Genomic DNA, 57,383 nt, shown 5'->3' on the forward strand with positions numbered 1-57,383 from the left:
CCGCGCCGAGCTGTCCGCCCAGATCCGCGACAACCACAACTGGGCCGTCCGCAAGGGCATCTCCGTCGACCGCTCCGAACTCGTCACCGGCGAGCACTCCGGCCTCAGGACCCTGCCCCAGCAGCCCGTCGACAACCCGAACCTGGCCGGCGCCCTCGCCGACAACGGCGTCAAGTGGACCGGCAGCGACAACTCCCGCGAGCCGCAGCAGCGCGCGGTCGGCACCGCGTCCGGCGCCGCCAAGACCGTGCCCCGCCACCCCATGAACGTGTACTACAACGTGGGCACCGCCGCCGAGATGGCCGACGAGTACAACTGGATCTACACCTCCCGCGCCGACGGCGGCAGCGGCATCTGCGAGTCCAACCCGGCCTCCACCTGCCTGCCCGCCCCGCTCCCCACGGCCACCGGCTACGCCGACCACATCGTGCCGCAGGAAGCCCGCACCGCCCTCTCCCACGTCCTCGGCAACGACCCCCGGCCGCACTACGTGCACCAGTCGAACCTCGCCGAGGAGCGGCTGCTGTACCCCGTCCTCGACCGGGTACTCGCCGACTACCGGGCCCTGTTCGCACCCAGCGCGCCGCTGGTCAACCCGGCCCAGCGGGACGTCGGCACCGAACTGACCCGCCGCGCCGCCTGGGACCAGGCGCTCGCCGCCGGAAAGGTCACCGCCTACCGCATCGGCACCGCGGTCACCGTCAAGGCCCCCGCCGGCGTCACCGCGCCCGTCACCGCCCCCGAGGGCACCCGCAAGCGCCTCGCCCTCGGCACCGCCGCCTTCGGCACGCCGTACGCCGGGACCCGCTCCGCCTGGACCGCGCCCGAACCGCTCCAGACCAGCGTCACACTCACACTGCCGACCGCCTGACCGGCACGTTCTGGGGGGAACCGCACATGCCGAGCAGTGGCCGTCACGTCACCATGCTCACCGAAGGCACCTACCCGCATGTCCACGGCGGCGTCAGCACCTGGTGCGACCAGCTCGTCCGCGGCATGCCCGAGGTCGACTTCGAGATCCTCGCCCTCACCGGCAGCGGCCGCGAACCCGTCACCTGGGAGCTGCCGTCCAACGTCACCCGGCACACCGCCTACCCCCTCTGGGGACTCCCGCAGGGGCCGACCGCGCCCGGCCTGTTCGCCGCGGCACGCCGGCCCCTGCGGGGGCGCGAGCGCCGCCGCTTCCTCGACACCTACGAGCGGCTGCTCCTCGCCCTCCTCGACCCGGAGGCGGGCTACGACTTCGGCACCAGCCTGTACGGGCTCGCCGAACTCGCCCGGCAGGGCCGCCTGACCCACGCGCTGCGCTCCGAGGCCGCCCTGCGCTCCCTGATGTGGATCTGGACCATGCCGCACCTGCCGACGCTCGCGGCCCGGCCCACCGTCCACGACGCGCTCACCGCCACCGACCTGCTCGAACACGCCCTGCGGCCGCTGGCCGCCCGGATAGCCGCCGACGGCGTCGCCCACGCCGTCTCCAGCGGCCTCGCCACCCTTCCCGCGCTCGCCGCACAGCACTTCGAAGGGGTGCCCTTCCTGCTCACCGAACACGGCATCTACCTCCGCGAGCGCTATCTCGGCTACCGCACCGAGGCGCAACGCTGGCCCGTCAAGGCCCTCATGCTCGGCTTCTACCGCGAGCTCAACACCCTCGGGTACCGCAAGGCCGACCTCATCACCCCCTGCAACCAGTACAACCGGCGCTGGGAGGAGCGCGGCGGCGCCCCCGCCGACCGCATCCGCACCGTCTACAACGGCGTCGACCCGGCCCTCTTCCCCGAGGCCGGGCCCGAACCCGAGACGCCCACGCTCAGCTGGTGCGGGCGGGTCGACCCCATCAAGGACCTCGAAACCCTGATCAGGGCGTACGCCATCTGCCGTGCCGAACTGCCCGCGCTGAGGCTCCGGTTGTTCGGCCCGGTCCCGGCCGGGAACGAGGACTACCTCACCCGTCTGGAGAAGCTCGCGGCCGAACTCGGCGTCGCCGACGGGATCACCTTCGAGGGCCGGGTCTCCGACGTCCCCAGCGCCTACGCGGCCGGCAGCGTGGTGATGCTCTCCTCCATCAGCGAGGGCTTCCCGTTCTCCCTCATCGAGGCCATGTCCTGCGGCCGCGCCACCGTCTCCACGGACGTCGGCGGGGTACGGGAGGCCGTCGGCGACACCGGGATCGTCGTCCCGCCCCGCGAACCGGCCGTGATGGCCGCCGCCGTCACCGAACTCCTCCGCGACGGGGCCCGCCGCGCGGAACTCGGCCGGCTCGCACGGCAGCGGGTCGTCGACCGGTTCACCCTGCACCGTTCGGTGGACGGATTCCGCCGGATCTACCGCGAACTCGCGGGCGACCGGGTCCGCCCCGCGGCGCGCCCGGTCCCGGCCTTCACCCCCACCCCCCTCCGCCTGAGCATCCCCGCCCCGCGCCGTGCCTCCACGGCCCTCGTACCAGGAGGCACCCCGGCATGAGCGGCTCGCTCTGGCTCAAGCCCCCGGCCACGCAGACCCCCCTCCCCGCGATCCCGCGGCCCCGACGCGAAGGAAGCGCGGGGCGCGCCACGACCCCGCCGGCCGACCGGCCCGCCGGGGCGCCGCCCCCCGGCGGACACCCGACGGGGGGCGGCACCCCCACCGGAGGAGCCTCCATCGGAGAGGCCCCCACCGGAGGCGCTCGCACCGGAGGAGCCCTCACCGCTACCGAAGAAGCCCTCACCGGAGGCCCCCTCGCCGACGATCCGCTCGACGAGCTCACCGCACGGCTCGGGGGGCTCGTCGCCGTCGCCGTGCACCCCGACGAGATCGCCGCCGTCCTCGAGTCCGACGGCATGACCGACGACCACATCCGGCTCACCTACGGCCGCGCCGACTCGTTCGCGCTCGCCGAGGACCTCTACGCGCGCGTGGAGCGCCGCCACCCCGCCCCGGAGGCGCCACCCGGAGGCGCCTGGCACAGCGGGCTCGCGGACTGCCTCCTGCGCGGGCTCGTCTTCGCCCTGCCCGGACTCGCGTACGTGCTCGCCGCGCCCCTGCTCGCCGGGGAGCAGGGCCGGTTCGGACTCCCGGGCGGAACGGTTCCGCTGCTCGCCGGGGCCGTCACCGGCTGGGTCTGGAACCAGAGCCTCGCCCACCGCGCGTACACCTGGCTGGGTCTCGGCGACCGGCCCGCCGCCGCCCGCGCCCTGCTCCTGGGGGCCCCGGCGGGCGCCCTCGCCGGTACGGTCGTCGCCCTCGCGGCGGCCGCTCCCGGCGAGACCCCCGCGGCCCTGTTCGCCGCCGGGCAGTCGGTCTATCTCGCCGCCGCCACCGTGCTCCTGGTCCTCGGCCGGGAACGGGCCCTGCTCTGCGCCCTGGCGCCGCTCGCCGGAGCCGTCCCCGCCTTCCGCTGGGACCTGCCCGACCTCCTGCGCGCCGGCCTCCTCCTCACCGCGCTCGGCGCGAGCGTCGTCTTCGCCGCGCTCGTCCTCCGGCCGGGCGCCCGGCGCGGCGCGGCCGGACGCGGCGGCCCCCCGCGCGCGACCTCCCTCCCGTACGGCCTCTTCGGCCTCGGCAGCGGTCTGCTCGTGCTCCACGCGGGCATCGGCGACAGCCTGGTCAGCGGTGCGGGCGCCGTCATCGCGCTCACCCTCTCCATGGGGCCCGCCGAGTGGCTGCTGCACCGCTTCCGGGGCGGCAGCCTGACCCGGCTGCGGACCCTGGCCACCGCGCGGCAGTTCCGCCGCGCGGTCACCGGCACCCTCGTGCTCTGCCTCGGCGGCTACCTCGGCGTGCTCGTCACGCTCACCGCCGCCGTGACCCTGGCCTGGCCCGGGGCGCCCTGGCCGACGCCGCCGCGGCTCGTCACCCTGCTCCTGATCGGGACCGTGCTCTGGCTGGGGCTGCTGCTCCAGGCCTTCGGGGCGGTGCTCAGCGCGGCCGCCGTCTGCCTGTCCGCGGCAGCGGCGCAGACGCTGGAACCCGCGGCGGGCCCGGTGGCGGCCGGGGGAGCGGCGGCCGTGCTCGCCGTCCTCACCGGTGTCCTGCTGGTACGACCGACCGCCCACCGCGTCTAGGGGAACCGTCCCGTGAATCGTTTCCTCCTGGTGCCGTTCTACGAGCACCCGGCCGACCGGCCCGAGGCCTGGTCGGCTCTCGTCGACGCGGCACCGTCCCTGTACGGCGTCGTCGTCAACCCGGCGAGCGGCGCGGGCGAGGCCCCCGACGCGGCGTTCGCGGAGGCCGCCGGCCGGCTGCGGGCGGCCGGGGTGCGGCTCCTCGGCTACGTCGACACCGCCTACGGGCGCCGCCCGCACGCCGAAGTGGTCACCGAACTGCTCCGCCACCGCGACTGGTACGGCACCGACGGCGCCTTCCTCGACCAGGTGTCCACCTCGCCCGACGCCCTCGCCCACTACCGCCGGGTCGCGGTCGCGGCCCGGTCCGCGGGTGCGGCGACCCTGGTGCTCAACCACGGCGCCCATCCCGATCCGGGCTACGAGGAGTTCGCCGACCTCGTCGTCACCTTCGAGGGACCCTGGGACACCTACCGGACGCTCGACCTGCCGGTCGCCGCCCACTACTGCCACTTGGTCTACGCGGCTCCGCCCGACGTCCGCCCGGTCACCCCGGTGCACTGCGCCGTCCCCGGCACCGGCGCGCACCCCTGGGGCACCCTCCCGCACCTCCCGGAGCCCGTCCGCTGAGGCCGGGCGGGGAGCGCGGGCCGCGGCACGGCGGTCAGCCCAGGGCGAGCGCCACCAGCGCCGTCGTCGCCGCCGTCTCCTCCACCGCGCCGAACACGTCCCCCGTCACCCCGCCGAACCGCCGTACGCACCGGCGCAGCAGCGCCGCCGCCGCGCCCAGGGCCGCACCCGCCGCCAGGACGTTGTGGAGCGCGTCGTACGGGGAGAGCAGCAGACCGGAAGCGGCGCAGAGGGCCAGGACGACCGCCGTCGAGAGGGTCGCGGACCGGACCGGTACGGTCGCGGCGACGATCGCGCCGAGGCCCTCGGGCCGGGCCGCGGGGACGCCGTGGCGGGAGGCGTGGGTGAGGGCGAGCCGGGCGACGGTGGCGGCGAGGGCGGCCCCGACCGCGCCGTGCGCCCAGCTCTGCCCGTACAGCTCGAAGAGTGCGGCGACCTGGGCGAGCAGCACGAGGAGCAGCACGATGACGCCGAACGGGCCGACGTCCGACTGCTTCATGATGCGCAGCGCGTCCTCGGCGGGCTTGGCGCTGCCGAGACCGTCCGCGGTGTCGGCGAGGCCGTCGAGGTGGAGGCCGCGGGTGAGGACGGCGGGCACGGCGGTGGAGACGACGGCGGCGAGCAGCGGGCCCGAGCCGAGTGCGAGGAACGCGCCGCCGAGCCCGGCGGCGAAGAGTCCGACGGTCAGACCGGCCAGCGGGGCGCAGAGCATGCCGGCGCGCGCCGCGTCCCGGTCCCAGCGGGTGATGCGGGCGGGGAACACCGTGAGGGTGCCGAAGGCGAAACGCAGGCCGTCCATCCGGGCAGGGTAATCGCCGCCTCCGGACGGTAGATTGCGCATACCGGGCATTCCGCGTATTCCGGAACGGGGTGGCATGGGTCACTGGTTCTCCCGCAACATCGTCGAGCCGGGCAAGCTCCCGATGCTTCTCGCGCTGACCTCGTTCATCGTGACGTTCCTGGTCACGAGGACCATCGTCCGCCTCATCCGGGCGGGGAAGGGGCCCTTCGGGAACGTCTCCTCGGGCGGGCTCCACATCCATCACGTCGTACCGGGCGTGGTCCTCACCGTCATCGGCGGTTTCGGCGCGGTGGGCAGCGACCGGCACGGCTTCGGCGCCGCCCTCTTCGCCGTGGTCTTCGGCATCGGCGCGGGACTCGTCCTGGACGAGTTCGCGCTGATCCTCCATCTCGACGACGTGTACTGGTCCGACGACGGCCGCAAGAGCGTCGAGGTGGTCGTCCTCACCGCCGCCCTGGTCGGGCTCACCCTGAGCGGCTTCTCACCCCTGGGCGTCGACGACATGACCGCCGACGAACGCCAGGACCGGCTCACCTTCATCCTGACCCTCGCCCTGAACTTCCTCCTCATCCTGATCACCCTGGTGAAGGGGAAGTTCCGGATGGCGGTGATCGGCACCCTGATCCCGTTCGTGGCGATCGTCGGCGCCGTCCGGCTGGCCCGCCCCGGCTCCTGGTGGGCCCGCCGGTTCTACGGGCGCCGCCACCGGGCCCGGGCCCGCTCCAGGATCCGCACCTACCGCCACGACAAGCGCTGGACCAGGATCCGGCGCCGTGCTCAGGACTTGATCGGCGGCTTCCAGGAGCGGGTCCCCGGACGGGGCGGCTCCACGCCCTCCTGACCGCGCCCGCGCCAGGCCTGGATCCCCATCAGGACGAGGACCCCGGCGATGGCCGCCAGATGCTCCTTGCCCGCCAGGTTCGGCTTGACGACCACCTCGACGACCATCGCCACGACCACGAGCGCGCCGGTCCACCGGGCCCCGTACCGCCAGCAGACGTAGACGGCGAGGCCCACCACGGCCGCCGACGGCCCGGTGTCGTGGACCAGCGCGTCGGAGGCGGGCAGCCCGAACGGGTTGTCCGGGCCGAGCGCGATGCCCACCCGCGCGTACAGCGTCCCGCAGAGGGTCGCCAGATAGGCGACGGCGAGGGTGCGCCACCGGCCCAGGCAGATCTCGGCGATGCCGAAGACCAGCAGCACCTGTGCGAGGGCGCCCCACACGGGCAGGTCGAGCGCGGGCACGAACAGCGAGAGCGGGGTCCGCAGCAGCGCCAGCCAGAACGGGTCCTCGGCCCGTACCGAGCCGATGTTCTGGACCGGCCGATAGCCCCATTCCTGGTTCTGCACCACCTGGAAGAGGGCGGTGAGGCAGACGGCGGCGAGCGTCATCGGGACCGCCCGCCACCTCTTCGTGACGAGCGCCGCGCGCACGGTGAAGAACAGCGGGCCCCACTCGCGGTGGGCGAACTCCCGGAGGGCGCGGGTCAACGGCCGCTCTCCAGATGCCGGCGGTGCATCCACTTCGGCAGCCCCGGGGCCTCCAGGAACCCCTCGGCGCGACCGGCCGCCAGGCCGATGCGCAGCAGGTCCGCACTCTTCTCGAAGAGCATGAATCGGGGCTCCCAGATCGGTCGGTACTTGGCGTTGGCGCGGTACAGCGACTCGATCTGCCACCAGCGGGAGAAGAAGCTGAGCAGGGAACGCCACATGCGCAGCACGGGTCCCGCCCCGAGCTTCGAGCCACGTTCGAAGACGGACCGGAACATCGCGAAGTTCAGCGAGACCTGAGTGATCCCGATCTCCTTGGCCCGCTGCAGGAGTTCGATGACCATGAACTCCATCAGGCCGTTCTCCGACTCGCGGTCCCGGCGCATCAGGTCCAGCGAGAGCCCCTTCGGGCCCCAGGGGACGAAGGACAGCACCGCCCGCAGCTCACCTTCCCCATCAGTGCACTCCAGCATCACGCACCGCCCGTCCCGCGGATCGCCGAGCCGGCCCAGCGCCATCGAGAAGCCGCGCTCGGTCGCCCCGTCCCGCCAGTCGTCGGCCTTCCGCAGCAACTCGGCCATCTCCTCGGCCGGGATGTCCTCGTGACGCCGGATCCGGACCTCGTACCCGGCCCGCTTGACCCGGTTGAAGGCCTGCCGGACCGTACGCATGGCCCGCCCGTCCAGGGTGAACTCGTCGGTCTCCACGATCGCCTCGTCGCCCAGCTCCAGGGCGTCCAGACCGTGCCGGGCGTAGATGACCCCGGCCTCCTCGCTCGCGCCCATCACCGCCGGGATCCAGCCGTGCTCGCGCGCCTCGGCCAGCCACGGTTCGATGGCCCCGGGCCAGGCCTCGGGGTCGCCGATCGGATCGCCCGAGGCGAGCGAGACCCCGCCGACCACCCGGTAGGTGACGGCCGCCTTCTCGCTCGGCGACCACACGACGCTCTTCTCGCGGCGCAGCGCGAAGTAGCCGAGCGAGTCGCGGTCCCCCTGCTTGTCGAGCAGGGCCCGCAGCCGCTCCTCGTCCTCCTCGGTCAGCGGGTCGGTGGCCCGGCGGGAGCGGAAGGCGGCGAAGAGCACCGCGAACAGCAGCAGCGTGGAAAGCACGTTGATGGTGACGTCCACCCAGCCGGGGGTGGTGATCCCGGCGAACCGCGAGTCGTCCGAGGCCAGCGTGATCAGCCGCATCACGCCGTACCGCCAGCGCTCCAGGAAGTCGGAGTGGGCGGTGGAGGTGTTGGTGACGGTCACCAGCACGGCCGCGAGCAGCGAGGTGACGAGCAGTCCGCCGACCGCGACGATCGCGGCGAGCCACGGGTTGGAGCGGTCGCCCTTCGCGTAGAACTCCTTGCGGCCCAGCACCAGCGCGAGCACGAACGCGGCGGTCAGGGCCAGCGAGATCCAGTTCTGGGCGTGCTGCCGGATCTCGGGGAAGAACATCACCAGCGCGAAGAGCAGCAGGAAGAGCCCGCCGAGCACCATGTTGAGGATCCACGCCGCCCGCTTGCGCCGCCGCATGGTGATCGCCAGGAAGAGCGTGAAGACCCCCGAGGCGAAGCCCGCCGTGAGCATGTACGGGGTGAAGTAGTTGTCCTCGTTGTGGCGGCGCAGGTCCTGCCCGAAGGAGACCCAGACGGCACTCAGGAAATTGATGAACGTGACGACGCGCAGGTACCAGACGGCGAACGCGGCGCTGCGCCGTGAACGGGCGGTCGTGCCCCGGGGTGCGGCTTCGACAGGCAAGCGGACTTCTCCCATGAAAAGCGATCATATGGGGCAGTGCTTGCCGTACGGAGACGCCGGAGACGGCCACGCGCGCGTCGCGCGTGACCGCCTCGGAGTCGGTCGTTCCTGTCCCCCCGCTGTCAGGCCTCCGCAGCGCCCTCGTCGTCCGGAGTGGTCGGATCCGGACGCTCGGGCAGCTCCGCGGCGAACGCCGCCGCGGCCTTGACGAGGGGGAGTGCGAGCAGTGCCCCGGTTCCCTCACCCACATGGACGCCGTGGTCGAGCAGAGGGTTGAGCGCCATCCGGTCCAGCGCCTTCGCCTGCGCCGGCTCCCCGCTCACCTGGCCCGCCAGCCACCAATCCGGCGCCCGGAACGCCGCACGCTGCGCCACCAGCGCGCACGCCGCGCCCACCACGCCGTCCAGGATCACCGGCATCCGCCGCACCGCGGCCTGCAGCAGGAAGCCCGTCATCGCCGCCAGATCCGCCCCGCCGACCGCCGCCAGCAGCTCCAGCTGATCACCCAGGACCGGCCGGGCCCGCCGCAGCGAGTCCCGGATCGCCGCGCACTTCCGCATCCACGCCAGATCGTCGATCCCGGCGCCGCCCCGGCCCGTCACCACGGAGGCGTCCGTCCCGCAGAGCGCCGCGATCAGCGTGGCGGCCGGCGTCGTCCCGCCCACGCTCAGATCCCCGAGCACCACCAGATCGGTGCCCGAGTCCGCCTCCTCGTCGGCGATCGCGATCCCGAGCCGGACCGCCGCCTCGGTCTCCTCGACCGTCAGCGCGTTCTCCACGTCGATCCGGCCGCTGCCGCGCCGCACCCGGTGGCGTACCACCTCGGCGGGCAGCAGCTCCGGGTCGCAGTCCAGACCCGCGTCCACGACCCGGACCGGCACCTCCGTCGACCGGGCGAGGACCGCGATCGGGCTCGCCCCGTCCAGGACCGCCCGCACCAGCTCGTACGCGGTGCCTGCCGGGCGCCCCGACACATCGAGCGAGGCCACCCCGTGGTCGCCCGCGAAGAGCACCACCTTCGGCTGCTCGATCGCCCGCACCTTGACCGAGGCCTGCGCGGCCGACAGCCACTCACCGAGCTCGTCGAGCCGGCCGAGCGCCCCCGGCGGCACGGCCAGCCGCTCACGGCGCTCTTCGGCGTCACGCCGGATCCCGCCGTCGGGGCGCTCGATCAGATCGGAGAAGTCGTCCAGATTCACGGGTTTCCGCCTTGTGGATCAGCGAGGGCCATCGGTGCTGGCACCCTACCCGCGCAGCACGAGCGCCTGACCGGCGACCACGAGGACGACCTCCTCGCACTCGTCCGCGAACGCCGCGTTCAGCCGGCCCAGCTCGTCACGGAAGCGGCGCCCCGCCGCCGTCGCCGGCACCACGCCCGAGCCGACCTCGTTCGTCACGGCCACGACCCTACGACGGGTCGCCCGCACCGCCGCCACCAGCTCGGCCGTCCGCTCGCGCAGCGCGCTCTGCCCACCGGCCGCCCACGTCTCGTCGTCCCAGGCCCCCACCCGGTCCATGGCGTCCGTCAACCACAGCGACAGGCAGTCGACGAGCAGCGCCTGCCCGTCCCCTTCGAGCAGCGGTACGAGGTCACAGGTCTCGGCCGTACGCCAGGACGCCGGCCGCCGCTCCCGGTGCAGGCCCACCCGCTCCGCCCACTCCGCATCGCCCTCCCGGCTCCCGCCCGTCGCCACGTACAGCACCTCGGGGAAGGTCTCCAGACGCCGCTCGGCCTCCACCGACTTCCCCGACCGGGCCCCGCCCGTCACCAGCGTCCGCCGCGGCACGTCCGGCACCTCGTGGTACTCGCCCACGTACAGCGTCGTCCCGTCCGGCACCGCCCGCGCACCCGCCGCCGCGAGCCGCCGGTCCAGCTCCGCGCCGGTCGGGGCGTCGTGGTCCAGGTGCACGGCGACGACATCGGTCGCGGGCCCGACGGCCCCGGTCGCCCGCAGCCGGGCCAGCGCGTCCGGCCGGCCCGTCACATCGGCGACCACCATGTCGTACGGCACCCGGTGATCGTCCGGAAGCCCCGCGGGGGACCCGCCCGGCGGCAGGTAGAGCAGCGTCTCGCCCTCGGCCGAGGTCACCTCGTACCCGGTGCCGGGGGAGTCCATCGGCACCGCCCGCACCCGGTGCCCGGAGATCAGCGTCAACTCCCGTCCGTCCGGCACCCGCCCGGCGGTGGGCAGCCCCGCGGGCACCTCCACCGCGGGCCCGTCGTGCGGATGGGTCAGCAGCACCTGCCGCACCCCCACCAGCGAATGCCCCGACCGCGCGGCGGCGAGAGCGGCCCCCGGGGTCAGATCGAGCAGCAGGGCCCCGTCCACGAGCAGCGCCGTCGCGGCGCGCACCCGCGGCCCGCGGGAGAGCGCGCACACGGCGCAGGAGCAGTCGGGACGGGGCAGTCCGAGCGGGGCACCGGTGCCGAGCAGAGTCAGTTCCACCCTCAGATCCTCCCGCGCCACCGCGAGCGGTGCGCGCCCGGCTACTCTGCGGGCAGGAAACCGATCATCCGGTGAGCGCCAGGAGGCGGACATGGCATGGACGTGGCGGTTCGAGAAGTCCGACGGCACGGAGGTCGAGCCGGTGGTGACGCCTGAGGAGTTCACCACCCAGGGAGACGCGGAGAGCTGGATCGGCGAGAACTGGCGGGACCTGCTGGGCGGCGGCGCGGACCAGGTGACGCTGTCGGAGGACGGGACGAAGATCTACGGCCCGATGCCCCTGAACGCAGAGTCCTGACCCACCCGTCCCAAGGGGTGCGGGCCCCACCCCGCACCCCGGCCGACCGCCCGGCACCCACTCCGCCCACCCCGCCCACCCCGTTGTGGGCAGTCGTTCCGCTGGGGCGGAACGGGTGGGCACAACGGAACGGCGCCCGTTGCCGGGCCTAGGCTTCCGCGCCTTGACCCGCACCCTGTTCGCGCCGAGCTAGGGGTGCGGGTTCAGGCACAAAGGGCGGGGGCGCCGCCGAGCGCGCCGTCCCGTGTGCCCACCCGTCCCGCCCTGCGGGACGATTGCCCACACGGCGGGGTGGCGGGGGAGGCGGGCGGCGGCGGGTCTCGGGGCCGTGGCCCGGGCTACATCTCGCCCAGCGTCACCTTGGCCTCCCGCGTCGCCGTCCCCCGGACGTACGTCACCGTCACCACCTCCCCCGGCTTCCGCGAGGCCAGCGCCTCCGACAGCGACGTGATCGTCGTGACCTCCGCATCCCCCAGCCGCGTGATCACATCCCCGGGCTTCAGCCCCGCCCGGCCCGCCGCCCCGTTCGCCGGTGCCTCGACCACCGCCACGCCCGCCGGCTCGTAGTCGTCGTTCAGGACCGTACGGCCGGTGATGTTCAGGGCCGCCCGGCCCGAGTCCGTGACCTTGCCGTTCTTGACGATCTGGTCGGCGATCGTCCGTACCATCGACGCGGGGATCGCGAACCCGATGCCGGCGGCCGAGCCGCCGCCCATCTCCGGGTCGACCGCCGCGAGCGTCGGGATGCCGATCACCTCGCCGTCCAGGTTCACCAGCGCGCCCCCGCTGTTGCCGGGGTTGATCGCGGCCGACGTCTGGACCATGTTCGCGATGGTCGCGCCCGTGCCGCCGCCCGTCTGCCCCTCGCTGACCGTGCGGCCCGTGGCCGAGACGATGCCCTGGGTCACGCTGCCGGACAGGCCGAGCGGCGAGCCCATGGCGAGCACGATCTGCCCCATGTCGACGGAGGCGGAGTCGCCGAACCTGGCCGGCTTCAGCCCCTGCGGCAGCGCGTCCAGCTTGATCACCGCGAGGTCCTGCTCGGGATACGAGGAGACGAGCCGCGCGGTGACCGGCTGCCCGCCCGTCGCGGCGGTCACCCTGAACGACGTCTCCCGGCCCACGACGTGCGCGTTGGTGACGATGTGGCCCTTGTCCCCGTAGACGACCCCGGACCCGAGGCTCTGGGTCGCGTCGATCTGCACGACCGAGGGCAGCACGTTCTTGATGACGGCCTTGTAGTCGTCCTCGAGGTCGTGGGCGGCGAGCGGCGCCGCGGCCTGCGTGGACCGCTCCGGCGCGGGCGTGCCTCCGCCGCCGGAGCAGCCGCCGACGAGCGCGGCGGCGCACACGGCGGCGGCCAGGGGCAGAAGGGGACGGGAAGCACGGGCACGGGGAGTTCGGGCACGGGTGGCGTCCATGTCCGGAGTATCCGTTTCGGCCCCGCCCCGGGCCCGGCGAGCGCACCCGATCAGGGTGTACGACCGCCGGAGGCGAAAGCAGCGCGAGCAGCGGCGGGCCCGTGTGCACGTGCACGCGCACGCCTGGCGCCACGCGAAGAGCGCCGCCCCCTCAGCCCCGTACCCCGCACAGATGCAGCAGCGCCGCCACCCGTCGGTACGGTTCCGTCCGTCCCGCCCGGTCCTCGGCGGCGAGCAGCCGGTCCAGTTCCTCGGCGGCCGGCAGGCCCGCCTCGGCCGGGACGCTGTCGGTGAAGACCCGCACCCCGTACCAGGCGTGCAGCGGCGCCGCGATCCCGGCCAGGGTCGCGGTCAGCGCGTCGAGGCGGTCCGCCCGTACCTTCACGCCGTTGTCGTCGGTGTAGACGTCCGAGTCGAAGCCGGTCAGCGCGCCGGACCAGTCGCCGGCGAGCCCCGGCCGCATGGAGAGGGCCTCCGCGTTCCGCACGACCAGCGAGAGGAGCCCTCCGGGGGCGAGCATCCGGGCCAGCCCCGCGAGCAGCGCGTCGGGCTCGTCCGCGTACATGAGGACGCCGTGGCAGAGGACCACGTCGAAGCTGCCGGGGAGGAAGTGCACCCCGGTCTCGCGGCCGTCGCCCTCGATCAGCCGGACCCGCTCACGGATCCCGGCGGGTTCGGTCGCCAGCGACTCGCGGGCGGCCTTCAGAAGGTCGGGATCGGCTTCGAGGCCGGTCACCGTGTGGCCCGCGCGGGCCAGGCGCAGGGCCTGCGTGCCCTGGCCCATGCCGGCGTCGAGGATGCGGAGCCGCTGTCCCACGGGATAGCGGCTCGATATCTGCTCGTCGAGCTGGCGCGCGACGAGCTCCTGGCGGATCGTGTCGCGCAGCCCGCCGGAACCGGCGGGCCAGTGCACGACCACGGGCAGCACGGGACCGCCCGATTCCGACGTCGCGGCACCGAAGGTGCGCTCGACGGACTCCGAACTGTCGGCGCTCAGGGCCGCTCTCCGCGCTTGACCTGCGGCTTCGGCAGTCGCAGTCGGCGCATCTGGAGCGTACGCATCAGACCGTAGGCGATGGCGCCGCGCTTCGGCTCGTTCGGGAAGCGCTCGTTGAGCTGCTTCCGGAGCCGGATCCAGATGCCGACCGAGTCGATGACGATCAGGATGATCACACCGAGCCAGAGGAGCAGCGAGATGTTCTGCAGCGACCGGTTGGCGTTGCCGAACAGCGACAGCACCAGGATCACCACGGCCATCGGCAGGAAGAACTCGGCGATCGCGAACCGCGAGTCGACGAAGTCGCGCACGAAGCGGCGGACCGGCCCCTTGTCGCGGGCCGGCAGGTAACGCTCGTCGCCACTGGCCAGCGCCTCGCGCTGACGGGCGAGGTCCGAGCGGCGGGCCTCGCGCTGGCGCTTGGCGGCCTCCTTGCGGTCGGTCGGCACCGTCGCGGCGCGACGGCGCTGGGTCTGCGCCTCACTCCGCTTCGGGGTCGGGCGGCCCTTGGGGGCCTCGGGGTCGCGGGGCTGCTTGGAAAGGTCCGCCGTCACCTTGTCGGTGGGGGCCTTCTCGTCCTTCGAACGGCTACGGAACACAAAACCCAAGGGTACGGGGTGGCGGGCATGAACCCCATGCCGGGCGGGAACGATCCGCTAACAGAGTGCGTCTACGGCGGTACGTACGCAGGACAGGCGTGGTTTCCCCTAGATCCATCTACTCCCTGCGCGGGAGGGGAAGCCGGGCGTAGTCGTCCTTGGGGAGGAGCGCATCAGGCTCCGAACAGTGCGGTAATGGAGACAGGGCCCGTACTGTGGATCCTGTCGAAGAGCTGGAGCCGAAGTCCGTCAGAAGGGGGCGCGCGAAGCCCATGAGCGGTGTCATGAAGCGTATGGGGATGATCTTCCGCGCGAAGGCGAACAAGGCCCTTGACCGGGCCGAGGATCCGCGCGAGACGCTCGACTACTCCTACCAGAAGCAGCTGGAGCTGCTGCAGAAGGTGCGACGGGGCGTCGCCGACGTCGCCACCTCCCGCAAGCGGCTCGAACTCCAGCTGAACCAGCTGCAGGGCCAGTCGGCCAAGCTGGAGGACCAGGGCCGCAAGGCGCTGGCACTCGGCCGCGAGGACCTGGCGCGCGAGGCGCTGTCCCGCCGCGCCGCGCTGCAGCAGCAGGTCAGCGACCTGGAGGTGCAGCACCAGACGCTGCAGGGCGAGGAGGAGAAGCTCACTCTCGCCGCCCAGCGTCTTCAGGCCAAGGTGGACGCCTTCCGCACCAAGAAGGAGACCATCAAGGCGACGTACACGGCGGCCCAGGCGCAGACCCGGATCGCCGAGTCCTTCTCCGGCATCTCGGAGGAGATGAGCGACGTCGGTCTCGCGATCCAGCGGGCCGAGGACAAGACCGCCCAGCTCCAGGCGCGCGCCGGCGCGATCGACGAGCTGCTCGCGTCGGGCGCCCTGGACGACCAGTCCGGGCTCGCGAAGGACGACATCCAGGCGGAGCTCGACCGGCTCTCGGGCGGTACGGACGTCGAGCTGGAGCTCCAGCGGATGAAGGCGGAGCTGGCCGGCGGCCCGTCCGCCCAGCAGCAGGCGATCGAGGGCGGTGGCGCGGCCGCGCCGCAGGACGCCGCCCCGCACCAGCAGCCGCAGTCCCACCCGCGCTTCGAGAAGTAGGCGGCGAAGGACGGCACGCGCCGCCGGCGCCATGCCGGCGGCGTCACGTCACGTAGGCGACAGCCCGCGCACAGACAGGACGCGTCATGATCGTACGGATCATGGGGGAGGGCCAGCTGACGCTGGCCGACAGCCACCTCGTCGAGCTGAACAGACTCGACGACGAGCTGCTCGTGGAGATGGAGTCGGGGGACCAGGACGGCTTCCGGCGCACGCTGAACGCCCTCCTGGACGAGGTCCGGCGGCTCGGCACACCTCTGCCGGACGACGCGCTCGAACCCTCGGAGCTGATCCTGCCCGCTCCGGACGCGGGCCTGGACGAGGTCAGGGAGATGCTCTCCGACGACGGCCTCATCCCCGGCTGACGGCTCGCGGCTGACGGCTGTCGACTGTCGGCCGCCGGCCGGCGACCCCGAGCGACGGTCCCGCCGACCCCTAGGGGTCGGCGGGACCGTGTGTTTCGCGCCGGGTGCGCGCCGGAGCGGGCACGGCCGCCCTGTTCCGCCCCGTACCGTTGTTGCCCGTGACCCCCACCGGACCCGCCACCGGCTCGCCCTTCGCCCGTCTCCGCGACGGGTTCCGCGCGCATCCGCTCGCCTTCGACGCGACGCTCGCGTTCGGCGTCCTCGTCTCGATGATCGCCGGGTCCTTCACCGCCCCGCACGGCAGCCCGGGCGGCCTGACCTTCGGCGACCGGGTGCCCAGCGCGGCGAACGTGCTGTTCATGGTGCTGGCCGCCGCCGCCCTGGTGCTGCGCCGCCGCTACCCCTTCCACGTGCTCTGCTTCACGGTGGCGGTCAGCCTCCTGGAGCTGGTCAACGACACCCGGCCCGCGACCATCGCCATGAGCGCCGTCATCGCGCTCTACACGGTCGCCTCCCGCACCGACCGGCCCACCACCTGGCGGGTCGGCCTCGTCACCATGGCGGCGCTGACGGCCGCGGCCATGGCCTTCGGCCCCACCCACTGGTACGCCCAGGAGAACGTCGGCCTCTTCGCCTGGACCGGCATGGCGGCGGCCGCGGGGGACGCCGTCCGCAGCCGCCGGGCGTTCGTCGACGCCATCAGGGAGCGGGCCGAGCGGGCCGAGCGCACCCGCGAGGAGGAGGCCGGCCGCCGGGTCGCGGAGGAGCGCCTGCGGATCGCCCGCGACCTCCACGACGTCGTCGCCCACCACATCGCCCTGGTGAACGTCCAGGCCGGCGTCGCGGCGCACGTCATGGACAAGCGCCCCGACCAGGCCAAGGAGGCCCTCGCGCATGTCAGGGACGCGAGCCGGTCCGCGCTCGACGAGCTGCGTGCCACCGTGGGGCTGCTGCGCCAGTCCGGCGACCCGGAGGCCCCCACCGAGCCGGCCCCGGGCCTCGCCGTCCTCGACGGGCTGCTCGACAGCTTCCGCAACGCCGGGCTCCCGGTCGCCCTGGCCCGCACCGACGGGGAGCGGCCGCTGCCCGCGACCGTCGACCTGGCCGCGTACCGGATCGTGCAGGAGGCGCTGACCAACGTGCGCAAGCACGCGGGTCCGGAGGCCGAGGCGGAGGTGAGCGTGGTCCGGGTGGGCCGCACCGTCGAGATCACCGTCCTCGACAACGGCACGTCCACGCCCGACCCCGACCCCGTGCCCAACGGCGGCCACGGCCTGCTCGGCATGCGCGAGCGGGTCGGCGCGCTCGGCGGCACCCTGACCGCGGCCCCCCGCTACGGCGGCGGGTTCCGCGTCCAGGCGATACTGCCGGTGACGTCCCGCACGGGGGAGGACACATGACGATCCGGGTACTGCTCGCCGACGACCAGGCCCTGCTCCGCAGCGCCTTCAAGGTCCTGGTGAACTCCGAACCGGACATGGAGGTCGTCGGCGAGGCCGCCGACGGCGCCCAGGCCGTGGCCCTGGCCCGCTCCGAGCGGGCCGACGTGGTCCTGATGGACATCCGGATGCCGGGCACCGACGGCCTCGCGGCCACCCGCATGATCACCGCGGATCCGGAGCTCTCCGCCGTACGGATCGTCATGCTGACCACCTTCGAGGTCGACGAGTACGTCGTGCAGTCGCTGCGCGCCGGGGCCTCCGGCTTCCTCGGCAAGGGCGCCGAACCCGAGGAGCTGCTCGGCGCGATCCGGATCGCCCACGCCGGCGAGGCGCTGCTCTCCCCGGCCGCCACCAAGGGCCTGATCGCCACGTTCCTGGCCCAGGGCCCCGGCGCGGACGTCGTGGGCGACGGCGGCCGGGGCCGCACCGAGCGGCTGGCCGCGCTCACCGCCCGGGAGCGCGAGGTCCTCGTCCTCGTCGCCGGCGGACTCTCCAACGACGAGATCGCCGAGCGGCTCGACGTCAGCCCGCTCACCGTGAAGACCCACGTCAACCGGGCCATGGCCAAGCTGGGCGCCCGCGACCGGGCCCAGCTGGTCGTCACCGCCTACGAATCGGGACTGGTACGTCCGAGGGTGGAGTGACCGGGGGCTCCGGCGTACTCCAGACGCGGTATGCGCGGGATAAGGATCTGGACCCGGGGGGCGAGGACTTCCGGCGCTCGATGGCAGATCGTATAGACGGGGGGCACCTCCGGCGGATCCCGCGGATCCGGGCCGGGGTCTTGGCTGCTCCCGCCTGTCGACGAGTACGCCACAGAAGAGAGACCCCATGTCCTGGCTGTCGAGATTCAGCCTCGCGCAAAGGGCCCTGATCGGGCTGATCTCCATCGTCGCCCTGGTGTTCGGGGCGATTGCGATACCGCAGCTGAAGCAGCAGCTGTTCCCTTCGATCGAGCTGCCCATGGTCTCGGTCCTCGCCCCCTACCAGGGTGCCTCTCCCGATGTGGTCGAGAAGCAGGTCGTCGAGCCCCTGGAGAACAACCTCAAGGCCGTCGACGGCCTGAAGTCGGTCACCTCCACGGCCTCCGAGGGCATGGCGCTCGTCATGGCCTCCTTCGACTACGGCGACGAGTCGACGAAGCAGCTCGTCGCCGACGTCCAGCAGGCCGTCAACCGGGCCCGCGCCGAACTGCCCGACACCGTCGACCCGCAGGTCGTGGCCGGCTCCACGGACGACATCCCGACCGTCGTCCTCGCCGCCGCCTCCGACCAGGACCCGCAGGCGCTCGCCGACCTGCTGGACCGCACCGTCGTGCCCGCCCTCGAGGACATCGACGGCGTCGGCCAGGTCTCCGTCACCGGCGTCCAGGACCTCCAGGTCTCCGTCACCCCGGACGACCGCAAGCTCGCCGCGGCCGGTCTCACCACCATGAAGCTCGGCGAGGCCCTCCGCTCCGGCGGCGGCACCCTCCCGGCCGGCTCCTTCTCCGAGACGGGCAAGAGCCGCACCATCCAGGTCGGCGGCGGCTTCACCTCGCTGCGGCAGATCGAGGACCTCCGCATCCCGGCGGCCACTCCCGGCAAGGGCAAGGCGGTCCGCCTCGGTGACGTGGCCACCGTCCGCCAGGAGGAGGCTCCGCGCGTCTCCCTGACCCGGACCAACGGCAAGCCCAGCCTCGCCGTCATGGCCACCATGGACAAGGACGGCAGCGCCGTCGCGATCTCCGACGCCGTCAAGGAGAAGCTGCCCGAGCTGCGCGCCGACCTCGGCGCGGGCGCCGAGCTGACCGTGGTCTCCGACCAGGGCCCGGCCGTCGCCAAGGCCGTCTCAGGACTGACCACCGAGGGCGCCCTCGGCCTCGTCATGGCCGTCCTGGTGATCCTGGTCTTCCTCGCGTCGATCCGCTCCACCCTGGTCACCGCGGTCTCCATCCCGCTCTCGGTCGTCCTCGCGCTCATCGTGCTGTGGACCCGCGACCTCTCGCTCAACATGCTGACGCTCGGCGCGCTCACCATCGCCATCGGCCGGGTCGTCGACGACTCGATCGTGGTCCTGGAGAACATCAAGCGGCACCTCGGCTACGGCGAGGAGCGGCAGTCCGCGATCCTCACCGCGGTCCGCGAGGTGGCGGGCGCCGTCACCTCCTCGACGCTCACGACCGTCGCCGTCTTCCTGCCGATCGGTCTGACCGGCGGCATGATCGGCGAGCTGTTCGGCTCGTTCTCGCTGACGGTCACGGCGGCCCTGCTGGCCTCGCTGCTCGTCTCCCTGACGGTCGTCCCGGTCCTCTCGTACTGGTTCCTGCGCGCCCCCAAGGGCACCCCGGAGGACCTGGCCGAGGCCCGCAGGCTGGCCGAGGAGAAGGAGGAGAAGAGCCGTCTCCAGCGTCTGTACGTGCCGGTCCTGAAGTTCGCGACCCGGCGCCGGCTGACCAGCCTCGCCATCGCGTTCGTCGTCCTGATCGTCACCTTCGGCATGGCCCCGCTCCTGAAGACGAACTTCTTCGACCAGGGCGAGCAGGAGGTGCTCAGCATCCAGCAGGAGCTGGCGCCCGGCACCGCCCTCGACGCCTCCGACGCGGCCGCGAAGAAGGTCGAGAAGCTCCTCGCGGACATCGACGGCGTCAAGGACTACCAGGTCAACGTCGGCTCGTCCGGCTTCATGGCGGCCTTCGGCGGCGGCACCGGCACCAACCAGGCCACCTACCAGGTCAGCCTCGAGGAGTCCGCCGACTTCGAGAAGACCCGCGACGCCATCGAGAAGGGCCTCGGCTCCCTCGACGGCATCGGCGACACCAAGCTCGCCGCCGGTGACGGCTTCGGCAGCCAGGACCTGAGCGTGGTCGTCAAGGCCGCCGACGCCGAGGTCCTCGAGAAGGCCTCCGAGCAGGTCCGGGCCGCGATCGCCGGCATCAAGGACGTCACCGACGTCCAGAGCGACCTCTCCCAGTCCGTCCCGCGCATCTCGGTCAAGGCGAAGCCCGCCGCGGCCGACGCCGGGTTCGACTCCGCCTCGCTCGGCATGATCGTCGGCCAGGCCGTCCGGGGCACCCCGACCGCCAAGGCCATCCTCGACGACAGCGAGCGGGACGTCCTCATCACCTCGGCGAAGCCGGTCACCACCCTGGCCGGCCTCAAGGCGCTGCCCCTCGGCCCGGTGAAGCTGGGCGACATCGCCACCGTCGAGCTCGTCCCCGGCCCGGTCTCCATGACCCGGATCGACGGCGCCCGCGCGGCGACGATCACGGCCAAGCCGGTCGGCGACAACACCGGCGCCGTGAGCGCCACCCTGCAGCAGAAGATCGACGCGCTCGACCTGCCCGAGGGCGCCACCGCCAGCATCGGCGGTGTCTCCGAGGACCAGTCCGAGGCCTTCCTGAACCTGTTCCTGGCGATGCTCGCGGCCGTCGCGATCGTCTTCATGCTGCTCGTCGCGACCTTCCGGTCGCTGATCCAGCCGCTGATCCTGCTGGTCTCGATCCCGTTCGCGGCGACCGGTGCGATCGGTCTCCTCGTGGTCACCGACACCGCGATGGGAGTCCCGGCGATGATCGGCATGCTGATGCTCATCGGCATCGTCGTCACCAACGCGATCGTGCTGATCGACCTGATCAACCAGTACCGGGCGCAGGGCCTGGGCGTCGTCGAAGCGGTGATCGAGGGTGGCCGGCACCGGCTCCGCCCGATCCTGATGACCGCCCTGGCGACGATCTTCGCCCTGCTGCCGATGGCGCTCGGCATCACCGGCGAGGGCGGTTTCATCGCCCAGCCGCTGGCCGTGGTGGTGATCGGCGGTCTGATCACGTCGACGCTGCTGACGCTGCTCCTCGTCCCCACGCTCTACGCGATGGTGGAGCTCCGCAAGGAGCGCCGTGCGAAGAAGAAGGCGGCGAAGAAGGGCAAGGACATCCCGGAGCAGCCGACGGAGGCGAACACCGACACGGACACGGCTCTGCTGGACGCGCTGGACATCTAGGCGGCGCGTCCACGCGGCGGGCATGCCGCGCGTACGCCGAAGGGCGCCCCGCACACTGCGGGGCGCCCTTCGGGCCTGTCCGGGGGAGAACCGTTACGGCAGAGCGAGCATCCGCTCCAGCGCGAGCTTCGCGAAGCTCTCCGTCTCCTTGTCGACCTGGATCTGGTTGATGAGGTTGCCCTCGGCCAGCGACTCCAGGGTCCACACCAGGTGCGGGAGGTCGATGCGGTTCATCGTCGAGCAGAAGCAGACCGTCTTGTCGAGGAAGACGATCTCCTTGTCCTGGTCGGCGAACCGGTTCGCCAGGCGGCGGACCAGGTTCAGCTCCGTGCCGATCGCCCACTTGGAACCGGCCGGGGCCGCCTCCAGGGTGTTGATGATGTACTCGGTCGAGCCCACGTAGTCCGCGGCGGCGACGACCTCGTGCCGGCACTCGGGGTGGACCAGCACGTTCACGCCCGGGATGCGCTCGCGGACGTCGTTCACCGAGTCCAGCGAGAAGCGGCCGTGCACCGAGCAGTGGCCCCGCCACAGGATCATCTTGGCGGCGCGCAGCTCCTCGACGGTCAGCCCGCCGTTCGGCTTGTGCGGGTTGTACAGGACGCAGTCGTCGAGCGACATGCCCATGTCGCGGACGGCCGTGTTGCGGCCCAGGTGCTGGTCCGGCAGGAACAGCACCTTCTCTCCCTGCTCGAACGCCCAGTCCAGGGCGCGCTCGGCGTTGGACGAGGTGCAGATCGTGCCCCCGTGCTTGCCGGTGAAGGCCTTGATGTCGGCCGAGGAGTTCATGTACGAGACGGGCACGACCTGCTCGGCGATGCCGGCCTCGGTCAGTACGTCCCAGCACTCGGCGACCTGCTCGGCGGTGGCCATGTCGGCCATCGAGCAGCCGGCCGCGAGGTCGGGCAGGACGACCTTCTGCTCGTCGCCGGTCAGGATGTCGGCCGACTCCGCCATGAAGTGCACACCGCAGAAGACGATGTACTCGGCCTCGGGCTTGGCCGCCGCGTCCCGCGCGAGCTTGAAGGAGTCGCCGGTGACGTCGGCGAACTGGATGACCTCGTCGCGCTGGTAGTGGTGGCCGAGCACGAAGACCTTGTCCCCGAGCTTCTCCTTGGCCGCGCGGGCGCGCTCCACCAGGTCAGGGTCGGAGGGCGACGGCAGATCGCCGGGACACTCCACGCCGCGCTCGCTCTTCGGGTCGGCCTCGCGACCGAGCAGAAGCAGGGCGAGCGGCGACGGCTGGACGTCGAGATCATGACGGGCTTGGGCCGTGGTCACGTCACGCACCCTTTCTTCGGGGAACCTTTTCGTCGAAATGACGCTATCTATCATAACCGCTTCACGTCACGTTGACGATGTCCATAGTGTCCATGTGACGAATTCGCCGCCGCCGTCGCCGGACTCCACCCCGGGCCCCGCCGGACTCCACCCCGGGCCCCCGCCGCACTTCGTCGTCCCCGTCGCTGGACAGGGTGTGCGAGCATGAAGAGAGAAAGACCCCACACGGCCCGGAATGAATCCGGGGCACCGTCGGTTGCAACCGTCGGCAAGCAGTCTCCGTACACACCGGGAGAGAAGCAGATGTCCGTATCGGACGAGAAGACCACTGTCAGCGACGGCATCCTCCTGTCCGACGCCGCCGCGGCCAAGGTCAAGGGCCTCCTCGAGCAGGAAGGCCGCGAGGACCTGGCCCTGCGCGTCGCCGTTCAGCCCGGCGGCTGCTCCGGCCTGCGTTACCAGCTGTTCTTCGACGAGCGTTCGCTCGACGGCGATGTCGTGAAGGACTTCGACGGCGTCAAGGTCGTCACCGACCGCATGAGCGCCCCGTACCTGGGCGGCGCCTCGATCGACTTCGTCGACACCATCGAGAAGCAGGGCTTCACCATCGACAACCCGAACGCCACGGGTTCCTGCGCCTGCGGCGACTCGTTCAGCTAAGCCGCATCGGCTGTACGCACCTGAGGGCGGCGGCCCGGGAGTGATCCCGGGCCGCCGCCCTCGGTCGTGCCCGCCCACCGCACTCAGCGGCGCGGCACCGCCTCCCCGCTCGCCGCGTCGACCACCGGCCGGTCGCCCAGCGGACTCTTCAGCGTCACCGTCTTCGTGAAGTCCTTGGCGATCATGATGCAGACGCGGTCGGGATCGGTCTTCTCGACGATCCGCACCGTCACGCGGTCCGGCTGCTCGTCCGCCTTCACGGTGTACGTGCTGCACACGCCGCCCCAGAAGGTGACGGCCAGCTCCCTGCCGTCCCCCTGGACCCGGACGGACTCGACGACCCGCGCGGTCTGCGTACCGTCCCCGGGCGGGGGCGTCGGCTCCGGCGAGGGCTTCGACGGCGGCACCAGGTACTCCGGGGCCACCGCCGTCCGCACCACGGTGTACGGCGCGCCGTCCGCCGGGTCCGCGGTGAACAGCCACGACGGTACGAGCAGCCGCTCACCGTCCACGTCCCGCGCGGCCAGACCGAACACCGCGGCGGTCACCGGCACCTGGTCGGGAGCGGCCCGGTCCACGATCGTCTGGCAGGGCGGAGTGGGCTCGACGTGCCCCGGCGCCGGCGTTCCGCCGGTCCGGGCGTCCTCGGGCCTCCCGTTCCCGTCCACGGCGGGCGGGGCGGTGGGGCAGTGCCCCACCCCGATCGGGCCGGTGCCCTTCGCGTCCTCGTTCAGCGCGGCGAGCGCCTTCGACGCCCCGATCACCGGGTACACGGCACCCTCGGCCGGTTCCTTCAGCGTCCCGCTCCCGGCGACCGCCCGGCCGTCCCGCGCGATGTGCAGCCCCGTCGACCAGCCGTACGTCGGCAGCCCGCCCACCACCGGATCGGCGTTGACCACCCGTACCGAACCGTTCACCACACCGGTCGCGGTGACCTTGGCGTCGTCCTGGCCGAGCGCCTTCAGGACCGGCGCGGCCGCCGCCTTCGCCGCCGCCTCGCTCAGCGGCGTACCGCCCGGCGCGGGCTTCGACTCGCCCGGCGGCGGACAGGCCCTGCCCTTGAGGCAGGCGTCGCCGGCCGGACCTCCGTCGTACCAGGAGTACGTCCAGTTCCCCGGCGCCTTCCGCGCCACGTCGAGACGGGCTCCCGAACCGTCCTTCTCGGGCCGGATCGTCCAGACCTCGCCCACCAGCGAGGGACTCCCGGAGATGCCCAGCGCTTCGGCCAGCCTGGTCACCTCCGCCGAGGTGACCAGGCCCTCGGGCCGGTGGACCGCGGCCGAGGAGGGCCCTTGGGGGAGTGGGCCCTTGGCTGTGTAGACGGTCCCGTTCGGACCGCCCCCGGGGTCCGGCTCGCCGGGCGCGATGCCCGGGCCGCCCCGTGTGTCGCCACCGCCGGTGGCGTCGCCGCTGCCGCCCTCCAGGCGCAGCGGGGTCGGCGGGCCGGCCGCGTCGGCGGCCTTGGCGGCCGCGCCCGCGCCGGTGCCGTCACCGGACGCCGTGGTGGCGAGATAGACGCCACCGCCCCCGGCGAGCAGCACACCCGCCGCCACCGAGGCGGCGATGACGCTCCGCCGCCTCCGTACGTTCTCCGTACCGCTCACCGCAACGCTCCCATCGTCTCGACCGGACGCCGATGGGACGGAGCGGGTGCGCGGACGGTTCCGTCCGTCAGCCGCCGTACTCGGCGGTCGCCTCGATGAGCCGGGCCGAGGCCGCCGGGACGACGACCCCGTGGATCAGCGCGGGGGAGACCGGAGCGGGTGCCGGGGCGGCCGGAGTCACCCAGTGCGGAGCCATCCGCGCGCCGTCGCCCCGCAGGTCGGCGAGGCTCGGCTCGGACTCGTGTCGCTCACGTGAAGCGGGGTAGATGGTCATGGGCGCACCGTATGCACCGCACGCCCCCAGGGAAAAGACCTACTCTGGGGTAGTTTCCACTGTTCGGCAGTGAGGCCCCCAGCCGGTAGCGTGAATGTCCGTCATTGCCGCCTTCCCGCAGGAGCACCCCGCCGTGCGTATCGCAGTCACCGGCTCCATCGCCACCGACCACCTCATGACCTTCCCCGGCCGGTTCGCCGACCAGCTGGTGGCCGACCAGCTGCACACGGTGTCCCTCTCCTTCCTCGTCGACAACCTCGACGTCCGGCGCGGCGGCGTCGGCCCCAACATCTGCTTCGGCATGGGCCAGCTCGGCGGCACCCCGATCCTGGTGGGCGCGGCCGGCTACGACTTCGACGAGTACCGCGGCTGGCTCGACCGCCACGGCGTCGACACCGGCTCGGTCCGCATCTCCGAGGTCCTGCACACGGCCCGCTTCGTCTGCACCACCGACAAGGACCACAACCAGATCGGCTCCTTCTACACGGGCGCGATGAGCGAGGCCCGGCTGATCGAGCTCAAGGCCGTCGCCGACCGGGTGGGCGGCCTCGACCTCGTCCTCATCGGCGCCGACGACCCCGAGGCGATGCTCCGCCACACGGAGGAGTGCAAGACGCGGGGCATCCCCTTCGCCGCGGACTTCTCGCAGCAGATCGCGCGGATGGACGGCGACGAGATCCGCACGCTCCTGGACGGCGCGACGTACCTCTTCTCCAACGAGTACGAGAAGGGCCTCATCGAGTCCAAGACGGGCTGGACCGACGCCGAGATCCTCTCCCGCGTCGGCCACCGCGTCACCACGCTCGGCTCGCGCGGCGTACGGATCGAGCGCGTCGGCGACACGCCGATCGAGGTCGCCTGCGCGGAGGAGACGGCCAAGGTCGACCCGACGGGCGTCGGCGACGCGTTCCGCGCGGGCTTCCTCACGGGCCTGTCGTGGGGCGTGGGGCACGAGCGCGCGGCGCAGGTGGGCTGCATGCTGGCGACGCTGGTCATCGAGACGCTGGGCACGCAGGAGTACACGCTGCGGCGCGCGAACTTCATGGACCGCTTCCAGAAGGCATACGGCGAAGAAGCAGCCACGGAAGTCCACTCCCACCTCACCTGACCCCCACGTGCCCCTGCGGGAGCGACCCGCCCTCGGTGCCCGCTCCGCTGTTGCGGTGCCCGCCACCCCCACCACCCCCACCTCGTTGTGGGCATCTGTTCCGCTGGGGCGGAACGGGTGGGCACAACGGAACGGTGCCCGTTGCCGGGCCTAGGCTTCCGTGCCTGAACCCGCACCCCAGGTGCGGCGCTGTGGGGGTGCGGGCCAGGGCACAAGGGGCGGAGGCGCCGCCGAGGGCGCCGTCCCGTGTGCCCACCCGTCCCGCCCTGCGGGACGATTGCCCACACGGGGGTGGGTGACGGGCGCGGGCGCGGCCCACACGGCAGCGGGCGTAGCCCGCACGCGCAGGGGCGGCGGGCGCGGCCCACGCGCCGGGGCGCGGGCGTGGCCCGCATGGTGCGGGCTGCGGGGGGTCCGGCCCCACGGCTGGGCCCGGTCCGTGCGGGCGCCGGCCGTGGGCACGGCCCGCGTGGGTGACCGACCAGGCGGGCCCGCCACCCGCCCCCGAGCGTCAGCTCACGCGACGCACCACGTACGCCACCCCACCCCCCACCGCAGGCGACTCCCCCACATACTCCTGCCCCCGCATCTCGCACCACGCCGGAATGTCCAACCGCGCCGCCGCATCGTCCGCCAGGACCGTCACCGTCCCGCCCACCGGCACGTCCCCGATGACCTTCGCCAGTTCGATGACCGGGATCGGGCAGCGCCGGCCGAGCGCGTCGACCACCAGAGCGTCCGGTCCCTGCGCGGCCGCCGGCGCGCTCGTCGGCGCGCCCAGCCGCTCCCTCACCCCCGCCACCACCGCCGGCAGCACCTCCAGAAAGCGGTCCACGTCCTCGGCCGCCGTGCCGGTCGGCAGGGACACCCGGACGTTCCCCTCGCTCAGCACCCCCATCGCACGCAGCACATGGCTGGGCGTCAGCGTCGAACTCGTGCACGACGAACCGGACGAAACGGAGAATCCCTCCCGGTCCAGCTCGTGCAGCAGCGTCTCCCCGTCCACGTACAGACAGGAGAACGTCACCAGATGCGGCAGCCGCCGCACCGGGTCGCCCACCACCTCCACGTCCGGGACGAGCTCCGGCACCCGCGCCCGGATCCTGTCCACCAGGGCCCGCAGCCGCGCCTCCTCGGCCGCCGCCTCCGCCCGTACCGCCCGCAGCGAGGCCGCCGCCGCCACGATCCCCGGCAGGTTCTCGAAGCCGGGCGCCCGGCCCGACTCCCGCTCGTCCGAAGGGCCTTGAGGCGCGAACCGCACTCCCTTCCGTACGGCGAGCAGCCCCACCCCCGCCGGCCCGCCCCACTTGTGCGCGCTCGCCGCGAGCAGCGACCAGCCGCCCTCCACCGCTCCCCAGCCCAGTGACTGGGCCGCGTCCACCAGCAGCGGTACGCCCGCAGCCCGGCAGGCCTCGGCCACCTCTGCCACCGGCTGCTCGGTCCCCACCTCGTGGTTGGCCGACTGGAGGCACGCCAGGGCGACCGCGCCCGCGTCCCCGGCGTCGAGCGCCGCCGCGAAGACGTCCGCGTCCACCGCCCCGGTCCGCCCGACCGGAACCTCCGTCACCGTTCCGCCCGTCGCCGCATGACTCTCGGCCGCGTGCAGTACGGAGGAGTGTTCGACCGCGGAGACGACGATCCGGTTTCCGACACGCCGACGCCCCGCGAGAGCTCCCGAGATTCCCGCGTGAACCGCGCGCGTCCCCGAAGGAGTGAATACGAGCTCGTCCGCGCGGCAGCCCACGGCCTCCGCCGCGGCCTCCCGCGCGGCGTCGAGCAGCAGCCTCGCGCGCCGCCCCTCCCGGTACAGCCTGGCCGGATCGGCCCAGCCCTCGTCGAGGGAGGCGAGCAGCGCCTGGCGGGCGACGGGGTGCAACGGGGCGGCGGACGCGGCGTCGAAGTACGGCATCCGCCCACGGTAGGGCCTGGGCGAATGCCCTCCTCCGAGACCCTGCTCCGACACCCCCCCGCGAGACCCTCCGGCCATCCGTGGGAGCCCAGGGAAGCCCCGGGAAGCCCGGGGGAGTCCGGGTGAGTCCGCGACGGATCGCCGACGAGGCCGTCAGCCCCGCCCCGCCCCACCCCGCCTGCTCCGCCCACCGCCGCCCCGGCCCCACCCCCCCCGTGAGCCCCCGTCAGAACCGCCTCCCCCCGCACCGGCAGACCGCCGAACGGACGCGTCCGACCCCCCTGCGGAACGTCGGAGTCCACCCCTTCGGGGACTCGGACGGCGCGTTGGGCACCCTCCCCGCGCGACCCCAAATAGCGTCCAGTAGGGTTTGGTCCGCATAAACATCCAAACCCCTGCCCGCGGCCGGGGCGGCGACCGACCAGCGAGACGGACGGCCGTGGCCGACCACTGCGGGCCGAGACTCTCGGGAAGGCGCTACGTGAGTCCCAACGGCTCCGACCGCTCGTCGCGGCGCCCGATGCGGCGGAAGCTGCCGCAGGTGCTGACTGCGGGCCTGATCCTGGCGACAGCCACGGGCTGCTCGTACAACTGGGAAGACTTCCCCCGCCTTGGTATGCCCACCCCTGTCACGGAAGAGGCGCCTCGGATCCTCTCCCTGTGGCAGGGCTCCTGGGCGGCCGCGCTCATCACCGGCATCCTGGTGTGGGGCCTGATCATCTGGTCCGTCATCTTCCACCGGCGGAGCAGGACCAAGATCGAGGTACCTCCGCAGACCCGTTACAACATGCCCATCGAGGCGCTGTACACGGTCACCCCCCTCATCATCGTCTCGGTGCTCTTCTACTTCACCGCGCGCGACGAGTCGAAGCTCCTCGAGCTCACCCCGAAGCCGGCCCACACGGTCAACGTGGTCGGCTATCAGTGGAGCTGGGGCTTCAACTACATCGAGAGCGTGCCCGGTGTGGAGGGCGACGCCAAGACGGACAAGAACCTCGCGGCCATTCCGGACAAGTTCCAGGACCAGTTCCCGGACAACGCCGGCGGCGTCTACGACGCCGGTATCCCCGGTGACCGCAACCCGCAGACCGGCAACCCGGGCCCGACCCTGTGGCTGCCGAAGGGCGAGAAGGTCCGGTTCGTCCTGACCTCCCGTGACGTCATCCACTCGTTCTGGGTGGTCCCCTTCCTCATGAAGCAGGACGTCATCCCGGGTCACACGAACTCCTTCGAGGTCACCCCGACGCAGGAAGGCACCTTCCTCGGGAAGTGCGCCGAGCTGTGCGGTGTCGACCACTCCCGGATGCTCTTCAACGTCAAGGTGGTCTCTCCGGAGCGCTACCAGCAGCACCTGAAGGAGCTGGCCGAGAAGGGGCAGACCGGCTACATCCCGTCTGGCATCGAGCAGACGGACCCGGCCAGGAATGCGGAGAAGAACCAACTGTGAGCATCCACAACGAAACCCAGGGTGCCGCCGCAGCTGAGGACTCGTACGAGAACGAGCTGCCCGTACGGCGCAAGCAGCCCGGCAATGTCGTGATCAAGTGGCTGACCACCACCGACCACAAGACGATCGGCACGCTCTACCTGGTCACGTCGTTCGTCTTCTTCTGCATCGGCGGACTCATGGCGCTCTTCATGCGCGCCGAGCTGGCCCGTCCGGGTACGCAGATCATGTCGAACGAGCAGTTCAACCAGGCGTTCACGATGCACGGCACGATCATGCTGCTGATGTTCGCGACGCCGCTGTTCGCCGGATTCGCGAACTGGATCATGCCGCTGCAGATCGGCGCGCCCGACGTGGCGTTCCCGCGGCTGAACATGTTCGCGTACTGGCTGTACCTCTTCGGCTCGATCATCGCGGTGGCCGGCTTCCTCACCCCGCAGGGTGCGGCCGACTTCGGCTGGTTCGCCTACTCCCCGCTGTCGGACGCCGTCCGCTCGCCGGGTGTCGGCGCCGACATGTGGATCATGGGTCTGGCCTTCTCCGGCTTCGGCACGATCCTCGGTTCGGTCAACTTCATCACCACGATCATCTGCATGCGCGCTCCGGGCATGACGATGTTCCGCATGCCGATCTTCACCTGGAACGTGCTGCTGACCGGTGTCCTGGTCCTGCTCGCCTTCCCGGTCCTCGCGGCCGCGCTGTTCGCCCTGGAGGCGGACCGCAAGTTCGGTGCGCACGTCTTCGACGCGGCCAACGGCGGAGCGTTGCTCTGGCAACACCTCTTCTGGTTCTTCGGACACCCAGAGGTGTACATCATCGCCTTGCCCTTCTTCGGCATCATCTCCGAGGTCATCCCGGTCTTCAGCCGCAAGCCGATGTTCGGCTACATCGGCCTGGTGGCCGCGACCATCGCGATCGCCGGCCTCTCCGTGACCGTGTGGGCGCACCACATGTACGTCACCGGTGGCGTGCTCCTCCCGTTCTTCTCCTTCATGACGTTCCTCATCGCCGTACCAACCGGTGTGAAGTTCTTCAACTGGATCGGAACGATGTGGAAGGGCTCACTGTCCTTCGAGACACCGATGCTGTGGACGATCGGCTTCCTGATCACCTTCACCTTCGGTGGTCTGACCGGTGTCATCCTGGCCTCGCCGCCGATGGACTTCCACGTCTCCGACTCGTACTTCGTCGTCGCGCACTTCCACTACGTCGTCTTCGGCACCGTGGTCTTCGCGATGTTCGCCGGCTTCCACTTCTGGTGGCCGAAGTTCACGGGCAAGATGCTGGACGAGCGGCTCGGCAAGATGACGTTCTGGACGCTGTTCATCGGCTTCCACGGCACGTTCCTGGTGCAGCACTGGCTCGGTGCCGAGGGCATGCCGCGTCGTTACGCGGACTACCTCGACGCCGACGGCTTCACCGCGCTGAACACGATCTCGACGATCTCCTCCTTCCTGCTCGGTCTGTCGATCCTGCCGTTCTTCTACAACGTCTGGAAGACCGCCAAGTACGGCAAGAAGATCGAGGTCGACGACCCGTGGGGCTACGGCCGTTCGCTCGAATGGGCGACGTCCTGCCCGCCGCCGCGGCACAACTTCCTCACCCTGCCGCGGATCCGCTCGGAATCCCCGGCGTTCGATCTGCACCACCCTGAGATCGCGGCTCTCGACCAGCTCGAGAACAAGGGTCACGTGGCCGAGGCGCTCACGGGCGGCAAGGAGGCCGGCAAGTGAAGATCCAGGGCAAGATGTTCATCTGGCTGAGCGTCTTCATCCTTGCCATGGCCGTCCTGTACGGCGTGTGGTCGAAGGAGCCGGTCGGTACGACGGCGCTGTTCCTGGCGTTCGGCCTGTCCATCATGATCGGCTACTACCTGGCCTTCACGGCCAAGCGTGTCGACGCGATGGCGCAGGACGACAAGGAGGCCGACGTCGCGGACGAGGCCGGTGAAGTGGGCTTCTTCGCCCCGCACAGCTGGCAGCCGCTGTCGCTGGCCGTGGGCGGCGCGCTCGCCTTCCTCGCCATCGCGATGGGCTGGTGGATCCTGTACTTCTCCGCCCCGCTGATCCTCGTCGGCCTGTTCGGCTGGGTCTTCGAGTTCTACCGCGGCGAGAACCAGAACCAGTAGCGGTACCCCGCTCCGCACCGGAGCACCCGAGGGGCCCGGACACTTCGTCACCGAAGTGTCCGGGCCCCTCTTTTGCAGCACTCGGCGCGCTGGGAGCGAGGATTGTCCTTAGCGTGAAGTCATGAACGACACGCCGCGCATTCGGACTGTTCTGAGTTGCACTCTTCTGGCCGTCACCGTGACCGCAGCCGCCTCGGCGTGCGCGGGCTCCGACGACCACCCGCTGTCGGCGAGGGCGTATGACGCGGCGGACCAGCTCGCGGTCAGCGCCCCCGGGGACGGCACCAAGGCGGACCCCGAGAAGCCGCTGGAGGTCACGGCCAAGGGCGACGACGGCAGGATCACCGACGTCACCGCCATCGACGCCTCCGGCCACCACCTGGCGGGCGAACTCACCGCGGACGGGCAGCGCTGGCGCTCCACGGCCGCTCTGGCGGCCGGCGCCCGCTACACGGTCCGCGTCGCCACCGAGGACGAGGACGGCGCTCCAGGGGCCCGTACGTTCACGTTCGAGACGGCCCCGGCCAAGCGGGCGCTGACCGCGACCTTCGGCCCGGAGGCGGGCACGTACGGCGTCGGACAGCCCATCACGGCCGACCTCAGCCTCCCTGTCAAGGACCGCAAGGCCCGTGCCGTCGTCGAACGGGCGCTCAAGGTCCGCTCCACACCGGCCGTCGAGGGCGCCTGGTACTGGGTGGACGACAAGAAGCTGCACTTCCGCCCGAAGGAGTACTGGCCGGCCGGCGCGAGCGTCACGGTCACCGGCAACCTGGACGGCCTCAAGGTCGGCGACAAGCTCTACGGCGGCGCGTCCAAGGCGCTGAAGCTCACGATCGGCGACCGGATCGAGGCCGTCGCGGACGCCGGGTCGCACTACATGACCGTGCGGCGCAACGGAGAAGTGATCAATACCATTCCGGTGACCACCGGAAAGCCGGGCTTCTCCACCCGAAACGGGATCAAAGTGATCCTCGGCAAGGAGTACTACGTCCGGATGCGGGGCACCAGCATCGGCATCGCGGAGGGCAGCTCCGAGTCGTACGACCTGCCGGTCTACTACGCCACCCGGGTCACCTGGAGCGGTGAGTACGTCCACGCCGCGCCCTGGTCGGTCGGCTCGCAGGGCGTGGCGAACGTCAGCCACGGCTGTGTCGGCATGTCGACGGGGAACGCGGCCTGGTTCTACGAGACCGTGCGCGCCGGCGACATCGTCCGGGTCGTCAACAGCTACGGCGACACGATGGACACCTTCGGCAACGGCTTCGGCGACTGGAACCTGCCGTGGGCCAAGTGGCGTGAGGGCAGCGCCCTGGTGGAGGCCGCCGGCAACCCGGTGGCCCCCACGGAGAAGGCCCGCCTCAGGCCACTCCCTCTCTAGGGCTCGGTTCTCCCCCTCGCTTCGCTGGGGGGACCCCCACCGGGGCGCCGAAGCCGGGCTCACAGGGCCGACCGTGCTCGACCTGCTCGTTCCTCGCAGGCCTCCGCGCGCTCGGCCCTGTTCCCCCGGTGCGCCCCTTCGGCTCACTCGCCGCGTGCGGCGACTACGCGTCGATCGACAGGCGCGAGCGGATCAGGGAGGCCAGGGACGCCGCGAACTCGACCGGTTCCACCGGAAGGGTGACCGCGGCGTCCGCGCGGCTCCAGGTGGCCAGCCAGGCGTCCTGAGGGCGGCCGATGAGCAGCAGCACCGGGGGGCAGTGGAAGATCTCGTCCTTGATCTGCCGGCAGACGCCCATGCCGCCCGCGGGAACCGCCTCGCCGTCCAGGACGCACACGTCGATGCCGCCCTCGTCCAGGCGCTTCAGCACCGCCGGCAGCGTCGCGCACTCCACGAACTCCACCGGGGGGACGTCCGACGCGGGCCTGCGCCCGGCCGCCAGCCGTACCTGCTCGCGGGTGTTCGCGTCGTCGCTGTAGACCAGGACCGTGGCACTCGACTGCATCGTTCCTCCGGCTGGGAAGGCGGGTGGGTCGTCGTCGACCGATGCGCGGATGCTACTCCGGTCCACACCCCGTCAACACCCGTTCAACACCTGTTCGAAGGGTGCCGGGAGGCCCGCGCACTGGGCCGTTCGGGCTGGACACACCCCTCTGACACTCCGAACGGCACCCCCCGGAGTGAGGGCGGGATAAGCGACCGACATAATGTCGGTCGTGGCGACAGTAACGACAGTAGAAACAGGGCACGCGCACCCGTCGGTCAATCGACCGAACCTCACCAGCGTCGGAACCATCATCTGGTTGAGCTCCGAGCTGATGTTCTTCGCGGCCCTCTTCGCGATGTACTTCACCCTTCGATCGGTGATGGGCGCCGAGTACTGGACGGAAAAGGCAGACGCCTTGAACTTCCCGTTCTCGGCGACGAACACCACGATCCTGGTGCTCTCCTCGCTCACCTGCCAGCTCGGCGTCTTCGCCGCCGAGCGGGGCGACGTGAAGAAGCTCCGGTCGTGGTTCATCATCACGTTCGTGATGGGTTCGATCTTCATCGGCGGACAGGTCTTCGAATACACCGAGCTGGTGAAGCACGAGGGCCTCTCGCTCTCGTCGGACCCGTACGGCTCCGTGTTCTACCTGACCACCGGCTTCCACGGCCTGCACGTGACGGGCGGTCTCATCGCCTTCCTGCTGGTCCTCGGCCGGACGTACGCCGCCAAGAGGTTCACTCACGAGCAGGCAACCGCCGCCATCGTCGTGTCCTACTACTGGCACTTCGTCGATGTCGTCTGGATCGGCCTCTTCGCCACGATCTACATGATCAAGTAGTCGGCGCCGCCGACACGGCGGACCGAGACATCCAGCAAGCATCGACGCAGAAGATCCTGACACCGGGGTAATCCGTGAAAAAGCTCTCCGCACGACGACGCCATCCGCTGGCGGCGGTCGTCGTCCTCCTACTCGCGCTGGCGGCCACTGGGGGGCTGTACGCCGCGTTCGCGCCCGCGGGCACGGCGAAGGCCGATGAAACCGCCCAGTCCCTCGCCATCGAGGAGGGCAAGAAGCTCTACACCGTCGGCTGCGCCAGCTGCCACGGAACCGGGGGTCAGGGCACCACTGACGGCCCCTCCCTCGTCGGCGTCGGTTCGGCGGCCGTCGACTTCCAGGTCGGCACGGGCCGTATGCCGGCCCAGCAGCCGGGCGCCCAGGTCCCGAAGAAGAAGACCATCTACTCGCAGGCTGAGATCGATCAGCTCGCGGCGTACGTGGCCTCTCTCGGTGCCGGCCCGATCACGCCGACCGAGGGCCAGTACAGCCCTGACGGTGCCGACATCGCCAAGGGTGGCGAGCTGTTCCGCACCAACTGTGCCCAGTGCCACAACTTCACCGGTGAGGGTGGCGCGCTGACCTACGGCAAGTACGCCCCGAACCTCGAAGGCGTGAGCCCGAAGCACCTCTACGAGGCCATGCAGACCGGCCCGCAGAACATGCCTTCCTTCCCGGACACGACCATGCCGGAGAAGGAGAAGAAGGACATCATCGCGTACGTCCAGGCCGTCAACGGCGACAAGGCCGACAGCCCGGGCGGTCTCTCGCTCGGTGGCCTCGGCCCCGTCTCCGAGGGCCTGTTCGCCTGGGTCTTCGGCCTGGGCGCGCTGATCGCAGTTGCCATCTGGGTCGCGGCCCACACCGCTAAGGCCAAGAAGTCATGAGTAGCCAAGAGATTCCAGAAGAGAACCTGCCGGCAGGGCAGGACACCGCGCACGGCGCGGTGAAGGTCGCCGACGACCCGTTCGCCGACCCGGGCCTCCCGCCCCACAAGCCCCGCATCCAGGACATCGACGAGCGGGCCGCGCGTCGGTCCGAGCGCGCGGTGGCGTTCATGTTCACGCTGTCGATGCTGGCCACGATCGGCTTCATCGCCTCGTACGTGATCTTCCCGGTCGACAAGATCGTGTACATCTGGCCCTTCGGCCGGGTGTCCGCGCTCAACTTCGCCCTGGGCTGGACGCTGGGTCTCGCGCTCTTCTTCATCGGCGCGGGCGCGGTCCACTGGGCCCGCACCCTGATGTCCGACGTCGAGATCGCGGACGAGCGTCACCCGATCGCGGCCGACGCGGAGACCAAGGCGAAGGTCATGTCGGACTTCGCGGCCGGTGCCGCCGAGTCGGGCATGGGCCGTCGCAAGCTCATCCGCAACACGATGTTCGGCGCGCTGTCGCTCGTTCCGCTCTCCGGCATCGTGCTGCTGCGTGACATGGGCCCGCTGCCCGAGAAGAAGCTCCGGACCACGATGTGGGCCAAGGGTCTTCAGCTCATCAACATGAACACGCACGAGCCGCTGCGTCCCGAGGACGTCGCGGTCGGTTCGCTGACCTTCGCGATGCCCGAGGGCCTCTCGGAGCACGACCACCACTTCCAGACCGAGATCGCCAAGGCCGCCCTGATGATCGTCCGGATCCAGCCGGAGGACATCAAGGACAAGCGCGAGCTCGAGTGGTCGCACGAGGGCATCGTCGCGTTCTCGAAGATCTGCACCCACGTGGGCTGCCCGATCTCCCTGTACGAGCAGCAGACGCACCACGTCCTCTGCCCGTGCCACCAGTCCACCTTCGACCTCTCCGACGGCGCCCGCGTCATCTTCGGCCCGGCCGGTCACGCCCTCCCGCAGCTGCGGATCGGCGTGAACGACAAGGGCTTCCTGGAGGCGCTCGGCGACTTCGACGAGCCCGTCGGTCCGTCCTTCTGGGAGCGCGGATGAGCACCGTGACCGATTCGAAGAAGGCACCCGCCGGTGAGCGGGTCGCCGACTGGGCCGACGGACGCCTGGGTATCTACACCCTGGCCAAGTCCAACATGCGGAAGATCTTCCCGGACCACTGGTCCTTCATGCTGGGTGAGATCTGCCTCTACAGCTTCCTCATCATCATCCTGACGGGCGTCTATCTGACGATGTTCTTCCACCCGTCGATGAACGAGGTGGAGTACGTCGGACCGTACGTCCCGCTCCAGGGACAGCTGATGTCCGAGGCGTTCAACTCGACGATGCACATCTCGTTCGAGGTCCGCGGCGGTCTGCTCATCCGGCAGATCCACCACTGGGCGGCGCTGATCTTCCTCGCCGGCATGTTCGTGCACATGATGCGCGTGTTCTTCACGGGCGCGTTCCGCAAGCCGCGTGAGATCAACTGGCTGTTCGGCTTCCTGCTGTTCTTCCTGGGCATGTTCACCGGCTTCACCGGCTACTCGCTCCCGGACGACCTGCTCTCCGGCACCGGTGTCCGCTTCATGCAGGGCGCGATCCTGTCCGTCCCGGTCATCGGCACCTACCTGTCGATGTTCCTGTTCGGCGGGGAGTTCCCCGGCGGCGACTTCGTGGCCCGGTTCTACTCGGCCCACGTCCTGCTGCTGCCCGGCATCATGCTCGGCCTCGTGGTCGCCCACCTCATCCTGGTGTTCTTCCACAAGCACACGCAGTTCGCCGGCCCCGGCCGCACGAACAAGAACGTCGTGGGCATGCCGCTGCTGCCGGTCTACATGGCCAAGGCCGGAGGCTTCTTCTTCCTGGTCTTCGGTGTCATCGCGGTCATCGCGGCGATCGCCTCGATCAACCCGATCTGGGCCCTCGGCCCGTACCGCCCGGACCAGGTGTCCACCGGCGCCCAGCCCGACTGGTACATGGGCTTCGCCGAGGGTCTGATCCGTGTCATGCCGGGCTGGGAGATCAACCTCTGGGGCCACACGCTCGTGCTGGGCGTGATGATCCCGCTGGCGATCTTCCCGGCGGTCCTCGCGGCCATCGCGGTCTACCCGTTCATCGAGTCCTGGATCACCGGCGACAAGCGCGAGCACCACATCGCGCAGCGCCCGCGCAACGCTCCGACGCGCACCGGCTTCGGTGTCGCCTGGATCACCGCGTACATGATCATGCTCGTGGGTGGTGGAAACGACCTCTGGGCGACCCACTTCCACCTCTCGCTGAACTCGATCACCTGGTTCGTCCGGATCTTCTTCTTCGTCGGACCGGTCATCGCGTTCATCGTCACCAAGCGGATCTGCCTCGGCCTCCAGCGCCGCGACAAGGACAAGGTGCTGCACGGTCGCGAGTCCGGCATCATCAAGCGCCTGCCGCACGGTGAGTTCGTCGAGATCCACGAGCCGCTCAGCCAGGGCGAGCTGCACCGCCTCACCGCGCATGAGCAGTACGACGCGGCGGCGCTTCCGCCGGCCGTCGACGAGAACGGTGTGGAGCGCAAGATCGGGCGCATGGAGAAGCTCCGGGTCAAGCTCAACAAGGGCTACTACGGCGACGACAGCCAGGTCGCCAAGCCCACGGTCGAGGAGTACAAGGAGATCCAGAGCGGCCACGGCCACCACTGATCACCTGACTTCCTGACGTTCGACACGTCGCCACGGCGAGAGCCCCGTCCATTCGATGGACGGGGCTCTTTGCCGTCCCCGGGGGTCGATAGGGTGGAGCCCTAGCCGTTACGGACTGACCAGGAGCTGCCATGAGCGCTGCGACCCCCGCTGGAGGACCTACGTCGGCGGGCCGCTCCTGGCCCGTCGTCCTGGACGGTCTGCTGTCCGGCCGAGACCAGAGCGCGGAGGACACCGCCTGGGCCATGGACCGGATCCTCCGCGGCGAGGCCACCGACGCCCAGATCGCCGGCTTCGTCGTGGCCCTGCGCGCCAAGGGCGAGACCGTCGAGGAGATCACCGGCCTCGTCCGCACCATGTACGAGCACGCGAACACGATCGAGGTGCCCGGCGCCACGGTCGACATCGTCGGCACCGGCGGCGACGGCGCCAAGACCGTCAACATCTCCACCATGTCGGCGATCGTCGTGGCCGGCACCGGCGCCAAGGTCGTCAAGCACGGCAACCGGGCGGCGTCCTCCGCCTCCGGTGCCTCCGACGTCCTGGAGAAGCTCGGCGTCAACTTGGACCTGACCCCGAAGCGGGTCGTCGAGGTCGCCGAGGAGGCCGGGATCACCTTCTGCTTCGCCGTGAAGTTCCATCCGGCGCTGCGCCATGTGGCGATGGCCCGCAAGGAGCTCGGCATCCGGACGGTCTTCAACTTCCTCGGTCCGCTGACCAATCCGGCCCGTGTCCGCTCCCAGGCGACCGGTGTCGCGGACGCCCGGGTGGCCCCCATCGTCGCCGGGGTGCTCGCCGGGCGCGGCTCCTCCGCGCTCGTCTTCCGCGGCGACGACGGCCTCGACGAGCTGACCACCACGGCCACCTCGCGGGTCTGGGTGGTCCGCGACGGTGCGGTCCGGGAGGAGGCCTTCGACCCCCGGGACGTCGGCATCGACCTCGTCCCCGTGGAGGCGCTGCGCGGCGCGGACGCCTCGTACAACGCCGACGTGGCCCGCCGGCTGCTCGCGGGGGAGACCGGTCCGGTACGGGACGCGGTGCTGCTCAACTCGGCGGCGGCGCTGACCGCGCTCGCGCCGGGGACGGGCACCCTGGCGGAGCAGATCCGGGCGGGCATGGAGAAGGCCGCGGAGGCCATCGACTCCGGCGCGGCCCGCCGGGCCCTGGAGCGCTGGGTGGCCGTCAGCAACGCCTGACCCTCCCCGCACGTCGTACGCCCACGACCCCGGTCCACGATGCGGACCGGGGTCTTGCGCTTCGGCGATCATGTGGCAGGATGCTCTTCAGGTCACGAGTGACAGCGTTTTGGCCCCGGCTTGCTGTCCGGCAACCCTCCGTCCGTGGCGGGGTGCCCCGGGTGATGACCAGGCCGTAGGCAGCGAGGTCTACGGCAAGCGCGGACCCCTCGAACACCAGGGGTCCTGGTCTCTCGAGGAGCTTTTTCCGTGAGCAAGCGAATGCGATAGGGCGAATACGCCCCTTCTTCACCCTCGGATCATCGGATCAGGGTCGCTTCCGCGTACTCCGTGTACCCCTGAGTCTCCCTGCGCACCAGTGCACCCGTGTCTTCCGAGGCATCTCACCCGTACCCCGCCGCCCCCGGCCGCGTACGGGATCACCGAAGCCATTCCGCACCGCCCGCCGGGAGATACCGCCATGTCCGCACGCCCTGACGCCGCCGTCGCCACCGTCGAGACCGCCGCCGCCCTGGTCGAGACCGCTTCCGCCGAGACCGCGGCCGAGACCGCCGACCCCTGCTGCGCCGCCCCGCTCCCGGTGCTCGGCCGGGACGTCACCGTCCCGCTCGTCACCGGCGGCGAGGTGACCTACGCGGCGCTCGACTACGCGGCCAGCGCCCCGGCCCTCCAGCGGGTGTGGGACGACGTCGCCGCGTACGCCCCCTACTACGGCAGCGTCCACCGCGGTGCCGGGTACCTCTCCCAGCTCTCCACCGACCTCTTCGAGAACAGCCGGGTCACGGTCGCCGAGTTCCTCGACTGCCGCCCCGGCGACCAGGTCGTCTTCACCCGCTCCACCACCGACTCGCTCAACCTGCTCGCCGCCACGCTGCCGGCCGACTGCCAGGTCTTCGTCTTCGAGACCGAGCACCACGCCTCGCTGCTGCCCTGGCGGGACGCCCGCGTCACCTACCTCAACGCGCCGCGCACCCCTGAGCAGGCCGTCGCCACGCTGGAGCGGGCGCTCGCCGACCGCGACCCCTACGGCCCCGCCCTCGTCTGCGTCACCGGCGCCTCCAACGTGACCGGCGAGCTGTGGCCGGTGAAGGAGCTGGCCGCGGCCGCGCACGCCCACGGCGCCCGGATCGTGCTCGACGCGGCCCAGCTCGCGCCCCACCACCCGGTCTCCGTCCAGGAGCTCGACGTGGACTGGATCGCCTTCTCCGGGCACAAGCTGTACGCGCCCTTCGGCTCCGGCGTCCTCGCGGGCCGCGCCGACTGGCTGCAGGACTCCGAGCCCTACCTCGCGGGCGGCGGCGCCTCCCGCAAGGTGGCCCGCCGGGCCGACGGCGGGGTGGACGTGGAGTGGCACACCACCGCGGCCCGCCACGAGGCCGGTTCCCCGAACGTCATCGGCGTCTACTCCATCGCCTCCGCCTGCAAGGCGCTCACCGAGGCCGGCTTCGACGGACTCGTCGAGCGGGAGCGGCACCTGATCGCGAAGGTCCGGGAGGGGCTCGCCGAGGTCCCCGAGGTCCGGGTGCTCTCGCTGTTCGGCGACGACGCGCCGCGCGTCGGCGTCATCTCCTTCGTCGTGGAGGGCTGGAACAGCTCCCACTTCGCCGCCGCGCTCTCCGCCGAGTACGGCATCGGCGTCCGCGACGGTCTCTTCTGCGCCCACCCGCTGGTCCGCACGCTGCTCGGCAGCGACCCGCAGGACCCGGGCGAGTGCGGCGCCCCCGAGGCGGCCCCGGGGGAGCGGTCGCTCAACGCCATCCGGGTGAGCTTCGGCGCCGGTACGCCGGACGAGCACGTGGAGCGGTTCGTCGGCGCCGTGAAGGAGCTCGTCCGCGACGGCGCGCAGTGGAAGTACCGCACCGAGGACGGCCGCTGCGTCCCGGACCGCGGCTGATCAGTCACTCGTACGGGTGAAGGGGGCCTCCCGAGTGGGAGGCCCCCTTCAGCCGTGCCGTGAACGAGGTCTCAGGACTCCAGACCGATGGCGAAGGCCGCCTCCAGATCGTGCTGGGAGTACGTGCGGAAGGCGACGTGCGTGTCCGTGGCCTCGACGCCCGGGATCTTGCTGATGCTGCCGGGGATGACGTCCGCCAGGTCGTCGTGGCGGGGCACGCGCACCATGGCGATGAGGTCGTAGGTGCCGGTCACCGAGAAGACCTCGCTGACGCTGTCGAGCCCGGCGATCGACTCGGCGATCTCGGGGATGCGGTCCACGCTGGTCTTGATGAGCACGATCGCGGTGATCACGGCTGGCTTTCTCCCTCGGTCGCCGCGGTTGGGGCTTTCACTCTATCCCCACCCCGGTAGCGCCCCCAGGCGTAGAGGAAGCCGACGGAGAAGCCCACCACGTGGGCCAGATAGGCGACGCCGGGACCCGCGCCCGCCGCCCGCGCCGCCAGCCACTGGAGCACGAACCAGAAGATCAGCACGATCCAGGCCGGGAAGCGCAGCGGCAGGAAGAAGAGGAAGGGGAAGAGACTGGTGACCCGGGAGCGCGGGAAGAGGAAGAGAAAGGCCCCGAGCACCCCGGAGATCGCCCCGGACGCCCCGACCAGGGTCTGCTCGCTGTTCGCGTGCGCCACCGCGTACCCGAGCAGGGCGAGGTAGCCCGTGCCCAGGTAGAAGAGGGCGAACTCGACGGGACCCATGCGCTCCTCGGCCATCGCCCCGAAGACGTACAGGAACAGCATGTTTCCCAGCAGGTGGAGCCAGCTGCCGTGGACGAAGAGCGCGGTCAGCGGGGTGAGCAGGGCGCGGGGCTCGCCGCTCATCAGCTCGGCGGGGACGACCCCCCAGCGCCGGAAGTACTCGCCCTGCGCCGCCAGGAGCTCGTCCCCCGTGCCGTACACCGGGTTGAGGCCGGAGACGGGGCCGATCACGAAGAGCACGCAGCAGGCGGCGATCAGTCCGTACGTCACGGTGGGGCCGTTGAGGGCGCCCCGCCAGGCCCCCGGGACGGCACGGGCCGCGCCTCGCCAGTCGATCATGGACAGATCATGGCGTACCGGGGCCGAACTGGACAGAGTGCCTCGCCGTGCCCCGGGGTACCGGCGAGGCCGTAGGGTACGGGCAGTACGACCGCAGTTCGACGGCGCACCGCGGCTCCCGCACCTGGTACCACGCAACAGGAAGAAGGACGGCACGATGACGACGGTTCCCCTGCCGACCGCCGACACCCGGTGGCGCTGCACGCTCTGCGGCAACCTGACCCGATTCGACGTGACGCGCTCCTCCAAGGTCGTGGAGTACGTCCATCTGGACCTCGCGGGAGACCCGACGGTCGAGGAGCGGCAGGTGGTCAGTGAGACCATCGAGTCGGTCCGCTGCCGCTGGTGCAACGCGGTGGACCAGATCGAACTGGTGGACAGGCCGGGCGCCGCCTCCTGAGGGACGGCGCGGACGACATAGGGGTGACGGATCGTGGAGCAGCCCGCGCACGGTGGAGAGCCGGCCGGCGCGGCAGGTGACGCTGCCGAGACGCTCGACCACCCACTGCCGGAAGGCGTACGGCGGCGGGTCGTCGCGCTGGTCGCCGACGCCTTCGGCGGGCTGACCGTCGCGGAGCTGCCCGCACCCCTGAGGCAGTACGCCCGGTTCACCGCGAGCCGGCGCGCCAAGTTCGCCGGGAACGCCATGGCGGCGGCCCTGGAGAGCGACCCGCTGTTCCGGCAGCGGATCGGCGAGCGCTTCAAGCAGGGCCAGCCCGAGCTGGCCGGAGCCGTCGAGACCGGCACCCCGCCGGCCGCGGCCGACCCCGTCGACGTGGCGGCCGCGGCCTATGTGCTGCGCCCGCCGGGCTGGGTCAAGCTGGTGGCCGCCGCGGGCGAGGAGGCCCTGCGCGTCGACGCCGAGCGGGCCGACGAGGCGGGCCGGCGCGAGCTGGAACGGCTGCGCGAGGAACTCGCCGCCGCCCGGGACCGCTCGCGCGGCGAGACCGAGCAGTTGCGGCACGACCTGGAGGCGGCCAGGAAGGAAGCGGAATCGCTTCACCGCAAGCTGCGCAGCGCCCAGAGCGACGTGAAGCGCGGCGAGGCCGCGCTGCGCCGCGTCCAGGGCGAGATCGACGCCGCGAAGGCGGAGGCGGCCGCCCAGGTGTCGTCCGCCGAGAGCGAGAGCCGGCGGCTCAAGGCCCGGCTCGGCGAGGTCGAGGCCGCCCTGGAGGCGAGCCGCAGAACGGCCCGCGAGGGGCGCTCGGTGGAGGACATGCGGCTGCGGCTGCTGCTCGACACCGTGCTCGACGCCGCCCAGGGGCTGCGCCGCGAACTCGCGCTGCCTCCCGTGTCGGTGCACCCGGCCGACACCGTGGACGCGGTGGAGCCGGGGCGGATGTCCCCGAAGGACATCGCGGCGCGGGCGCTCTCCGAGACCGACCCGGCGCTGCTCGACCAGCTCCTGGCGCTGCCGCAGGCCCATCTGGTCGTCGACGGCTACAACGTCACCAAGACCGGTTATCCCACGATGCCGTTGGAGAAGCAGCGGCTGCGGCTGCTGGGCAGCCTGTCGGCCCTCGCGGCCCGCTCGGGCGCCGAGGTCACCTGCGTCTTCGACGGGGCGGAGCTGGCGGCCCCGGTGCTCCTCGCGCCGCCGCGCGGGGTGCGGGTGCTGTTCTCCAAGCCCGGCGTGACCGCCGACGAGTTGATCCGCCAACTGGTGCGGGCCGAGCCGCCGGGCCGGCCGGTCGTGGTGGTCTCCACCGACCGCGAGGTGGCCGACGGGGTGGCGAAGGCCGGGGCGCGCCCCGTGGCGTCCGCCTTGCTGCTGAAGCGGCTTTCGCGGCTTTCCTGATGCATCGCCGCACATCACAACTGTTGTGTCATATGCCCGGATTCTGGAGGGCGGACCGTCAAGTGCCCATCACTGGCTGTGTGCTGCGTGTAAATTAAGTGGTCGCTGAGCGATATTTTTGCCAGTGGGATTTGAACTGATCACAACTTGGTCACTAGGGTCGGGGCTCGAACCTTCGCGCGGTTGATCACCCATCCGGGGTGGCGGCGGAGGAACCGCCTGCCCGTGACCGGTTGGGCGGCTCTGAGGAAGAAGGAGCTCGCCTTCGTGGCGTCCCACCGTCGACCCAAGCAGCCGAGCCGCATGCGCGTGACCGTACTCACCGCGACCGCGGCCGCCGCCGTAGCGCTCACCGCCCAGACGGGCGCCCAGGCGGCCCCCGCCAAGCCCACGATCGACGAGGTCAAGTCGAAGGTCGACAAGCTGCACCACGAGGCCGAGGAGGCCACGGAGCAGTACAACCTCGCCGAGGAGCGCCGCGGCAAGCTGCAGCAGGAGATCGGCAACCTCCAGGACAAGGTGGCCCGGGGCCAGCAGGAGCTCAACACCCTGCGCGACCAGATCGGTTCGGTCGCCAGCGCCCAGTACCGCTCCGGCGGCATCGACCCGGCCCTCCAGCTCTTCCTCTCCGCCGACCCGGACACCTACCTCGACAAGGCGTCCGCGATCGACCAGCTCGGCGCCCAGCAGGCCGACGTCCTCTCCTCGATCCAGGCCAAGCAGCGGAGCCTCGCGCAGCAGCGCGCCGAGGCCACCACGAAGCTCGAGGACCTCCAGGACGTCCGCAAGACGCTCGGCGAGAAGAAGAAGAAGTTCCAGGGCAAGCTGGCCGAGGCCCGCAAGCTCCTCAACACGCTGACCGAGGCCGAGCGGGCCAAGATGCGCCAGCAGGAGCAGGAGCAGGCACAGCGTGCCAGCCGCGCCGCCGGCGAGCGGATCGACCTCGGCAACGAGGCCCCCGCCTCCGGCTTCGGTGCCGCCGCGCTGAGCGCCGCCGCCACCCGCGTCGGCATGCCGTACGCCTCCGGCCACGAGGGCCCCAACTCGTTCGACTGCTCCGGTCTGACCCAGTGGGCCTACGGCAAGGCCGGCGTCAACCTCACCCGCACCACGTACACCCAGCAGAACGACGGTACGAAGATCGGCCGCAGCCAGCTCAAGCCGGGCGACCTGGTCTTCTTCAACGGCCTGTCGCACGTCGGTCTGTACGCGGGCAACAACACGGTCCTGCACGCCCCGTACTCGGGCGTCAACGTCCGCTACGAGTCCATGAACACGCTGGGCTCCTTCCAGTTCGGTGTCCGCATCGGCGGCTGACCCGCCCCGACGCGACCCGCGCAGCCGTACCGCCCAATCGGGTGGTTCGCCGCGACGCGAGCTGACCTGACGCCCCGCCGGTGACCTGTGATCTCCGGCGGGGCGTCACTTTGCGTGCCCGGCGCCTTCGTTGGACGCGGACTGATCAACGGCTACTGTCTGCCGCGCCAGTCAGCGTCGAGCCGAACGGAGCGCGATTCGTGGCGTCCCACCGCCGACCCGCCAGGGTCACCGTCCTCACCGCCGCCGCGGCCACCGCCGCGGCGACCCTCGGGGCCGTCCCCGCGAGCGCCGAGCCCGGTGCCGGGGCCGCGGCCACCCGTGCCACGGTGGACCGCCTCTTCGAGGAGGCCGAGCAGGCCACCGAGGGCTACCACCGGGCGGACGAGAAGGCGGACGCGCTGCGCCGGACGGTCTCCCAGGCCCAGGACAGCCTCGCCCGGGGCCAGGAGCGCATCAACCACATGCGGGGCGCGCTCGGTTCGGTCGCCGGCGCCCAGTACCGCTCCGGCGGCATCGACCCCGCCCTCGCCCTGCTGCTCTCCTCCGACCCGGACACCTACCTCGACCGGGCCTCCGCCCTCGACCGGATCACGGCCCGCCAGGGAGCCGCGCTCGGCGAGCTCCGGCGGGAGCAGCGCCGGCTGAGCCAGCAGCGGTCCGAGGCCCGCACGGCCCTGGCCGAGCTGGAGCGCAGCCGGGCCGAGGTCGCCCGCCACAAGCGCGTCGTCGAGGGCAAGCTCGCCGAGGCCCGCAGGGTCCTCGCCCGCCTCACCGTCGAGGAGCGCGCCGACTTCGACCGGGCCTCCCGGTCCGGCGGACGCGCGGAGGAGCTGCCGCCGATGGCCGAGGCGGCCCCGGGCTCCTCCCGGGCCGCCGCCGCGGTGATCGCCGCCCGCAGCGCGGTCGGCAAGCCCTATGTGTGGGGGGCGACCGGGCCCTCCGGCTTCGACTGCTCGGGCCTGATGGTCTGGTCGTACGGGAAGGCCGGCATCAGCCTGCCGCGGACCTCGTCCGCGCAGCGGTACGCGGGCCGGCAGGTGCCGCTCTCGCAGGCGCAGCCCGGTGACCTCGTCACGTACCGCGGCGACGCGAGCCATGTGGGGATCTACGCCGGCAACGGCCAGGTCATCCACGCCCCCTACCCGGGCGCGCGGGTCCGCTACGACCCGGTGAACATGATGTCGCACGTGACGGTGACCCGGGTCTGAGGCGGGTCAGGGCCGGTCCCGGGGCGGATCCGGACCTGCCGCGAGCCCGGGCCGGGGCCGTACCGGAAGCAGTTCCCGCCGGTCCGACCGTACGATCGGAGGCGTGTCAGGTCAGGGGTGTGGAGCGCGGAGGCCGGTGACGGCCTGCCTGACGGCCCTGCTGCTCCTCCTCGCGGGGCTCGTCGGCTGCGGCGCGTCCGCCGACCGGCCCGCCGACACGGCCGCCCGGGAGATACAGGCGCTCCTCGACCGGCACGCCAGGGCGCTCCTCGACCGCGACCGGCCCGGCTACCTGGCCGCCGTCGACCCCGCGTACGCCCCGACCGCCCTCACCGTGTTCCGGCGCCTCGCGACGGTGCCCGTCGACGGCTGGACCTACCGGCTCACCGGGGTCGACCGCACGGCCGACGACCGCGCCACCGTCCGCGCCGACCTCGGCTACCGGCTCAAGGGCCATGACAGGCGGCCCGCCACCGGCGGCCGGGTCCTCGACCTGGCCGAGCGGGACGGACGCTGGTACGTGACCGGCGACCGTCCGGCACCGGGCGCGCCCCGGCACCTCTGGGAGCAGGGCGACGTGACGACCGTCCGGGGCGCCCGCTCGCTCGTCCTCGGCGTCGGCCAGAAGCCCGAGCGGCTCCGGGAGATCGCCGCGGCGGCCGACCGCGCCGTGCCGGTCGTCTCCGCCGCGTGGCCCTCCGGGTGGGCCCGTGACGTGGTGGTCCTCGTGCCCGGGTCGCTGGCGGGGATGGGCGAGCTCCTCGGGGCGCCGGGGAGCTCCTACCGGGGCATCGCCGCCGTCACCACGGGGGAGACCCGGGGCGGCGCGGACGCCCCCGCGGACCGGGTGATCGTGAACCCGGAGGCGTACGGGGTCCTGGGGGAGTTCGGCCGGCAGCTCGTCCTCACCCACGAGACCGTCCACGTCGCCACCCGGGCCGCCACCACCCCGTCGACCCCGGTCTGGCTCTCCGAGGGCTTCGCCGACTGGGTCGCCTACCGGGACGCCGACCGCACCGCCGCCCAGGCCGCCCCCGAGCTGGGCCGCGCGGTCCGGGCGGGCCAGCTGCCGGCCCGGCTCCCGGACGACCCCGCCTTCTCCTTCGGCGCGGACGCGGAGTCGCTGGCCAGGGCGTACGAGGGCGGCTGGCTGGCCTGCGAGCTGGTCGCGGACCGCTGGGGCGACGCGAAGCTGACCGACTTCTACCGGGCGGTGGGCGCGCACCCGGGCCGGGAGGGCGCCGTGGAGAAGGCCCTCCAGGAGGTGCTCGGCACCACCCCGGAGGAGTTCACCGCCGACTGGCGGGAGTACCTGGTGAAGCGGCTGGGGTAGGCGCTGTGCGGCGGGTTCAGGGGCGGGCCGGGGGCTCCCCGTCCTCGAGTTCGGCCAGGGCCTCCGTCAGCCAGGCCTTCTCGGCCGTACCCGTCGCGCGGGCGATCCGCAGCATGCCCCGGCGGAAGAGGTCCGGCTCCCGCTCGGCGACGACCGGGGCGCCGTCCTCGTAGAAGAAGCTGGCCGGGGTGTTCAGGAACTCCTGGCGGCGGCGCAGCACGGCCGCCTGGTCCGCCCGGTCGGGCAGATGGCCGAGGAAGGACAGGAGCGTGAAGAAGCGCTGGCCGTCGGTGATCTCGGTGTCCTTGGGGGCGCGCAGCCGGGCGAGCAGCTCCCGGCGTCCGTCGGCGGTGAGCGAGAGGGTCCGGCGCGGGGCCGCGCTCGCGCCCGGTTCCGTCCGGCTGTCCACCAGGCCGTTCTTCACCAGGCGGGTGATCGCCGGGTAGAGCGCGCCGTCGCTGACGGGGCGGACATGGCCGCTGAGGCCGTGGATGCGCTCCTTCAGCTCGTAGCCGTGCAGGGGCTTCTCGTACAGGAAGCCCAGGATCGACAGCTCCAGCACCGGGCGCCCTCCTTCGCTCGCGTCGTCCGTGCTTGTCGGCGGACCGGGGGCCATGCTACCTCTTCTCGATGTACCTCGATTCGAGGTACGTAGATGCATCGAGAAGAGGGGACTCGTGTCCATGTCCGCGCACCGCCGCACGCTCGTCCGGCTCGCCCGCCCGGTCTATCTGGAACTCCTCGCCGGCGTCGCCGCCGGCGTCATCAACGTCATCTGGGTCGCCCGGCTCGGCGGGGACGCCGTGGCCGCCGTCGCGGTCGCCACCAACGTCGAGAACCTGCTCCTCGGTGTCGTCCTCGTGGCCGGCTCCGGCACCACCGTGCTCGTCGCCCGCGCCCGGGGCGCCGACGACCCGGCCGCCGTCCGCGCCGCCGTCCGCGGCGGGGCCGCCCTCGGTGCCCTGCTCGTGCCGCCCGTGGCCGTCGGCGGGTACCTGCTGCGCGAACCGCTCGCCGCCCTGCTGCTCGGCGGCCGGGACCACCCCGCCCACGCCCTGGCCACCGCCTACTTCGCCGTCTCGCTCCCCGGCACCGCCGTCTTCTTCGCCGTCACCGTCCTCGACGGGATCCTCAAGGGCGCGGGCGACACCCGCACCCCGATGCGGCTCGCCTTCCTCGCCAACGGGCTGATCCTGGTCCTCGACCCGCTGCTCATCCAGGCGTACGGGGTGCGGGGCGCCGCCCTCGCGACCGTCACCGGCCGGGCCGTCGCGCTCGCCGCGGGGCTGCTCGTGCTCCGCCGCGAGCCGCTGGTCAGGGCCGCCCGCGCGGTCCGCCCGGCCGAGCGGACCGCCGCCGCCCTGCGCCGTGCCGCCGCAACCGGTCTCCCCATGGGCGTCGACTTCGCGGTCCGGATGGCGGGCGCGCTCGCGCTCGTCTCCGTCGTCGCCCGGCTCGGCGTCACCGAGATCGCCGCCTACGGCATCGCCACCAAGGCGATGTACGTCGCGACCATGGCGTTCTACGCCGTCCGGCAGGCCGCCGCCATCCACAGCGCGCATCTGCTCGGCAGCGCGGCGGGGGCGGAGCGGGGACCCTCCCGGCCGCTCGGGCACCCGGCGGGGACCGACGCGAGCCTCGACGAGCGGCGGGCCGTCGGGCGCCAGGCCCTGCTGCTCGGGGGCGTCCTGGGCGCGGGCGCCGCCGTGCTGCTGCTCCTCGGCGCGGGGCCCGTCATGCGGATCTTCGGCGCCGGACCCGAGGTGGCGGAGGCGGGCGCCCTCTACCTGCGCTGCCTCGGCCCGCATCTGCTGCTGACCGGCGGGTTCATCGCGCTCGCCGGGGTCTTCGAGGGCACCGGCGCAAGCCCGTACCTCGCCCGGATCACGCTCGCGGGCGTCCTGGTCCAGCTGCCGCTCGCCCACGCTCTCTCGGGGTTCGGGCTGCCCGGGATCTGCCTGGCCATGGCCCTCGCGACGGCGGCCCAGTGCGCGGGTCTCGGCCTGCTGTACCGCCGCACCCTCGGCGACGCCCGCGGGCGGGGCCGGCGCGGACCGGCGCGGTCTACCGGGCCGTCTTCCCGTCGTCGGCCAGCCTGAGCAGGGTGATGCCGTCCCGCGCCTCGACGACCCGGTATCCGGGCAGCGCCGGGTCGGCCGATTCCAGGGCCTTGCCGGTCGCGCACTCCGGGTCGGAGTTGTCGGCGGCGTCGTAGATCAGCCACTCGGGTCGCTCCTTCGGGGGGAAGGAGCGCGGGAACAGGCACACCTCGCTGACGGAGGCCCGGTCGGCGAGCTGGGCGGCCAGGCGGTTCGAGGCGGCCACGGTCGCGCCGTCGGGGATCTTCCCGAGGAGTTCGTCCGAGGTCCTGACGTAGGCGGAGTCGCTCCAGGTCCGCGGCAGCACGACCTCGTGCAGGGGGTGGGTGAACAGCGTGACGCCCGTGGCCACCGCGCCGACGGCGCAGGCCTGCCGGAGCCTCCGCGCGCTCACGCCGTTCGCGGCCGCGTGGACGGCGGCGGCGAAGGCGATGGGCATGAGGACGGCGCTGTAATGGAAGTCCATTCCCCAGTAGAACGGGTTCGATCCCGTGAAGCGCCAGGCCAGCGTCGGCAGTGCGATCAGCAGGAGCGGTGACCGGAGGGCCAGGAAGCCGGTCGGGGCGACGATCATGAGGAGCGTCAGCCACTTCACCGGGGGCCAGAGGGCGCCGGCTGCCTGCGCCAGCATGCCGACCTCTTCGGCGGTCCCGGGCGGCAGATAGGCGAACTGCCCGAGGGGATTGAAGTACGGGAGGATCACCAGCATCTCCAGCGCCGTGGCGCCGGCCCCGAAGGCGGCGACGGCGAGCCCCGTCATCCGCGGCCCCTTCCACGCCGCATAGGCGCCGATCGCGGCGACCGTGAGCCCCAGGTCCTCCTTGACCAGGACCAGCGGCAGGGACCAGAGGGCCGCCGCGCGCCAGTTCTTCCGGCCGGCGGCGCAGAGCGAGAGAGACAGCAGCGGCACCGCGAAGGAGACTTCGTGGAAGTCGAAAGAGATGAGCGCGGCAATTCCCCAGGAAGCGCCGTAGGAGATTCCGACCCAATAGCCGAATTTCCGCCCCCTCGCTTCGCCCGCCCATTTCATCAGGGGAACTATGGAGAACGCCACGAGGGCCGCCTGGCACACCAGCAGCGTATAGCTGGACGGGAATACCTTGTAGGCCGGGGCGAGGAGCGCGAGGATCGGATGGAAATGATCCCCGAGTGTGTTGTACGCGGGCCCCTTGAGGTCGGAGTAGGGGGCGGAGAACTCGGCGTAGGACCGTACGATCTGGGTGAAGATGCCCAGGTCGTACCCCGTGGTGAGGTTCGCCGCATGACGCCGTGCCGACAGGAGGAGATAAAGGAGGAAGAAACTTCCGGAAACCAGGAGGAGATACTTCCCCGATATACCGGCCGGAGCTTTCGGCGCATCCTCCGCCGCGGCCCCTCCGCCGCTCTTCCCGTGCCGCTGAAGCGTGTCGACCGAGAGAATCGAGTTGTTCATGTCAGCAGAAGAACCTAACGGGAAGGCAAAGGTGCCCCAGGGTAGCACCCGTGCGTATCGGTGTTCGGGCCACTACCGCTCAGGCCGAACCGGCCAGAACCCTTTCCCGCTCGGGCCGGCGCACCTGCCCCGGGATGCGCACGACGCCCGCCTCGGTCACCGTGTGCCGCCACAGCGCGCGGCAGGCGGAGAAGGCGGCCACCACGAGGAGGCCGTTGCGCAGGAACAGGACGGCGATGCCCAGGGCATCGCTCTGCGTCACGTGCGAGAACCAGACGGGGTACTCGAACTGCGTCACGGCCGTCGCCCACAGCACCAGATGGGCGGGGCGCCGCATACAGGTCGAGCGGTAGGCGAGACAGACCGCGGCGAGACCGAACAGCCAGATCATGTACTGCGGTGAGATCACCCGGCTCGTCACGGTGAAGAGCAGGACCGCGACGAAGGCCGCGTCCGCCGTCGTCGAGGAGGAGAACCGGCGCGCCTTGAACCGCCACAGCGCCAGCCACGCGAACGCGGCGATCGTCAGCGCCATCGCGACGGACGACACCCACGAGACGTAGGGGCCGAGGAACTCCATGGACCCGTAGTTCATCCGGGCCTCGCCCTCCCAGCCGAAGTGCCGGGCCACGTGGAACACCATCGCCCCCAGCGACTCGACCTCCGTACCCCGCTCGCTCTGGTACGAGAGGAAGGCCAGCGACCCCGGCATCCACGCCACGCAGAGCAGCAGCACCGCACTCGCCGCTCCGGCCGCCACCGGCCAGGACCGCCAGGTCGCCCCGCCCTTCGGGGTGCCCGCGAGCAGCAGCGCCGGCCACACCTTGAGGACGGCGCCGAAACCGGCGAGCACACCGAGCACGCGCGGGTCGCGGTTGACGGCCAGCAGGGCGGCCACGGCGACGGCCGTCACCATGACGTCGTAGCGGGCGTACGCGGTCGGGCCGAGCAGCGGCACCGCGGCCAGCCAGAGCCACGCCCCCCGCATCGAACGGCCGGCCCGGCGGCCCGTGTGCAGGAGGAGGCCCATGACGAACGCGTCGCAGAGGAGCGCCAGGACGAAGAAGGCCGACGCATAGCCGAGGAACGGCAGCAGCACGGGGGAGAGGATGGCGAGGGCGGCGGCCGGCGGGTACTGCCAGGTCACGTCGCCCCGCGGGTACTCGCCGGTCCGCAGGACGTCGAACCAGCCCTGGTAGATCTCCCCGACCTCGGCCGTCGCGTCCGGACCGGGCACCACCACGACCCTGAACACGCACAGCAGCAGGATGATCCGGGTCAGGCCCCAGAGGCCGAGCGGGAGGCGGAGACGCGCGCGTGACCCGATGCCCACTGCCCCCGTCATACCTGTCCTGTTCCTTGTCCTGTCGGCCCGCTGCCGCGGGGGGATGGTGGTGCCGGGCGGTGGGTGCGCTCGCGGTACTGTCGGCCACGATGCACAAGACCCTGATCGTAACCAACGACTTCCCGCCGCGTCCGGGCGGAATCCAGGCCTTCCTGCACAACATGGCACTCCGCCTGGATCCCGACCGGATCGTGGTGTACGCCTCCACCTGGAAGCGCAGCCGCGAAGGGATCGAGGCGACGGCCGCGTTCGACGCCGAACAGCCTTTCACGGTGGTCCGGGATCGCACCACCATGCTGCTGCCCACACCTCGGGTCACCGCCCGGGCCACCGCGCTCCTGCGCGAGCACGGCTGCGAGTCCGTGTGGTTCGGCGCGGCCGCTCCCCTCGGCCTGATGGCCCCCGCGCTGCGCAGGGCCGGCGCACGGCGACTTGTCGCCACCACGCACGGGCACGAGGCGGGCTGGGCCCAGCTGCCCGCCTCCCGCGGGCTGCTCCGGCGGATCGGCGAGGGCACGGACACCCTCACCTACCTCGGCGAGTACACCCGCTCCCGGATCGCGGCCGCCCTCACGCCCGCCGCCGCGGACCGCATGAGGCAGCTGCCCCCGGGCGTCGACGAGAAGACCTTCCACCCCGGCTCCGGCGGCGCCGAGGTCCGCGCCCGCCTCGGGCTCAGCGACCGCCCCGTGGTCGTCTGCGTCTCCCGGCTCGTCCCGCGCAAGGGCCAGGACACCCTGATCAGGGCCATGCCGCAGATCCTGCGCCGGGTGCCGGACGCCGTCCTCCTGATCGTCGGCGGCGGCCCGTACGAGAAGGATCTGCACCGCCTCGCCGCCGAGACCGGGGTGGCCGGATCCGTACGCTTCACCGGCGCCGTCCCGTGGTCGGAACTCCCCGCCCACTACGGCGCGGGCGACGTCTTCGCCATGCCCTGCCGCACCCGGCGCGGCGGCCTCGACGTCGAGGGCCTCGGCATCGTCTACCTGGAGGCCTCCGCGACCGGCCTGCCCGTCGTCGCGGGCGACTCGGGCGGCGCCCCCGACGCCGTCCTCGACGGCGAGACCGGCTGGGTCGTCCGCGGCGAGTCGGCGGAGGACACCGCCGACCGCGTCAGCACCCTCCTCCTCGACCCCGACCTCCGCGCCCGCATGGGCGAGCGGGGCCGCGCCTGGGTCGAGGAGAAGTGGCGCTGGGACCTCCTCGCGGAGCGCCTCGAAGAGCTTCTGTAGCGGGCGCACAGGCGTGACGGAGAACGGCCGGAGGCCCGGGGCGACACTGCCCCGGGCCTCCGGCCGTTCGTACGCCGGACCGCGTCAGGCCCGGTAGATCGCTTCGATCTCGTCCGCGAAGTCCTTCGCCACCACGTTCCGCTTCAGCTTCAGGGACGGGGTGATGTGGCCCGCCTCCTCCGTGAACTGAGCCGGGAGGATACGGAACTTGCGGACCGACTCCGCCTTGGAGACCGCCGCGTTGCCGTCGTCGATCGCGCGCTGGACCTCCGCCATCAGGTCCGTGTCGTCGCGGAGGGTGGCCGCCGTCGAGCCCGCCGGCTTGCCGTGCTCCGAGGCCCAGCGGCCCAGGAACTCCTCGTCGATCGTGACCAGCGCGCCGACGAACGGCCGGCCGTCGCCGACCACCATGCACTCCGCGACCAGCGCGTGCGCCCGGATCCGGTCCTCGATGACCGCCGGGGCGACGTTCTTGCCGCCCGCCGTCACCAGGATCTCCTTCTTCCGGCCGGTGATCGCGAGGTAGCCGTCCTCGTCGAGGGTGCCGATGTCGCCCGTGTGGAACCAGCCGTCCGCCAGCGCCTCGGCCGTCGCCGCCTCGTTGTTCCAGTACCGCGAGAAGATGTGCTCGCCGTGCAGCAGCACCTCGCCGTCGTCGGCGATCCGCACCACCGAACCCGGCAGCGGCTGACCGACCGTGCCGATCTTCTGCCGGTCCCAGGGGTTGAAAGCCGTCGCCGCGCACGACTCCGTCAGGCCGTAGCCCTCCAGCACCGTGAAGCCGATGCCCCGGAAGAAGTGGCCCAGCCGCTCACCCAGCGGCGCGCCGCCCGAGATCGCGTACTCGCCGCGGCCGCCGAGCACCGCCCGCAGCTTGCTGAAGACCAGCTTGTCGAAGATCTTGTGCTTCAGCCGGAGGCCGAAGGACGGGCCCTGCGGGGTGCTCAGCGCCCTGCTGTACGCGATGGCCGTGTGCGCGGCCTTGTCGAAGATCTTGCCCTTGCCGTCGGCCTGCGCCTTGGCCCGCGCCGAGTTGTAGACCTTCTCGAAGACCCGGGGCACGCCCAGGATCAGCGTCGGCCGGAACGAGGCCAGCTCGTCCGTGAGGTTCTTGATGTCGGGGACGCAGCCGAGGCGGATCGGCGCCATCACGGACGCGACCTCGACCAGCCGCCCGAAGACGTGCGCGGCCGGCAGGAACAGCAGCACCGAGCACTCGCCGGTACGGAACAGCGGCTTCAGCCGCGCCACCACGTTGCCGCACTCGGCGAAGAAGGCCCGGTGCGTCAGGACGCAGCCCTTGGGGCGGCCCGTGGTGCCCGAGGTGTAGACGATCGTCGCCGGGTCGTCCGCGTTCGCCGCCGACATGCGCGCGTCGAGCAGCTCGTCGGACACGTCGAGGCCGGTCGCGGTCAGCTGCGCGACCGCGTCGTCCTCGATCTGCCAGATGCCCTTGAGGTCCGGCAGCTCCGCCCGTACGGACTCCACCGACTCCTGGTGCGCGCCGCTCTCGACGAGGACCAGCGTCGCGCCCGAGTCGCCGAGGATCCACTGGATCTGCTCCGGCGAGCTGGTCTCGTACACGGGCACGGTCACGCCGCCCGCGCTCCAGATCGCGAAGTCGAGGAGCACCCACTCGTACCGCGTGCGGGAGAGGAGAGCGACCCGGTCGCCCGGCTCGACACCGGCGGCGATCAGACCCTTGGCGGCCCCGCGGACCTCCGCGAGGAACTGCGTCGCGGTCACGTCCGTCCACACGCCGTCGACCTTGCGGCCCATGACGGCGACGTCTGGGTGCTGGGAGGCGTTGCGGCGGATGAGATCCGTCAGGTTGCCGTCCGCGGGGACCTCGTACAGGGCCGGAAGGCTGAACTCGCGCAAGACTGCTGCTCCTCATCGGGCGCCGGCGCCACGGCTCTGTGTGATGCACCGGTGAAGTCCAAGAACTGGCGGGTGCTCTGTGGGGGAGAGCACGACTGGACTGCCCGGACGTTACCCATCAGTACATGGTTCCGGATAGGGGGGTCCGGCCAGATGTTCCGTGCGTCACACATCTGTGGCGGTGCTCTCCGCACAGTAATCCACAGGTTTCCGGACTCGGAAGTAACCGCAGGTGACACCCCCTAAGGTGGGCCCATGCGAGTCCATGTGGTCAGTGACGTGCACGGCAACGCCGACGACCTCGCCAGGGCGGGGGACGGGGCCGACGCCCTGATATGCCTGGGGGACCTGGTCCTCTTCCTCGACTACGCCGACCACAGCCGCGGCATCTTCCCCGAACTCTTCGGCGTCGAGAACGCCGACCGGCTGGTCGAGCTGCGCACCGCCCGGCGCTTCGACGAGGCCCGTGACCTGGGACGCCGCCTCTGGGCCGAGCTCGACGTCGACCGCGAGACCGCGATCGAGGGCGCGGTGCGCCGCCAGTACGCCGAACTCTTCGCCGCCTTCCCCACCCCCACGTACGCCACCTACGGCAACGTCGACATCCCCCGCCTCTGGCCCGAGTTCGCCCGGCCCGGGACCACCGTCCTCGACGGCGAGCGGGTCGAGATCGACGGCCTCGTCTTCGGCTTCGTCGGCGGCGGCCTGCGCACCCCGATGCGCACGCCGTACGAGATCTCCGACGAGGAGTACGCGGCGAAGGTCGAGGCGCTCGGCGACGTCGACGTGCTCTGCTCCCACATCCCGCCCGAGGTGCCGGACCTGACGTACGACACCGTCGCCCGCCGCTTCGAGCGCGGCAGCCGGGCCCTGCTCGACGCCATCCGGCGCACCCGGCCCCGGTACGCCCTCTTCGGCCACGTCCACCAGCCGCTGGCCCGGCGGATGCGGATCGCGTCGACCGAGTGCGTGAACGTCGGCCACTTCGCCTCGACGGGCAGGCCCTTCGCCCTGGAGTGGTGACGGGCCCCGCGCCGCAGCGCGATAGCCTTCCGTCGGCACGTCTGTGCCCCTTTGACTTCCGCCGGACCGCACAGTGGAGGAGCCACCACGATGGCCGAACACACCAGCTCGAGCATCACCATCGAGGCGGCGCCGGCCGACGTCATGGGCGTGATCGCCGACTTCGCCCGCTACCCCGAGTGGACGGGCGAGGTGAAGGAGGCCGAGGTCCTGGAGACCGACGGGGCCGGCCGCGCCGAGAAGGTCCGGCTGCTGCTCGACGCCGGCGCGATCAAGGACGACCACACCCTCGCGTACACCTGGACCGGCGGCAACGAGGTCAGCTGGACGCTGGTCAAGTCCCAGATGCTGCGGTCGCTCGACGGGTCGTACCGGCTGGCGCCGGTCGGCGGCGGTGACCGCACGGAGGTCACCTACCAGCTGACGGTCGACGTCAAGATCCCGATGCTCGGCATGATCAAGC

50 protein-coding genes, 1 pseudogene and 1 riboswitch (1 of these 52 running past the window's edge) are annotated in these 57,383 nt (G+C 71.9%); of the genes and pseudogenes, 32 read left to right on the forward strand and 19 right to left on the reverse strand.

The genetic code is table 11. The features are described 5' to 3' along the window. The 4 genes and pseudogenes from AMK27_RS32755 to AMK27_RS32770 form a co-directional block, all read left to right on the forward strand. Positions 1-871 (forward strand): annotated as a pseudogene (locus AMK27_RS32755) (hypothetical protein); the annotation flags it as partial. A 26-nt stretch (positions 872-897) separates the two neighbouring features. Continuing rightward, positions 898-2,463, forward strand: coding sequence for a GT4 family glycosyltransferase PelF (gene pelF / locus AMK27_RS32760; protein ID WP_073916645.1), 1,566 nt, complete (start codon positions 898-900; stop codon positions 2,461-2,463). Continuing rightward, the gene (locus tag AMK27_RS32765) at positions 2,460-4,043 is read left to right on the forward strand and encodes a hypothetical protein (RefSeq protein ID WP_073916648.1); all 1,584 of its coding nucleotides are present in this window, start codon (positions 2,460-2,462) and stop codon (positions 4,041-4,043) included. The genes pelF and AMK27_RS32765 overlap by 4 nt, the downstream gene beginning before the upstream one ends. Before the next feature lie 12 nt (positions 4,044-4,055). Then, on the forward strand, positions 4,056-4,673 hold the full coding sequence (locus AMK27_RS32770; protein WP_073916650.1) for a spherulation-specific family 4 protein: 618 nt from the start codon (positions 4,056-4,058) through the stop codon (positions 4,671-4,673). A 34-nt stretch (positions 4,674-4,707) separates the two neighbouring features. Here AMK27_RS32770 and AMK27_RS32775 read toward each other — a convergent pair whose 3' ends face one another. Further along, positions 4,708-5,472: an adenosylcobinamide-GDP ribazoletransferase gene (locus tag AMK27_RS32775; protein WP_241847675.1), complete on the reverse strand. Its 765-nt coding sequence runs from the start codon at positions 5,470-5,472 to the stop codon at positions 4,708-4,710. 76 nt (positions 5,473-5,548) lie between these two features. On the opposite strand from AMK27_RS32775, the gene AMK27_RS32780 reads away from it, so the two are divergent. Then, positions 5,549-6,316: a hypothetical protein gene (locus tag AMK27_RS32780; protein WP_073916654.1), complete on the forward strand. Its 768-nt coding sequence runs from the start codon at positions 5,549-5,551 to the stop codon at positions 6,314-6,316. On the opposite strand, the gene AMK27_RS43120 is transcribed toward AMK27_RS32780, so the two are convergent. From AMK27_RS43120 to AMK27_RS32800, 4 genes are all read right to left on the reverse strand, one after another. Beyond that, positions 6,253-6,966: a hypothetical protein gene (locus AMK27_RS43120; RefSeq protein WP_198955975.1), complete on the reverse strand. Its 714-nt coding sequence runs from the start codon at positions 6,964-6,966 to the stop codon at positions 6,253-6,255. The two genes, AMK27_RS32780 and AMK27_RS43120, sit on opposite strands and share 64 nt — an antisense overlap. After that, the gene (locus AMK27_RS32790) at positions 6,963-8,726 is read right to left on the reverse strand and encodes a phosphatidylglycerol lysyltransferase domain-containing protein (RefSeq protein WP_073916655.1); all 1,764 of its coding nucleotides are present in this window, start codon (positions 8,724-8,726) and stop codon (positions 6,963-6,965) included. Before AMK27_RS32790 ends, AMK27_RS43120 begins: the two co-directional genes overlap by 4 nt. A gap of 107 nt (positions 8,727-8,833) precedes the next feature. Continuing rightward, the gene (cobT, locus tag AMK27_RS32795) at positions 8,834-9,910 is read right to left on the reverse strand and encodes a nicotinate-nucleotide--dimethylbenzimidazole phosphoribosyltransferase (protein WP_073916656.1); all 1,077 of its coding nucleotides are present in this window, start codon (positions 9,908-9,910) and stop codon (positions 8,834-8,836) included. 45 nt (positions 9,911-9,955) lie between these two features. Further along, the gene (locus AMK27_RS32800; RefSeq protein WP_073916657.1) at positions 9,956-11,158 is read right to left on the reverse strand and encodes a bifunctional adenosylcobinamide kinase/adenosylcobinamide-phosphate guanylyltransferase; all 1,203 of its coding nucleotides are present in this window, start codon (positions 11,156-11,158) and stop codon (positions 9,956-9,958) included. Positions 11,159-11,249: 91 nt separating this feature from the next. On the opposite strand from AMK27_RS32800, the gene AMK27_RS32805 reads away from it, so the two are divergent. Further along, positions 11,250-11,456, forward strand: coding sequence for a hypothetical protein (locus AMK27_RS32805; RefSeq protein WP_073916658.1), 207 nt, complete (start codon positions 11,250-11,252; stop codon positions 11,454-11,456). A 338-nt stretch (positions 11,457-11,794) separates the two neighbouring features. Here AMK27_RS32805 and AMK27_RS32810 read toward each other — a convergent pair whose 3' ends face one another. The 3 genes from AMK27_RS32810 to AMK27_RS32820 all read right to left on the reverse strand — a co-directional run bounded on the left by AMK27_RS32810 (position 11,795) and on the right by AMK27_RS32820 (position 14,473). Further along, positions 11,795-12,877 carry a S1C family serine protease gene (locus AMK27_RS32810; RefSeq protein ID WP_073916659.1) on the reverse strand — a complete coding sequence of 361 codons (1,083 nt, stop codon included), beginning with the start codon at positions 12,875-12,877 and terminating at the stop codon, positions 11,795-11,797. Positions 12,878-13,028: 151 nt separating this feature from the next. Then, positions 13,029-13,805, reverse strand: coding sequence for a class I SAM-dependent methyltransferase (locus AMK27_RS32815; RefSeq protein ID WP_198955976.1), 777 nt, complete (start codon positions 13,803-13,805; stop codon positions 13,029-13,031). A 65-nt stretch (positions 13,806-13,870) separates the two neighbouring features. Beyond that, positions 13,871-14,473 carry a DUF3043 domain-containing protein gene (locus AMK27_RS32820; protein ID WP_055599508.1) on the reverse strand — a complete coding sequence of 201 codons (603 nt, stop codon included), beginning with the start codon at positions 14,471-14,473 and terminating at the stop codon, positions 13,871-13,873. A 272-nt stretch (positions 14,474-14,745) separates the two neighbouring features. Here AMK27_RS32820 and AMK27_RS32825 point away from each other — a divergent pair, with 272 nt between their 5' ends. The 5 genes from AMK27_RS32825 to AMK27_RS32845 all read left to right on the forward strand — a co-directional run bounded on the left by AMK27_RS32825 (position 14,746) and on the right by AMK27_RS32845 (position 21,337). Further along, positions 14,746-15,552: a PspA/IM30 family protein gene (locus AMK27_RS32825; protein ID WP_073916660.1), complete on the forward strand. Its 807-nt coding sequence runs from the start codon at positions 14,746-14,748 to the stop codon at positions 15,550-15,552. A gap of 86 nt (positions 15,553-15,638) precedes the next feature. Then, a complete protein-coding gene (gene pspAA / locus AMK27_RS32830) occupies positions 15,639-15,917 on the forward strand; it encodes a PspA-associated protein PspAA (protein ID WP_073916661.1) in 279 nt (92 codons plus the stop codon). A gap of 158 nt (positions 15,918-16,075) precedes the next feature. Continuing rightward, positions 16,076-17,317 (forward strand): sensor histidine kinase, encoded by a 1,242-nt coding sequence (locus AMK27_RS32835; RefSeq protein ID WP_073917341.1) that lies wholly within the window; start codon positions 16,076-16,078, stop codon positions 17,315-17,317. Continuing rightward, positions 17,314-18,003 (forward strand): response regulator, encoded by a 690-nt coding sequence (locus AMK27_RS32840; RefSeq protein WP_073916662.1) that lies wholly within the window; start codon positions 17,314-17,316, stop codon positions 18,001-18,003. Before AMK27_RS32835 ends, AMK27_RS32840 begins: the two co-directional genes overlap by 4 nt. 187 nt (positions 18,004-18,190) lie before the next feature. Beyond that, positions 18,191-21,337 (forward strand): efflux RND transporter permease subunit, encoded by a 3,147-nt coding sequence (locus tag AMK27_RS32845; RefSeq protein ID WP_073916663.1) that lies wholly within the window; start codon positions 18,191-18,193, stop codon positions 21,335-21,337. A gap of 93 nt (positions 21,338-21,430) precedes the next feature. Here AMK27_RS32845 and nadA read toward each other — a convergent pair whose 3' ends face one another. Continuing rightward, positions 21,431-22,627 (reverse strand): quinolinate synthase NadA, encoded by a 1,197-nt coding sequence (gene nadA, locus AMK27_RS32850; RefSeq protein ID WP_073916665.1) that lies wholly within the window; start codon positions 22,625-22,627, stop codon positions 21,431-21,433. Positions 22,628-22,921: 294 nt separating this feature from the next. Between nadA and AMK27_RS32855 the strand changes: the two genes are divergently transcribed. After that, positions 22,922-23,278, forward strand: a complete 357-nt coding sequence (locus tag AMK27_RS32855; protein WP_056645451.1) for a HesB/IscA family protein — start codon at positions 22,922-22,924, stop codon at positions 23,276-23,278. Between the two features lie 83 nt (positions 23,279-23,361). On the opposite strand, the gene AMK27_RS32860 is transcribed toward AMK27_RS32855, so the two are convergent. Continuing rightward, the gene (locus AMK27_RS32860) at positions 23,362-24,882 is read right to left on the reverse strand and encodes a hypothetical protein (protein WP_073916667.1); all 1,521 of its coding nucleotides are present in this window, start codon (positions 24,880-24,882) and stop codon (positions 23,362-23,364) included. Between the two features lie 67 nt (positions 24,883-24,949). After that, on the reverse strand, positions 24,950-25,156 hold the full coding sequence (locus tag AMK27_RS32865; protein ID WP_073916668.1) for a hypothetical protein: 207 nt from the start codon (positions 25,154-25,156) through the stop codon (positions 24,950-24,952). A gap of 133 nt (positions 25,157-25,289) precedes the next feature. Here AMK27_RS32865 and AMK27_RS32870 point away from each other — a divergent pair, with 133 nt between their 5' ends. Next, positions 25,290-26,264, forward strand: a complete 975-nt coding sequence (locus tag AMK27_RS32870; RefSeq protein WP_073917343.1) for a carbohydrate kinase family protein — start codon at positions 25,290-25,292, stop codon at positions 26,262-26,264. A 511-nt stretch (positions 26,265-26,775) separates the two neighbouring features. On the opposite strand, the gene AMK27_RS32875 is transcribed toward AMK27_RS32870, so the two are convergent. Beyond that, positions 26,776-28,173 (reverse strand): cysteine desulfurase/sulfurtransferase TusA family protein, encoded by a 1,398-nt coding sequence (locus AMK27_RS32875; RefSeq protein ID WP_073916670.1) that lies wholly within the window; start codon positions 28,171-28,173, stop codon positions 26,776-26,778. 481 nt (positions 28,174-28,654) lie between these two features. On the opposite strand from AMK27_RS32875, the gene ctaC reads away from it, so the two are divergent. The 4 genes from ctaC to AMK27_RS32895 all read left to right on the forward strand — a co-directional run bounded on the left by ctaC (position 28,655) and on the right by AMK27_RS32895 (position 33,126). Next, positions 28,655-29,620, forward strand: coding sequence for an aa3-type cytochrome oxidase subunit II (ctaC, locus tag AMK27_RS32880; RefSeq protein WP_073916671.1), 966 nt, complete (start codon positions 28,655-28,657; stop codon positions 29,618-29,620). Next, positions 29,617-31,353, forward strand: a complete 1,737-nt coding sequence (ctaD, locus tag AMK27_RS32885) for an aa3-type cytochrome oxidase subunit I (RefSeq protein ID WP_073916673.1) — start codon at positions 29,617-29,619, stop codon at positions 31,351-31,353. The genes ctaC and ctaD overlap by 4 nt, the downstream gene beginning before the upstream one ends. Then, on the forward strand, positions 31,350-31,748 hold the full coding sequence (locus AMK27_RS32890; protein ID WP_017238857.1) for a cytochrome c oxidase subunit 4: 399 nt from the start codon (positions 31,350-31,352) through the stop codon (positions 31,746-31,748). Before ctaD ends, AMK27_RS32890 begins: the two co-directional genes overlap by 4 nt. Before the next feature lie 121 nt (positions 31,749-31,869). Continuing rightward, positions 31,870-33,126 (forward strand): L,D-transpeptidase, encoded by a 1,257-nt coding sequence (locus AMK27_RS32895; protein ID WP_073916674.1) that lies wholly within the window; start codon positions 31,870-31,872, stop codon positions 33,124-33,126. Positions 33,127-33,289: 163 nt separating this feature from the next. On the opposite strand, the gene AMK27_RS32900 is transcribed toward AMK27_RS32895, so the two are convergent. Continuing rightward, a complete protein-coding gene (locus AMK27_RS32900; protein WP_073916676.1) occupies positions 33,290-33,691 on the reverse strand; it encodes a hypothetical protein in 402 nt (133 codons plus the stop codon). A 202-nt stretch (positions 33,692-33,893) separates the two neighbouring features. Here AMK27_RS32900 and ctaE point away from each other — a divergent pair, with 202 nt between their 5' ends. From ctaE to AMK27_RS32930, 6 genes are all read left to right on the forward strand, one after another. After that, positions 33,894-34,514 carry an aa3-type cytochrome oxidase subunit III gene (ctaE, locus tag AMK27_RS32905; RefSeq protein WP_030314378.1) on the forward strand — a complete coding sequence of 207 codons (621 nt, stop codon included), beginning with the start codon at positions 33,894-33,896 and terminating at the stop codon, positions 34,512-34,514. A 74-nt stretch (positions 34,515-34,588) separates the two neighbouring features. Beyond that, positions 34,589-35,398 (forward strand): cytochrome bc1 complex diheme cytochrome c subunit, encoded by an 810-nt coding sequence (gene qcrC, locus AMK27_RS32910; RefSeq protein WP_073916677.1) that lies wholly within the window; start codon positions 34,589-34,591, stop codon positions 35,396-35,398. After that, entirely contained in the window at positions 35,395-36,447 is a 1,053-nt protein-coding gene (gene qcrA, locus AMK27_RS32915; protein ID WP_073916679.1) for a cytochrome bc1 complex Rieske iron-sulfur subunit, read from the forward strand. The genes qcrC and qcrA overlap by 4 nt, the downstream gene beginning before the upstream one ends. Continuing rightward, the gene (gene qcrB, locus AMK27_RS32920) at positions 36,444-38,066 is read left to right on the forward strand and encodes a cytochrome bc1 complex cytochrome b subunit (protein ID WP_073916680.1); all 1,623 of its coding nucleotides are present in this window, start codon (positions 36,444-36,446) and stop codon (positions 38,064-38,066) included. The genes qcrA and qcrB overlap by 4 nt, the downstream gene beginning before the upstream one ends. A gap of 131 nt (positions 38,067-38,197) precedes the next feature. Beyond that, positions 38,198-39,262: an anthranilate phosphoribosyltransferase gene (gene trpD, locus AMK27_RS32925; protein WP_073916682.1), complete on the forward strand. Its 1,065-nt coding sequence runs from the start codon at positions 38,198-38,200 to the stop codon at positions 39,260-39,262. Positions 39,263-39,352: 90 nt separating this feature from the next. Continuing rightward, a riboswitch (SAM riboswitch) is annotated at positions 39,353-39,469 on the forward strand. A gap of 253 nt (positions 39,470-39,722) precedes the next feature. Beyond that, positions 39,723-41,156, forward strand: coding sequence for an aminotransferase class V-fold PLP-dependent enzyme (locus tag AMK27_RS32930; RefSeq protein ID WP_241847676.1), 1,434 nt, complete (start codon positions 39,723-39,725; stop codon positions 41,154-41,156). Positions 41,157-41,227: 71 nt separating this feature from the next. Here the strand turns inward: AMK27_RS32930 and AMK27_RS32935 are convergent, their stop codons facing one another. Both AMK27_RS32935 and AMK27_RS32940 read right to left on the reverse strand, forming a co-directional pair. Continuing rightward, positions 41,228-41,509: an Lrp/AsnC family transcriptional regulator gene (locus AMK27_RS32935; RefSeq protein WP_015033007.1), complete on the reverse strand. Its 282-nt coding sequence runs from the start codon at positions 41,507-41,509 to the stop codon at positions 41,228-41,230. Beyond that, positions 41,506-42,249 carry a rhomboid family intramembrane serine protease gene (locus tag AMK27_RS32940; protein WP_073916683.1) on the reverse strand — a complete coding sequence of 248 codons (744 nt, stop codon included), beginning with the start codon at positions 42,247-42,249 and terminating at the stop codon, positions 41,506-41,508. Before AMK27_RS32940 ends, AMK27_RS32935 begins: the two co-directional genes overlap by 4 nt. 157 nt (positions 42,250-42,406) lie before the next feature. Here AMK27_RS32940 and AMK27_RS32945 point away from each other — a divergent pair, with 157 nt between their 5' ends. From AMK27_RS32945 to AMK27_RS32965, 5 genes are all read left to right on the forward strand, one after another. Beyond that, positions 42,407-42,649: a hypothetical protein gene (locus AMK27_RS32945; RefSeq protein ID WP_030314394.1), complete on the forward strand. Its 243-nt coding sequence runs from the start codon at positions 42,407-42,409 to the stop codon at positions 42,647-42,649. Between the two features lie 33 nt (positions 42,650-42,682). Then, positions 42,683-44,047, forward strand: a complete 1,365-nt coding sequence (locus tag AMK27_RS32950) for an NYN domain-containing protein (protein ID WP_073916686.1) — start codon at positions 42,683-42,685, stop codon at positions 44,045-44,047. Positions 44,048-44,314: 267 nt separating this feature from the next. Further along, positions 44,315-45,364, forward strand: a complete 1,050-nt coding sequence (locus tag AMK27_RS32955) for a C40 family peptidase (protein WP_073917347.1) — start codon at positions 44,315-44,317, stop codon at positions 45,362-45,364. 200 nt (positions 45,365-45,564) lie between these two features. Further along, entirely contained in the window at positions 45,565-46,575 is a 1,011-nt protein-coding gene (locus tag AMK27_RS32960; RefSeq protein ID WP_073916689.1) for a C40 family peptidase, read from the forward strand. A 103-nt stretch (positions 46,576-46,678) separates the two neighbouring features. Then, positions 46,679-47,908: a hypothetical protein gene (locus AMK27_RS32965; RefSeq protein WP_073916691.1), complete on the forward strand. Its 1,230-nt coding sequence runs from the start codon at positions 46,679-46,681 to the stop codon at positions 47,906-47,908. 16 nt (positions 47,909-47,924) lie between these two features. On the opposite strand, the gene AMK27_RS32970 is transcribed toward AMK27_RS32965, so the two are convergent. Further along, positions 47,925-48,470, reverse strand: a complete 546-nt coding sequence (locus tag AMK27_RS32970) for a PadR family transcriptional regulator (protein ID WP_073916693.1) — start codon at positions 48,468-48,470, stop codon at positions 47,925-47,927. Between AMK27_RS32970 and AMK27_RS32975 the strand changes: the two genes are divergently transcribed. After that, the gene (locus AMK27_RS32975; RefSeq protein WP_274535757.1) at positions 48,454-50,007 is read left to right on the forward strand and encodes an MATE family efflux transporter; all 1,554 of its coding nucleotides are present in this window, start codon (positions 48,454-48,456) and stop codon (positions 50,005-50,007) included. The two genes, AMK27_RS32970 and AMK27_RS32975, sit on opposite strands and share 17 nt — an antisense overlap. Here AMK27_RS32975 and AMK27_RS32980 read toward each other — a convergent pair. Together AMK27_RS32980 and AMK27_RS32985 are read right to left on the reverse strand one after the other, a co-directional pair. Continuing rightward, a complete protein-coding gene (locus AMK27_RS32980) occupies positions 49,973-51,439 on the reverse strand; it encodes a DUF2079 domain-containing protein (RefSeq protein ID WP_079188666.1) in 1,467 nt (488 codons plus the stop codon). The genes AMK27_RS32975 and AMK27_RS32980 overlap by 35 nt on opposite strands. Positions 51,440-51,518: 79 nt before the next feature. Next, positions 51,519-52,784: a glycosyltransferase family 87 protein gene (locus AMK27_RS32985; protein ID WP_073916698.1), complete on the reverse strand. Its 1,266-nt coding sequence runs from the start codon at positions 52,782-52,784 to the stop codon at positions 51,519-51,521. Positions 52,785-52,873: 89 nt separating this feature from the next. Between AMK27_RS32985 and AMK27_RS32990 the strand changes: the two genes are divergently transcribed. Next, positions 52,874-54,016 (forward strand): glycosyltransferase family 4 protein, encoded by a 1,143-nt coding sequence (locus tag AMK27_RS32990; protein WP_073917350.1) that lies wholly within the window; start codon positions 52,874-52,876, stop codon positions 54,014-54,016. Between the two features lie 84 nt (positions 54,017-54,100). Here the strand turns inward: AMK27_RS32990 and AMK27_RS32995 are convergent, their stop codons facing one another. Then, positions 54,101-55,897 (reverse strand): AMP-dependent synthetase/ligase, encoded by a 1,797-nt coding sequence (locus AMK27_RS32995; RefSeq protein WP_073916701.1) that lies wholly within the window; start codon positions 55,895-55,897, stop codon positions 54,101-54,103. Between the two features lie 255 nt (positions 55,898-56,152). Between AMK27_RS32995 and AMK27_RS33000 the strand changes: the two genes are divergently transcribed. Beyond that, the gene (locus AMK27_RS33000; RefSeq protein ID WP_073916703.1) at positions 56,153-56,920 is read left to right on the forward strand and encodes a metallophosphoesterase family protein; all 768 of its coding nucleotides are present in this window, start codon (positions 56,153-56,155) and stop codon (positions 56,918-56,920) included. Positions 56,921-57,010: 90 nt separating this feature from the next. Beyond that, positions 57,011-57,383, forward strand: the 5' portion of a protein-coding gene (locus tag AMK27_RS33005; protein WP_073916706.1) for an SRPBCC family protein. 71 nt of this gene lie beyond the right edge of the window; 373 of the gene's 444 nt are visible here — the first part of the coding sequence; the start codon lies at positions 57,011-57,013; its stop codon lies off the right edge, out of view.

The sequence above is a fragment of the Streptomyces sp. CB02009 genome (genome assembly GCF_001905825.1).
Classification (GTDB): Bacteria; Actinomycetota; Actinomycetes; order Streptomycetales; family Streptomycetaceae; genus Streptomyces.

Coding starts and splice junctions, on each gene's coding strand:
- pelF (WP_073916645.1), top strand. CDS start 898: ATGCCGAGCAGTGGCCGTCACGTCACCATGCTCACCGAAGGCACCTAC.
- AMK27_RS32765 (WP_073916648.1), top strand. CDS start 2,460: ATGAGCGGCTCGCTCTGGCTCAAGCCCCCGGCCACGCAGACCCCCCTC.
- AMK27_RS32775 (WP_241847675.1), bottom strand. CDS start 5,472: ATGGACGGCCTGCGTTTCGCCTTCGGCACCCTCACGGTGTTCCCCGCC.
- AMK27_RS32780 (WP_073916654.1), top strand. CDS start 5,549: ATGGGTCACTGGTTCTCCCGCAACATCGTCGAGCCGGGCAAGCTCCCG.
- AMK27_RS32790 (WP_073916655.1), bottom strand. CDS start 8,726: ATGGGAGAAGTCCGCTTGCCTGTCGAAGCCGCACCCCGGGGCACGACC.
- AMK27_RS32805 (WP_073916658.1), top strand. CDS start 11,250: ATGGCATGGACGTGGCGGTTCGAGAAGTCCGACGGCACGGAGGTCGAG.
- AMK27_RS32810 (WP_073916659.1), bottom strand. CDS start 12,877: ATGGACGCCACCCGTGCCCGAACTCCCCGTGCCCGTGCTTCCCGTCCC.
- AMK27_RS32825 (WP_073916660.1), top strand. CDS start 14,746: ATGAGCGGTGTCATGAAGCGTATGGGGATGATCTTCCGCGCGAAGGCG.
- pspAA (WP_073916661.1), top strand. CDS start 15,639: ATGATCGTACGGATCATGGGGGAGGGCCAGCTGACGCTGGCCGACAGC.
- AMK27_RS32840 (WP_073916662.1), top strand. CDS start 17,314: ATGACGATCCGGGTACTGCTCGCCGACGACCAGGCCCTGCTCCGCAGC.
- AMK27_RS32845 (WP_073916663.1), top strand. CDS start 18,191: ATGTCCTGGCTGTCGAGATTCAGCCTCGCGCAAAGGGCCCTGATCGGG.
- AMK27_RS32855 (WP_056645451.1), top strand. CDS start 22,922: ATGTCCGTATCGGACGAGAAGACCACTGTCAGCGACGGCATCCTCCTG.
- AMK27_RS32865 (WP_073916668.1), bottom strand. CDS start 25,156: ATGACCATCTACCCCGCTTCACGTGAGCGACACGAGTCCGAGCCGAGC.
- AMK27_RS32875 (WP_073916670.1), bottom strand. CDS start 28,173: ATGCCGTACTTCGACGCCGCGTCCGCCGCCCCGTTGCACCCCGTCGCC.
- AMK27_RS32895 (WP_073916674.1), top strand. CDS start 31,870: ATGAACGACACGCCGCGCATTCGGACTGTTCTGAGTTGCACTCTTCTG.
- AMK27_RS32900 (WP_073916676.1), bottom strand. CDS start 33,691: ATGCAGTCGAGTGCCACGGTCCTGGTCTACAGCGACGACGCGAACACC.
- ctaE (WP_030314378.1), top strand. CDS start 33,894: ATGTCGGTCGTGGCGACAGTAACGACAGTAGAAACAGGGCACGCGCAC.
- qcrA (WP_073916679.1), top strand. CDS start 35,395: ATGAGTAGCCAAGAGATTCCAGAAGAGAACCTGCCGGCAGGGCAGGAC.
- qcrB (WP_073916680.1), top strand. CDS start 36,444: ATGAGCACCGTGACCGATTCGAAGAAGGCACCCGCCGGTGAGCGGGTC.
- trpD (WP_073916682.1), top strand. CDS start 38,198: ATGAGCGCTGCGACCCCCGCTGGAGGACCTACGTCGGCGGGCCGCTCC.
- AMK27_RS32930 (WP_241847676.1), top strand. CDS start 39,723: ATGTCCGCACGCCCTGACGCCGCCGTCGCCACCGTCGAGACCGCCGCC.
- AMK27_RS32940 (WP_073916683.1), bottom strand. CDS start 42,249: ATGATCGACTGGCGAGGCGCGGCCCGTGCCGTCCCGGGGGCCTGGCGG.
- AMK27_RS32945 (WP_030314394.1), top strand. CDS start 42,407: ATGACGACGGTTCCCCTGCCGACCGCCGACACCCGGTGGCGCTGCACG.
- AMK27_RS32980 (WP_079188666.1), bottom strand. CDS start 51,439: ATGAACAACTCGATTCTCTCGGTCGACACGCTTCAGCGGCACGGGAAG.
- AMK27_RS32985 (WP_073916698.1), bottom strand. CDS start 52,784: ATGACGGGGGCAGTGGGCATCGGGTCACGCGCGCGTCTCCGCCTCCCG.
- AMK27_RS32990 (WP_073917350.1), top strand. CDS start 52,874: ATGCACAAGACCCTGATCGTAACCAACGACTTCCCGCCGCGTCCGGGC.
- AMK27_RS33000 (WP_073916703.1), top strand. CDS start 56,153: ATGCGAGTCCATGTGGTCAGTGACGTGCACGGCAACGCCGACGACCTC.